Consider the following 57,186-nt stretch of genomic DNA (forward strand, 5'->3'; position numbering starts at 1 on the left):
GATCACCCACGTGTTACTCACCCGTTCGCCGCTCGTGTACCCCGAAAGGCCTTACCGCTCGACTTGCATGTGTTAAGCACGCCGCCAGCGTTCGTCCTGAGCCAGGATCAAACTCTCCGTAAAAGACTCTCGATCAACAGTCGAAACTGCAAATCAGTCATAAACATAAAGAGTCAAATCACTAGCAAAAAAACTCAACTAGCATTTCAAAACAACACCCGACAACAACCACCACAAGCGGATGGCTGATACATCGAATGCTTTCACCAAATAAAATTCGGCACTGACATTCATCGACACACTGTTGAGTTCTCAAAGAACACGCACACACCATCACTACCGTATGCACGGTAACTCCGGGGCTTACACGCTGGAACCCCAGACATGACTCATTACTTTCAAGCCTTGCCTGGGTTGGTCAGTGCATACTCCGTACAACCTCGTGTCCCTATCCGTGAAGACCGGGTCGGTGTCCGTGTCGCTCTGACTCGACAAAAGTTACGCGAAGACCAACGCATACGCAAATCGCCAGGTCAGATGTTCTTTCCGTGTGAACATCTTGCGCACGGCGTCGATCAGATGATCGCGACGGCGTCTATCTCGACCAACATCTCTTCCCTGGGCAATCCGGTGAAGACAGTCGTTCGACTCGGCAGTACGTCACCCGAGGTGTGCGCCGACACGAAGTGCCCGTAGGCGTCGTTCATGGTGGGAAAGTCTTCTCGCTTGGTCAGATAGACCCGCAACATCACGACGTCGTCGAACGTTGCGCCGCTGGCCTCGACGATGGCTTTGACGTTCTCGAGCGTGCGAGTGGTCTGCGCAGCGACATCACCTGGGTACAGATACTCGCTGGTGGTTGGGTCGACGGGCCCCTGCCCGGAGACCTGTACGAACGGTCCCTTGCGGACTCCCTGGGAGAAGGTATGGGTCGGCGCAGGAGCACCCGTGGTTCGAATTTCGATCTTCTCGCTCATTGCATCCCTTTCGTCTGACTCGGATTTTCTGTCGTTTCGTTCCGTTCTCGGCTGGGTCGCCAGCCCAGTCCCTCGGAGATCGCCGCTGCCGCGCGTTGCACATCGGGGAGCGCCGCAAGCACCTGCTGGTGATCGAGCACCATGTCGGGCACGGACATCGACACAGCCGCAACCACGTCACCTGTTCCGTTGCGTACTGCGCAGCCGATGCAGTTGACGAAGGACTCGTGCTCCTCGCGATCTTCGGCGAATCCTTGCTCCAGCACGAGTTCGAGCTCACGCAGATAACCCTCGGCCGTCGTGATGGTTCGTTCCGTGAACGGCGTGTAGGTGATGCCGTCTGCGATCTTCGCGCGCTCGGCCTCGGGGCGGGCGGAGATCAGAATCTTCCCCACGGCTGTGCAGTGCAGCGGTGCAGGCTTTCCGATCCGCGAGTACATACGAACGCTCTGTTGGGCGTCGAACTTGTCGATGTAGATGACAACGCCCGCCTCGTAGGTGGCGAGGTGGACGGTCTGACCGGTGATCGAGTTCAGTTCTGCCAAGTGCGGCCGCGCGATGCTCCGAACGTCACGCTGTTCCAACGCATTATTGGCGAGCTCGAACAACCTGGATCCGAGCTGATATCGGTGATCCGCGTCGTGCTGGACGAATCTGTCGGCTTCCATCGTGCGAAGCAGCCGAAGCACGGTCGTCTTGTGGACCTCGAGCACCGACGCCAACTCGTCCAGTGATCGCGGTCCGTCGCCGAGCAAGCCGAGAAGTGTCATCGCCCGTGCGAGGCTTTGACTCACTGCGGCACCTCCGACCGACTCACGGCATTGGCTGCGTAGTCCAGCCTCGCCCAATCGGCGTCGTGCAGTTCCGCCAATTCGGTCAGCACCGCCAGGGGCAGCACCGACGCAATGTCGCCGTGCCCGGTCAGGGCTCCCGCTGCGCACAGATGGCCGAACCGAACACGCGCGACAGCACTCTTGCCGAGCAACAATCCGGTCAGGTAACCGCCCGCGAAGGCGTCTCCGGCACCGATCTTCTCGACCACGTCGAGTTTCAGAGCAGGGACGTCCACCCGAGAATTTCCCTCGAACGCCGTCACCGTGTGTGCGTCGTTCTTGATGACCAGATGTCGTGGTTCCGGAAACAATTCGCGCAACTCGGCGGGATCGGACGTTCCGAACACGAGTCCTGCCTCGTCGGCACCCATCGACACCACATCGCTTCCCCGAACATGTTCACCGAGCACGCGTGCAGCTGCGTTCGGTCGAGATTTCCACAGAGCCTGCCGATAGTTCAGATCGAAGCTGACGACTGTGGGTGAATCCATCAGGCATCTCGTCAGGTCGGCCGCGGTTTCCGAGATGGCCACGGTGATTCCGGTGAAGTGAATCACGTCTGCGCCGGCGATCAGGTCCGAAGCAGTACCGCGAATATCGTTGGGAGACAGAGCACTCGCAGCCGAGCCGGCACGGAAGTACGTCATCGCACTGTCTCCGAACGCAAGATCGTGACGGTCGCCGGAGCCAGAGCCGCGTTCCTTCACGTACATACCCGTGGGTCGCTCGGCGTCGATCGCCACACCGGAAGTGTCGACGCCCGCCCCTACCAGTTGCCGAACCAGGTATCGGCCGAATCCGTCGTCGCCCACTCGCGAGATCCACGATGCGTCGACGCCCAGCTGGCCGAACACCCTGGCCACGTTGGCTTCCGCACCCCCGGACGTGCGGTGGAACACGGTCGATTGCTCGAGTGGGCCCGGCTCGGCAACCAGAACGACGAGGCCTTCGCCTACGCACACCGCTCGTGGTGCTTTCACGTCGATCTCCTCGAACTCTTGCGGGAACACTGACTTTCGTTGCAGACTACAAAGCATAAACACATTGCGCAACTAGCGTTGCAGAATACGCAACGTATCTGAGATTTCCCGGATCGAGGAGATGACCGTGATAAATACCGATGCCGTCGAGGCACTCAACCAACGAGTGCTCGGACCCGAGCACAAGGCACTGCCCCCGAGATCGTGGGGACACACCATCGAGAGCTTTCTCGCCACGTCGCCACGGCTCTCCGAGTTCACGACGCCGATACTCACTTTGGATCGACAGCGAATCGCATCGAACATCTCGGTCATGGCCGAGTGGACGGTGCGCGCGGGCGTGCTGCTCGCACCCCACGGCAAGACATCGATGGCCCCTCAACTGTGGAAGCAGCAGCTCGACGCCGGCAGCTGGGCCATCACCCTCGCAACCGGGTGGCAGGTTCAGGCGGCGCGCGCGTTCGGGGTCGAACGTATCGTTCTTGCCAACGCCGAAATCGACCCGGTGGCGTTGACGTGGATTGCGGCCGAACTGGATTCGCACCCGACCTTCGAGTTCTACTGCTGGGCGGACAGCGTGGCGACGGTGCACGAGATGGACCGCATTCTTTCGACGCAGGGAACCCGCCCGGTCTCGGTCGTGGTCGAACTCGGTGGCCCGCACGGCCGAACCGGCGCGCGCACGATCGAGGAGGCAACCGCGACAGCCCGTGCGATCGCGTCGTCCTCCCGGCTCACCCTGGCCGGGGTCGGCGGCTACGAGGGCGCACTGAGCCACGACCGCTCGGACAGTGGCCTGGGGGCAGTTCGGACATACCTCGACAACGTCGCTGCCCTCCATCGCGCCCTCGATGCCGAAGGGTTGTACGGCAAGCATGCGATTGTGACCGCCGGCGGGAGCGCCTACCAGGACCTCGTTGTCGAGCGGTTGCATTCCCTCACCATCGGGGAGGGGGTACCTACTGACGTAGTGCTGCGCTCGGGAGCCTACGTGGTGCACGACGACGGCTTCTACTCGCAGATCTCACCACTCACTCCCGCCCGAACCGACGTACCACTGATGTCTGCGATGCACGGATGGGCACGCACGGTATCTCGTCCGGAGCCCGGGCTCGCACTGCTCGACGCAGGAAAGCGCGACTTCCCCTTCGATGAAGGAATGCCTGTCGCGCAACATATTCGAGGGACCGAGATCCTCGACCCGAATGCCGAGGTCACCGCGCTGAACGACCAGCACGCCTTCCTTCGACTCCCGGCCGAGGACAACACTGCTCTGCCGGTGGGGTCCGTGGTACGTCTGGGCCTGTCTCACCCCTGCACGGCCTTCGACAAGTGGCGACTCGTTCCCGTAGTCGACGACGCGGACGGCGAGGACCCCCACGTGGTCGACCTCGTGCACACATTCTTCTAGAGAGGCGAAACCCAATGCCCAGCACTCTCTTTCGCGGTGCCGATGTCATCGACGGCACCGGAGCGCCACGTGTGCGTCGCGACGTTCTCGTGAGCGACGGAATCATCACATCGATCGCCGAACCCGGAACCGTGCCCGGTGCCGACAGAATCGTCGGCGCCTCGCCGGGCCAGGTCCTCTCCCCCGGGTTCATCGATATGCACGCGCATTCCGACCTACGTTTGTTGACCGACCCCGACCACTTTCCGAAAATCAGTCAGGGCGTCACGACCGAGGTCATCGGACAGGACGGCATTGCCTACGCTCCGATCGACGACGCGACGCTCGACGTGGTGCGGCGTCAGATCGCCGGATGGAACGGCAATCCCGTCGACCTCGACTTCTCGTGGCGTTCGGTGTCGGAGTACCTCACTCGCCTGGATCAGGGAATCACCCCGAATGCTGCCTATCTCGTTCCCCAGGGAACATTGCGGTACCTGGCGGTAGGTGCCGATCAGCGACCCGCGACGCCGTCCGAGATAGCCCACATGCAGGAGCTGTTGGCACAGGGGCTGCAGGAGGGTGCCGTCGGAATGTCCAGCGGTTTGACGTACACGCCCGGAATGTACGCGGACACAAGTGAGTTGCGTGCACTGTGTGAGGTCGTCGCCGATTTCGGCGGTTTCTATGCACCCCACACTCGTTCGTACGGCGCGGGGGCGCTCGACGCGTACCAGGAGATGCTCGACCTCTCCCGCGACACGGGATGCGCACTGCACCTGACGCATGCAACGATGAACTTCGGCGTCAATCGGGGCCGGGCACGCGAGTTTCTCGACCGCGTCGATTCTGCGATCGCCGACGGGTGCGACGTCACCCTCGACACGTATCCGTATCTGCCCGGAGCCACCACTCTGTCTGCGCTGCTACCGAGTTGGGCGATGTCGGGTGGCCCGGATCGCGCACTCGAACGACTCGGCGATCCGGACATGCGTCGACGCATCGCACAGGACGTCGACGTCGACGGGTCCGACGGCTGCCATGGCGTCACCGTCGAGTGGGAGACCATCCAGCTCAGTGGAGTGGCGAATCCGGAGCTCGATCGCTACGTCGGGCGCACGATGTCCGACATAGCGGCCGAGGCGGGTCGGTCCCCGGTGGACGTGTTCTTCGATTTCCTCCGCCGAGACGCGCTGGCCACCACCATCCTGCAGCACGTCGGCCACGAGGAGAACGTCCGAGAGATCATGGCGCATCCACGCCATATGGGCGGCAGCGACGCGATCCTGGTCGGCGAGAAGCCGCACCCACGCGCCTGGGGAACGTTCCCCCGCTACCTGGGTCACTACGTCCGGGACGAGCAGCTGCTCTCGCTGGAGGACTGCATCAATCACCTGACCGGTCGTCCCGCTGTGCGGCTCCGCCTGCGCGCCCGCGGCACGATCGCCGAGGGGCACGCAGCCGATCTCGTCCTGTTCGACCCGACGACCGTGCGCGACACGGCCACGTTCGAGAACCCGAAGCAACAGGCCGAGGGCATCAGCCACGTCATGGTCAACGGCGCGTTCGCCATCGACGATCGACGGCCCACGCATTCTCTGGCAGGCCACGCCCTGCGGATGAATCCCACCGGAAAGCAAACATCATGAATGCATTGACGACGATTCTCGAGGACCGCGCACTGTCGGTGGTCCGCGCCCCGCACATCTCCGATCCTGCTGCGTTGGCAGATGCGCTCGCGCGCGGAGGAATTCGTGCGCTCGAGCTGACTTTCACCACACCCGGCGTCCTCGAACTGATCCGCGCCGCATCGAACGCAGGTGCAGTCGTCGGGGCGGGCACAGTCCTGACCTCCGACCAAGCGCGGTCCGCGATCGATTCCGGGGCACACTTCGTCGTCACTCCCGGGCTCCGCCCCGACGTTGCCGCGATCGTCACCGACGCCGGGATCCCGCTGATGATGGGCGCGCTCACCCCGTCGGAAGTGATGACCGCCCTGGATCTCGGAGCGGATGCCGTGAAAATATTTCCGGCACGAACCGTCGGGCCTGCGTACTTCAAGGACTTGCTCGGCCCCTTCCCCGACGCTCGACTCGTTCCGTCCGGCGGAGTCAACGAAGGCAACGCCGCCCAGTTCCTGACATCCGGTGCCGTCGCAGTGACTGCAGGCACCGATGTGGTTCCACCGGCGTCGGTCGCGGCCGCCCAGTGGGACGACATCACCGCACGAGCACAGGCGTTCGTGACGGCTATCAGTGCAGACATCAAGGAAGGCTCGTCATGAATTCTGTGGTCGACTGGCTCAGAACCTCCACGCCCGGTCTACTCGTGTTGTGCGGCATCGCAATTGCCGTACTGCTCGTAGTGATCATCAAGGTCAAGCTCGAACCGTTCATCGCGCTGCTCATCGTCGGCCTCGGCTTGGCGCTGGCTGCCGGTTTGCCCGTGAACGAGATAGTCGGCACTGCGATCAAGAGCAACGAGTCGTTGCTGGAGACCGGATTCGGCGGAATTCTCGGTCACATCGCCGTCATCATCGGGCTGGGAACGGTGCTCGGCGCGATACTGGAGAAGTCCGGTGGCGCACAAGCACTGACCGCCAAGCTACTGGGTGTCTTCGGAGAACGCGGAGCACCCGTCGCAATGGGTCTGCTGGGGTTGATCTTCGGCATTCCGGTGTTCTTCGACATCGGCATCTTCGTGTTGGCACCGCTGGTGTACGTGGCGGCGCGTCAGGGCGGAAAGTCGTTGGTGCTCTACGCACTGCCGATGCTGGCGGGCTTGTCCATGACACACGCTTTCCTGCCGCCGCATCCCGGACCGGTTGCCCTAGGCGGCTTGCTCGAGGTGAACCTGGGATGGCTCATCCTGTTCGGATTCATCTGCGGCATACCAGGATTCATCGCCGCCGGCCTGGTGTGGGGCAATTGGATCGGAAAGCGCATCATCGTGGATGTACCCGACGACTTCATCAACGACGGGGACGACGCGAGCTCCACCGAGGGCGGAGGTGCCGGAACGGTCACCACCAAGCGCCCCGTCGTCACGACGCCCCCGTCGGTGGGCACCATCGGAGCGATCATCGCCGTCCCGCTGGTCCTCATCCTCGGTGCCACGTTCGGCAGCATTCTGCTCGACCCCGGCAACCTGCTCGAAGTTCTGACGTTCTTCGGCACACCCGCCGTTGCGCTGCTCATCGCCGTGTTGATCGCGTTCTACGTGCTGGGAATCCGCCGCGGATCGACGGTCCAGGAACTGAGCAGACTGACCGGAGAATCCCTGCGTCCGGTGGGCATGTTGCTGCTCGTCGTCGGAGCAGGCGCGTTCTTCGGAAAAGTCATCTCCGCCACCGGGATCGGTACTGCCTTGGCCGACACCATGGCTGCTGCTGGACTTCCGATCATCGTCCTGGCCTACATCATCAGCTGTGCACTACGCGTAGCGCAGGGCTCGGCGACAGTGGCCATCGTGACGACAGGTGGAATAGTCGGCCCCCTCGTGGCAGCGCAGGACTACTCGGCTCCGGCCGTCGCGCTGATCGCCATGTCCATCGCGGCGGGCTCGATCATCGCCAGCCACGTCAACGACGGCGGCTTCTGGATCATCGCGAAATTCTTCAACCTGACCGTCAAGCAGACACTGCAAACATGGACGGTCCTGGAAACGATCCTGTCCGTGGTCAGCTTTGCTGTCGCGGGAGTTCTCTTCGCGATCATCGCCTAGAGCCAGTGGCGCGATCGGGTGCCCTGGGCGGCACTCACTCGCGCCACTGCGTCCGCACTTGATCACCGACGAAATGTGTGTTCTCCGCAGACATCTCCCGGCTACCGGATCGCCCGACCAGGTCGTCGATTCGGTCGTCGAGACTGTGCGCGCGGGCCATCGCGTCGGACGTGCGCGCCTCGGTCTCGGAGGACTCGACCACATTCGCGAGTCGAACCAGTGCGGCCACCCGTCCGGTCAACTGTGTCCACACCACTTCCAGTGCACCGCGACGGGATTCGACCTGGGCGGCGGTATCCTCGTCCACCATCGTCTCACCGATGCGGTTCAGCTCGGCCGCAACAGCGCGCAACGACGTCGCATCGACCGAGATCTCGGTGAGCTCGACGAACAGATCCAGCTGATTGCGCTGGATCTCGAAGTACGTCGACTGCCACGCCGGCGACCGACGCACCCGATCGAACGAAGTGCCGGCCAGGAACAGCAAGGTGTCGTATCGATCGTCGAACCGGTCGTCCTTACGATCGACGAACTGGTCGACAAGTCCGGTCGCCCACTCCACCCGGTCGGCCACCGGGGTCCTCCGGGCCAGCGAGCTCACTCGATCCGTCGCCGCGTCCACCAGCGACAGGCCGCGTTCCGCGATCGGCCCGAACTTCTGAGGCGCGGGCGTTCTCGTCAGGGCGTCGAACACTGCGTCCCGCTGGTCCAGATCGAGATGCACACCCTCTCGCCGTTCTTTCCGCGCCGCACGGACTCCGGTGGCGTAGTGCCGATTCGACATCACCACGGTGGTGCGGTGGTGATTGATGCGCTTGGTCAGCTCGGCGACTCGCAGCCGGTACGCCAGAGCCGATCCAGGCTTGCTCGTCGTGTCCTTGGCGCGCCACCGATCGCGCTCGTCCACCAGACTGCGCAGCGCGCCGAAGCCTCCGATCGACGGCAGCGAGCGTCCGGCATGCCAACGGTGAACGAGCACCGCTCGGGTGGCCTCGTCGACCTGCCCGGCCGCGATGGCGATGGCGGCCGCGTCGGACAGTGGCTCGGAATGGCCGGGCAACCGGCAGTCCGCACAGCGGCTGTGAACCTCGTCGTCGAATCGGGCACGCTGTTCGGCCGACCCACTGCCATCGAACTCGGACATCGCTTCTCCTAGTTCACGCCGCATCGCGAGTGTCGTCTACGGATCGCTCGCACACGAGTGTTCCAGAACTTCAGATCAGACCGCGTAGCGATTGCTCGGTCTGCGGCTTCTTCTCGGCCAGCAGTGTGCGCGCCACGTCGAGGCCTTCCCAGACGTTCCACATGAGCACACCGCGAACGACAGCATCGTCATCGAGGTAGTAGACGACGCCTTCCTTGCCTACCGACTTCCAGTCCTCGACGACGTTCAGCGACATGGATACCGTGCCGATCGCCTGATAGCCGTCGTCGTAGACGTCGGAATAGAAGTACGGAGTGTACGAGTAGGACTCTGCGGCGCCGGCCATGTTGCGTCCGGCAGCCTTGCCCATCTCGGTTGCGTTGTCGACATGCTCGATGCGTCGGCGTCCCAGGATGGCGTCGGGATAGTTGGCCACGTCGCCCGCCGCGTAGACGTGTTCGTCGGCGGTCCGGAGGAACTCGTCGACGACGATGCCGTCGTCGACCGCCAACTCGGCAGTGTCGGCCAGTTCTGTGCTCGGCCGGACGCCGAGACCGAACACGACGCCGTCCGCCTCCACGGTCGAGCCGTCGTCGAGCTGCAGTTGTACGCGCGCCGACGCCTCGGCACCGGAGACGACCTTGGTCCCTCGGCGCACGGTTACTCCGTGGCCGGCGAAGCCCTTGTCGAAACCGGCGGCCAGACTGGGCGGGAACATATGCCCGCCCAAGACGGCGTCGGACGTCACGAAAGTGACCTTCACACCCTGGAGTGACAGGGCCGCTGCGATCTCGGTGCCGATGTAGCCGCCGCCGACCACCGCAATGTGATCGGCGGTCTTCGTGAGCTCGCGTAGCGCTCGGTAGTCCGCAAAAGTGCGGAAGTACACAACGCGTGGGCTGGGGGCGAGTTCGAGCTGGTTCGGTACGGCTCCCGTGGCCAGAAGCAGCGTCCCGTACTCGTGGCGATCTCCCGATTCCGTCGTCACCGACGAGTTCGAGCGATCCAACGACACGACCCGAGTTCCGGTGTGCACCTCTGCACCGGTGTCGGAGACGGTGTCGAGCGGAACCTGATCACGGCCGAACTCCGGGTCGGTCCACAGCTTCTTCGACAGGGCGGGTCGCGTGTACGGCTCGTCCGGGTCCGCGCCGAGTATGCCGATGGTTCCCGCGTCGTCCTGCTCGCGGATTCCGCGAGCGGCGCTGTCGGCGACCATTCCCCCGCCGATGATCAGGTAGTCGTAACGCATCGTTCACTCCTCGAAAGTCGACGTGATTCGCTCCATGGGCTACCCGGGACAGCGCCGGGGCAATCTTCGCGCTGTTCGGCTCGACGAATCTCCTGGTACTGGAACCGACCGGACTGTATGCAGCATCACACCCCGAAGAGGTTGGCCCAGGCCCGTCGAGTGGGCATGTTGGTCATGGCGAGGAAACATCGTTTTTACTCGAGACGAGCTGTAACAGTTCCGGCCGACCGAACGACTCACACCTCAGGACGCGAACAAAAGGAGACGATGTGACTGTTCAGATCGATTCGCTCGCAATTGGCAACGAGACCGCCGATATCGCGACAGCCGACGTCGACCAGCTCTTCGACGAAGTTTCAACGCTGGACGCCACCATCCTCGACGCCATCGAGCGTCGCACCCGCCTTGCCCGCACACTCGCTGCGGCAACACCCGACGCCACCGCGTCGAGCCAGGAAACCGAGCCGTACGCCGAGCTGGGTAACGACGGTCACGTTTTTTCGCGCATGCTTTCCCGCCTCGCGCAGATCACCCGATAACGCCCCTTTCAGCTTCGCAGTCTGCGACCCCGCCGAGCACCTGCTCGGCGGGGTCGCGTCGTGTCGGGGCGGTGCGGCCGGTGACTTTTCGGATCTGCAGCTGTCAGTACGAGCAAGACCGTTGTTCGACGGTTCGACGCAGCAGGTTCCCGCAGAAAAGGTGTATCCATGTCCCGAATGCTGTTCGCCAACATGCCCGTCCGCGATGTCGTCGCCACCCGCGCATTCTTCGAGGGTCTCGGATTCGAATTCAACGATGTGTTCAGCGACGAGAACTGTGCCTCGATGGTCGTCAGCGATCAGGCGACCGTGATGTTCTTGGCCACTTCTCGGTTCGAGGACTTCATCTCGGACTCGATCTGCGACACGGGCTCGGCTCGGGAAGTACTGATGTGTGTTTCGGCCGACAGCCGCGAAGAGGTCGATTCGCTCACCGACGCGGCGATCGCCGCGGGTGGATCGAAGTGGATGGAGCCCCAGGACCACGGGTTCATGTACGGCCGGGCGTTCCGAGATCTCGACAACCACGTGTGGGAAGTGATGTGGATGGACCCGTCGGCCGTCCCGGAGAGCTGACCGACCTTGTGCCTAGAGGCGGTCGGGTAAACCGAAGCGATCGAACAGACTCAGATCGAAGAAGCAGGCCACGTGCCCGACCCCTCTGGCATCGACATCGAGAACATGCAGCTGGAACGGCCGGTGCACACCGCCCTCACTCAGCATGTAGAGCCCGTACGCAGGTTGACCGTTGGCAGAGGTCGACACCATCCGCATATCCCCCGCCCCGTTTGCAGGGCAGTTGTTTCGAATGAGCGATCCGATCGTCTCGCCACCCTGGTACCACCCGACGAACGGCGGCATTTCCCACACCGCGTCCGAGGTGAACAGTGTGACCAGTCGGTCGATGTCGTAGCTCTCGAAACACTCCACGTACTGGCTGAGAAGTTTCTGTAGCTCCGCGGATTCGATGGGCTCGACGTTGTCGAGCTCGGGCGCGATCTCGTCGAGGCGCTCCCGTGCTCGCTGCAGGAGGCTGTTGACGGCGGTCGTCGTCGTGGCGAGAACTTCGGCAACTTCCGACGCTTTCCACTGCAACACTTCGCGCATCAGCAGCACCGCGCGTTGCCGCGACGACAGATGTTGCAGGGAGGCGACGAAGGCGAGCCGCACGGATTCCTTGGCCACCACGATGGAGGCGGGATCAGTTGCATCCGCCAGATCGGAATCGGCGATCGGCTCGAGCCACGGAATCTCGTTGTTCTGCACGAGTTCGTCGGTGGGTCCGGAACTCGGTGCACCCAAGCCGGTCGGCAGAGGACGCTTCGCCCGACCCTCCAGCGCGGTGAGACAGGTGTTGGTTGCGATGCGGTACAGCCACGTGCGCAGGGACGAACGGCCCTCGTAGTTGGCGTACCCACGCCAGGCGCGAATGTACGTTTCCTGCAGCAGATCCTCGGCATCGTGAATCGACCCGGTCATGCGATAGCAGTGCGCGAGCAACTCACGACGAAAGGGATCGAACTGCTGGACGAAGTCGTCCTTCTGATCCGAGGCCACGGTCATGCGGTAGAGCGTAAACCGGACCCGGTCGCGCCACAGGTCGAACGCGCGCCGCCGAAAGGATTGCCGACTCTTCTGCGTTAACCTCGGCATCGTGACATCGGCAACGAGTATCGACGACTTGGTCGAAGAGCTGTACCTGCAGCGTCGTCGAGCGTGGGAAGCCGCTCTCGTCACCGCGCAGAATTTCCTCGAGACCATCGCCGACGAGATTCTCGAGGACGTCGATCGAGACCGATTGAATGCGCAGACGGCTCGCATCAAGGACCCGGGCAGATCGGCCGACAAACTGCGCCGTTATCTCTCCGAGGGGCGAATCGACGAGCCCACCGACGCGGACGCCGTCGCCGAGGCGTTGCCCGATCTGGTCGGCGTCAAGGTGCTGTGCAAGACCCCGCGCGATCAGCTGTCGTTCGTCGCTGCGCTCGAGCGAGCATGCAACGACCCCGAATGTTCTGTGCGGTTCGCGCAACCACCCACCGACTACGTCGCCTTTCCCAAGCCGAGTGGCTACCGCGCGTACCACGCCGTGTTGGTCGTTCGAGTGGCCACACATCAGGGTGATCTCGACGTGAAGGTCGAAGTGCAGGTCAAGACCCGCCTGCAGGACGCCTGGGGCGAGCTGACCCACGAGGACATGTACAAGCCCGGTGAGGCACTCAAGCCGACCAAGAAGCACACCGATTACGCCGCGCACATGGCCCACCTGCTCGATCAGGTGGATGCGATGGCCGATGATCTTGCCGCGCAGCTCGACTCGTTGACAGCCGCGTCGAAGGACGGGGGCGTGCTCGCGGCCGACCCGATTCCGAAGGATCCGGACTTCATCAGCGCCAGGGTCACCCGCACCGGTCCACGCTATGCACTCGCCGTCGGCCCGGACGGCCGCAGGGGCCTCGTTCCCGCTCGATCGGTGAAAGCGGTCATCGGCTCGACCGACCGGATCGCCGTCAACGATTATCTCGAAGTGGGCGACTTCATCGATGTGGTCGTCGAGGACTCCGAGGATGCGCTCTACTATCACCTCACCTCGCAGCCGCCACGGCGCAAACCTGCGAAGAAGCGCAAGCGCTGACCTGGAGTTCTCAGGAGCATCTCACGTCGGTCCGGTAGACATGCCTTCTCGTGACCACTACCGAGAATTCCACGGTCGTCACCGATGCCGACACTGTCGACACTGCGGCCGATACGAGAGGGTCCGCCGACCGGTACGCGAGGTTTCGCACACCCGAGACGGTGGTGCCGGCCATCTCGTTCGCCGTTTTGGCGAGTCTGTATGCGACGATGTCCGTGCTGGGGCATCGCCAACTCCGCACATCCGGGTTCGATCTGGGGATATTCGTCCAGCAGATCGCGTCGTACTCGCAGTTTCGGGCACCGACCTCCGACCTGCTCGGGACCGGGTTCAACACCCTGGGCGACCATTTCTCCCCCATCACCGCGTTGCTCGGCCCCGTCTATCGATTGTTCCCGCACGCCGAGACGTTGCTGATTGCGCAGGCCGTGCTGTTCGCACTGGCCGTGATCCCCATCGCTCGGCTGGCGGTTCAGAAGTTCGGCACGACCGTCGGCGTCGTGATCGCCGCGGCGTTCGGACTGTCGTGGGGTGTCCAGGCGGCGTTGAACTTCGACTTCCACGAGATGGCGTTCGCGATGCCGCTGCTGGCGATGTCGATGGTCGCGCTGGTTCGACACCGCTGGCTGCCTGCCCTGGCCTGGGCTCTACCTCTGGTATTCGTCAAGGAGGACATGGGCCTGACGGTGATCGTGATCGGCGCTCTGGTGGCACTGTGGACGACCGGACGAACACGCATTCTGGGGGCGCTGACGGCTGTATGGGGGCTGGCTTGGGTGGTTCTCGCGGTCAAGGTGATCGTCCCGGCGCTCAGTTCGGACAACTCGTACGACCAAGGCTCCAAACTGCCTCCACTCGGTGAAGGCATCGCCGACACCGCGCACGGGTTGGTCGCAGGCGATTCCCGAGCGGCCACCGCCTTTCTACTACTCGCGGTCACCGGCTTCTTCGCCCTGCGATCCCCGCTGTTGCTGGTCGCCGTACCGACAGTCGCGTGGCGCTTTCTCAGTGACAACACCAACTTCTGGAAGCCGATCTACCACTACAACGCGATTCTGATGGTCATCGTGTTCGTCGCCTTGCTGGACGCGTTGGCGCGTAGCCACCGGCACGGTCAACTCACCGAACGAGGCCGAAAGCTGATCGTCGCGTTCGTGGCAGCGTTCGCGGTGATCGCGTTGCCGTTCCTGCCCATGTCGCGGGTGGTGCATGCGCAGGAGTGGACGATCGATCCGCAAGTGACGACCGTCCGAGAGATATCCGAGTCGATTCCCGCAGGCGATCGAGTGGCTGCGTCGAACAATCTCGTCGCACAGCTCGTCGCCGACCACGACGTGTCGGTCTTTCCGCAGCGCGCCACCGATTCGACCGTCCCGGATTGGATCGTCGTCAACCAGCAACGGCCTGCAGGGTGGCCGACGGACGAGACCGGGGATCGCCAGGCAGTCGACCGGGCACTGTCGACCGGATACGACGTCGTCTACTCCGTAGACGGTATCGAGGTCCTCCACCGCCGGTGAGTGGTCCCGATTAGTGTTTGAGCCGATCGACCCCTCGCTCGACTCACCGTGACGACAATCGCAAGGCAGGTACAGATTATCGACGCTCGAACCGGCGATCTCGGCGCCACCAAGACCGCATCGAAGCGCTCGCCGTGGAATCGCAAGAATCCCTACCTCGCGCAGATCCTGAGCAACCGACGCCTGTCCGGTCCCGAGTCCGCCAAGGAAGTCCGGCATTTTGCGGTCGCTCTCGGCGAGAGCGGCATCGCCTACGAGGCCGGCGACGGATTCGGCGTCAAGCCGGTCAACGACGCGGCACTGGTCGCTGCCGTCATCGAGCGTCTCGGAGTGCCGGCCGACACCGCAGTCCACACGAAGTCCGGCGAGATCACCCTGGCCCACGCGTTGACCACCGACTACGAGATCGGTATCCCGTCGATGGATCTGATCGAGGCGGTGGCCGAACGCGCCGGTGACGCCGAACTCGACCACGTTCTGCAGAACGGCGACCGGGCATCGTTCGATGCCTGGACATGGGGTCGCGACGTCGTGGACGTTCTCGACCTCGATCGACCGGGCGCATTCGACCCAGCCGAATTTCTCGGTTTGCTGCGTCCACTGCAACACCGGGTCTACTCGATTTCGTCGTCACCGATCGCACACGCGGGCACCGTACATCTCACCGTATCCACGGTCCGGTACCGATCGGCCGAGCGTGATCGCGGTGGCGTCTGCTCGACGTATCTCGCCGATCGCGTCGGGGACGGACACCAGGCCGGGGTGTTCCTGTCGGCCAACAAGTCCTTCCGCCTCCCATCCGACGACACCCCGATCATCATGATCGGTCCGGGAACCGGAGTGGCACCGTTCAGAGCTTTCCTGCACGAGCGTCGCGCACGGGGCGCTACGGGCGAGAACTGGCTGTTCTTCGGCGATCAGCATCGGTCGAGCGACTTCCTCTACGAGGACGAGCTCGTCGATTTCGAGCGAGACGGCCTGCTGACTCGACTCGATCTGGCCTTCTCTCGCGACCAACCGCAGAAGATCTATGTACAGCACCGCATGCTCGAGTCGGGTAAGCAGCTGTACGGGTGGCTCGAAGCAGGTGCGCACCTCTACGTGTGCGGTGATGCGGCCCGGATGGCCAAAGGTGTCGACGAGGCACTGCACGAGATCGTCGCCGAACACGGTGGTCGCTCCCCCGACGCGGCCGAGGACTACGTCAACGACCTCAAGCGATCCAAGCGCTACCTGCGCGACGTGTACTGACGAGCCGTTCTTGTCGGACCCCCTCGCTACGGTCTCGGATACAGGCATCAGTTCTCGTCCGAGAAGAGGGTTTGCATCGTGACCGCACTGCAGAACGGCCATTTCGACTCCACCACCGCGCTCGCGTGGGCCACGTTCACCGAAAACCTGCATGCTCGTCTTCGGACATTGCCGCGGCGGGACTACATCACGATTTCGGCTGCACAGGCGAGTCCCGGGGAGCGTGGCTTGCGGCCGTACATCGATGTTGCGGCGACCGACGGCGGTCCGCTGGTGTCGGTGGCAGCGCTGCCGTCGCTGCTCTACCCGGATGCCCCGGACGCAACGGCCCTTGATGTGCAGCTCCTCGACTGCGGTTGGCTGGATCGAGGCAAGCCGGTCGCAGACGGGTCGATCATCGATCTCACACGCACCGACGACCGAGCAGATGCGGCGCTCGTCGCGGAGATGATCACGCGCGCGTTCCGCGAGATCTGGAACGTGCCGCACCCGTCGTTCCTGAGCGCTTGGGGTGTCGGGGCCGACGGAGCGTCGTCCGGGCCGGTCGACCTACAACGCGGATTCGTCGGACGGACGGCAGGCACAGCGACCGAAAGCCCCTCGGAGACATCCGACGACGTTCCTGCCGAGCTGAGGTCACTGCAGGCGTTGTGCCAGTTGGTCGGTCGGCGCGTCGACGCGCGCACCGTTCGATCGGTGTGCGCGGGCGGCGATATCGACGCGCTGAAACTTCGAGCATTGTCGCTGCATCGATCGGCTGCGGCACGCGCCCGCCGATCTGCGGACTCCGGCGCAGAGAACCCGGTCGCCGTGTCGAGAAATCTTGCGCGTACCTGGATGTTGGTCGCACGCAGCATCGAGGCCGTAACCACGGCGGACCGGCACGCGTGCCGCTGACGGGTTACAGAACCCGACGAACTATAGAATTCTTCGTCGCAACCCGCTCGCCCGCAGCACTTGACGCTCCACACCTGCCCGGATGGCCTGCTCGGTACCGATGACCCGGACGTGCGAGCGCGCCCGGGTGATGGCGGTGTACAGCAGTTCTCGGGTCAGCAGCGTCGATGCCTCGGCGGGCAGCAGAACCGAGACGGTGTCGTACTGACTGCCCTGACTGCGGTGGATCGTCATCGCGTAGACGGTATGTACCGAGGAGAGCACGTTCGGGTGGATCAACACGTGGCCGCGTCCTCGGGCGAACGCCGCCATCGGAGTTCCGTTGTCACCCAGCACCACTACTCCGGTATCTCCGTTGTAGATCCTCGCTTCGTGGTCGTTGGCCGTCACCAAGAGAGGTTGCCCGGGGTACCAGAGCGAGGGATCGAGAAACGTTCCGCTTCCTTCCCCTACCCACTCCATTGCTTGCCGGTCCCATCGCGAGACGCCCCATCGACCCTCGCGGTGCGCGCACAGGAGGCGGTGTTTCTCGAGCCCGAGCAGTGCTGCGGTGGCGTCTCCGCGTGCAGCGGCGGCGGTCACCTCGGCTGCGGTGTCGACAACGTCGGATCGCAGCGCATCGACGTCGTCGGGGCCCTGGAACGAAATCTCCTCCGCGCCCGACTCGAGCAGCGCCATCACGTCGTCGCCCCGACCGTCTCGTACGGCCACGGCCAGGCGGGCGATGGCCCCGCCGAACCGTCGGCCACGACTGAGCCGAACTACGCCGCCGCGCAATCGATCTCGCTCGAACCCGCTGAGAGCGGCCTCTGCAGGGTCCTCGGCCGCGGCGAAATCCTCGTCCACGAGCTGCGCCAGCACCGGATTCTCGGTGCCGGTGACCGGTCGGGCCACCAGATCTGCAAGCACTGCTCCCGCGTCGACCGACGTCAGCTGATCCGGGTCGCCGACGAGGATCAACCGAGACTCGGGACGCACCGCTTCGAGCAGTCGGCACATCATCGTCAACGACACCATCGAGACTTCGTCGACGACGATCACGTCGTACGGCAACCGGTTCTCGGCGTCATGCCGAAACCTCGTCTTGCTGCCGGGCTTCCACCCCAGAAGTCGGTGGAGCGTCATCGCCTTCAGCTCCGCCGGAAGCCCGAGTAGATCGGCCTGTTCGGATACGGACTCCTGCAATCGTGCCGCGGCCTTGCCGGTGGGTGCGGCCAGTCCGATGCGTAGGTCGCTCCCGTGCTCGCGGACGAGCAGCGCCAGGATGCGCGCTACCGTATGTGTCTTTCCCGTTCCCGGCCCGCCGGCGATGACCGTGGTCCACTGCGTTGCCGCCAGGGCTGCAGCTATCCGCTGTCGATCGGGAGCGGCCGTCGGCAAACCCGATTCGTCCACGAACAGCGCCGAAAGGGCGTCCCTGATCTCGTCGGCATCGGCAGCCGGGTGGGACTGCGAACGGGCGTCGAGAACATCTCGAACAGTGCTCTCCTGCAGATGATATCGATCCAGGTACAGCAGCTCACCTCGATCGGTGTCGACCAGTTTCAGCGGCCTCAGCGGTCCATTCGAACTGCCGACCACCAGTGGGCTCACCCTCAGTGCTCGGAGTACGTCGTCGAGTTCGGGCCACGGAAGGACGCTCGGATCGACATCCGAATCCTCGTCGACGGTGACGTCTCGCAGTCGTCGCAGATCCAGGCACACCGAGCCGGATCGCACCGAGCGCACGGTAAGGGCAGTGGCGAGCAGTACCAGCTCCGACGACTCCCCGGCAAGGGCACCGAGCCGCAACGCCACGTGCACATCGGATGCCGACAGCACACCCGCATCGTTGAAGACACGCAGAATCCCACTGCCTCGCAGCGCAATCGAGACCCCGGTCATCGGACCACCCTCCCGCCGAGCAGGTCCGACAGCTCCACTACCAGAGCTGCGGGCGGATCCCAGTCGAACACCCCGCACCCGGCGGGAGTCCGGGGTCCCACCATGCCCCGAACGAACAGGTAGCGAATGCCACCGAGGTGCACTGTCGGATCGTAGTCCGGTTGACGCCATCGCAGATATCGATGCAGCGCAACGGCATACAGGATGGCCTGCAGCGGATAGTGCGAGCGGATCATTTCCTGGGCCATCTTCTCGCGCGTGAAGTTACCGGTGGTCAGATCCCCCCTGGCGAGACGGTTCGTCTTGTAGTCCACCACGACGTACCGCGGTCCGGGCACGCGAAGAACCGAGTCGATACTTCCGGTGAGAAAGCCGCGCAGTGGTGTCGCTTCCAGATCGTCGAGCAGATCTGCGTACGACGCGAGCACGTCCGTCGGATCGAGGTGGTGCCGCAACAGGCGCGCCACGGACTTCAGTGTGACCGTGACTGCCACCGGATCGTCGCCGCCGGCCAAGGGCAGCTCGAAGTCGAGCTCGGCCAGATGGTCGGACGGCGCTGTGTCGGCGAGGGTCCCGAATCCCAACGGTGTCTGCATCACCGGCAGTAGGGCCGCGGCCAGAGCTACCGGATCGACCTCGGCCATCCGCGCTGCGACAGCCGCTGCACAACGGCGCTCCAGTTCGGCGAGTAGATCGGGCGCGGAGGTGTCGACGTGTTCGAGCGCCTCGTGTACGAGCGTTCCGAACGCCGCACCGGCGGGCATGCCGTTCATCGGTGACGCAATTCCCTCCGGCTGTTCGCCCTCGCCAACCGGTGGTTCCGCAGGCTCGTCGGTCTTCTCGGGGTGTTCGGCCTCGCTGGTTACTCCCGTCTCCGACTGGACGGGCGCGGCATCGTGAGCGTGAGCGGTCAACGCGGAGTAGGACGTTCGACGCCACAGTAGGTCGAGGGTTCGGTCGAAGCGTGCGGCAGCGACGTCGATGTGCGCCTGTTCGGGTCGGATCCAGTGCTCGCTCGATGGTGCACCGGGGCCCACCGGTTCGACCGAGACGAGGTCGGCTGCCGACCCGACCCAGGATTGCAGCCGGTTCGCAGTCGTCGCGTCATCGAGCACCTTGTACGACCGCTCCGGCTGCGCAATTCCGGGGATGCGACCGAACAGCATGCGGTGCAGTGAGGAGGTCGCGGTGTTCCGGCCCGGTGCCCACCACAGGACGACCTGGCTCTCGGCTCGTGTGAGTCCGACGTAGAGCAATCGCAGTTCCTCGCCTGCCTCCTCCTGATCGTTGAGCACCTTCCTGGCCGCGTACCCCGCACCGGACGGTCCGCCGACGTCTCGGATGCGTTCGCCGTTCTCGTGCAACAGCAACGTCGACGGCTTGCTGAAGTACAACGCGTCCCAGGCATACGGGAGATAGACGACCGGAAATTCGAGTCCCTTGCTGCCGTGTGTCGTCATGATCTGCACTGCGGCGGAATCACTGTCGAGCCGGCGACTGCGATCGGTCGACCCGCCGGCCGCCGGTTCCTTGATGCGGTCCGTCAACCACCGGGTGAGGGCGGTGATTCCGAAGGACTCGGATACCGCTGCGCGATTGAGCAATTGGGCGATATGACGCAGGTCGGTCATCGTGCGCTCGCCGGCCTCGACCGCCAGCAGCCGGGCGTCGAGTCCGGACTGGGCCGACACCCTCTCGAACACTGCTGCGAATCCGGCCTGGTCGAACAGCACCGAATACTCACGCAGTCGACTGCTGACCTGCGACAGAGCGTCCTCGGCCCCGGAATCGAGCTGTGCAGCAGTCCATCCGAGCAACGGTGTCAAGGCGGCGAGGCGAACGCGATCGGTGCGATGAGGTTGTTCGATCGCCTGCAGCAGCCACAACCAATCTCGGGCGCTCTCGGTGCCGAACACGCTGGTGCTGCTCGACACGACGGACGGAACCCCGACCGCGTCGAGTGCGTCCCGAATCAACGCCACCTGCTTGGTCGTTCGGGTCAACACGGCGATATCCCGCGGTTCGATCGACCGGGGCCCGTCGGGTCGATCGATCACGGCATGTCGGGACAGCAGCTCGACGATGTCCGCCGCAACGTCTGCCGCAACCCGAGATCGAAGTCGGTCCACTGCGGGAAAACCCTGCCGCAGTGGACCAGCGCCGGTTCGGGGGAGATAACGCACCCGCAAGGGAGGATGCCCGACCATGCGCGAGAGCGGGTTTCGCGCCTCGACTCGGTGCACCACGATGTCCTCGTGGCCGAGGGCTGCGCCGCCGTACAGATGATGCAGGGCGTCGAGCAGCCCCGAATCACTACGCCAGTTGGCCGTGAGCTCGTAGAGGTGGTCCGCGGTCTGCACCGCGTCGAGGTAGCTCAGTACCTCGGCTCCGCGGAACGCGTAGATGGCCTGCTTCGGATCGCCGACGAGGATCAGCGTCGTGAATCCGTGAAACGCCCGCCGCAGGATGTCCCATTGCATCGGGTCGGTGTCCTGGAACTCGTCGATCAACACGACGCGGTATCGATCTCGCACTCGCGCGCAGGCGGCCTCGCCGTGTACTGGGTCGGACAGCACAGAATGCAGAAGTCCGAGCAGATCGTTGTAGTCGCGCACCCCGAGTAGACGCTTGCGACGTTCGACTTCACGTCGTGCTTCGCGGGCGAACCGCACCCGCAGAGCGGGCTCGCGGTTGTCGTCGTCCAGGTCCTCGGTGTCGGGATACAGAGTCGACTGCTGGTCACCCACGGCCGCCAACGCCAACTGCTGAGCATCCCGCCTGCTGAATGCCGGTGCCTCGTCGTCGCCGCTGAACATCTGCAGATACAGATCGTCCACGACCTGCTCGAGGAGATCCGAGACCGATTCGACGAATGTCGATTCGGGTTCGCGTTCGCCCGCTATGCCGAGTCCGTCGAGCATTCGTTGGCAGAAGCTGTGGGTGGTGACGATGGTCCCGGCATCGAAGTCGGACAGAGCTTTTCGCAATCTTCCTCGACGCCTGTCCACTTCGGCGTCGTCGACGGCGGCCAGGAATGCCACGAGTGGATCCTCGGACGCACGAGCGGTGCCCGGGTCTGCCAGGTCGCGGGCGATCGACGCGAATCTGCTGCGGGTGCGATCCCGTAGTTCCTGGGTCGCAGCCCGACTGAACGTCACCAGGAGCAGATCCGAAATCTCGGCGATTCCTTCGGCGATGTAGCGCGCGGCCAACCCGACGATCGCATACGTCTTGCCGGTTCCGGCGCTGGCTTCGAGGACGGTCGTTCCGGTCGGCATCGAACCGAGCAGGTCGAATCCACGGGCGGTGGTCATGCATTTCCCATGTTCTCGGCGGCCAGCAACGGATCCCACAGCTTTCGAGCCAGAACGCCGAAGCGGCTGTTCTCGTTCGACGGCTCCGTCTCGTCGGCGAGCGGGACCGTCGCGAGCAAAGTCTGGAACGACAAGGTCGGACCGTGGACGTACCGCAACGATCGATCGGTTCCGTCCCCGAAGTCGCCGCGCCATGCCCAAGTGGCCGAGTCGTAGCCGTCCTCGATCGAACCGCCTCCGAACCGCTTCTCCGCGTACGCAGATGCGGTACCGGTCGAGATCGGCAGCGGCGACGCCAGTCCGCGATCGCGCAAGTCCACCAACTCCCGCAGCACGGCGACAGGGTCACGCGGGGCCCTCATCGAAGAGCGACGAGGCGGGCGCATCCCGCTCGCCCGGCCGATGGTGACGGCGGTCCACTCCCCTGTCTCCGATGCGGCTACCGCGAGCAACCGCACCCACGCGGCCAGTCGATGCTTGGCGGCCAGGCGCGAGTACGAGGAGCGCGCGAGAGTGTGGCCGTGAATTCCGGTGACGGTGCCGGTCAGGCGCCGTCCGTCGCCCAGCTCGACCGCGACGTCGATGGTCTCGGCCGCGCCCGTATGGAAGGGCGCGGCCGCGTCGGCGATGATCCCGACGATCTGTCTGATGTCGGACATCTCCCGTCGGCCCTGGTGGAACGGCGGCAGGGTGCCGCGCCGCCACTCTGCGTCGGCGAATTCTCCGATGTCACCGCCCGCGAGCACCGCGGCGAGCATCCGGTCGCCGATACTCCACCGGGACAACGGGTCCAGTTCGATGTCGAGACTGTCGGCAAGATCGTCCTCCAGCTCCGGAACGCGGAAGCCCAACCGTTGGCGCAGGAACGCCTGCACCGGATTCTCGACGAAGGCGATCAGTTCGGCGAGGCCGACGTCCCCGCGATGAGCCGGCGGGAGTGGATCGGGCAGGAAGGGTGTCGCCGGACCGGGCGTTCGTTGCTGAGACACCGCTCCGGCCAGGGCTACCGCGTCGAAACTGAACGGGTGCTCGGCCTCGAAGTTGAGGGGGTCGAACGGCTGCAGCGGATGCCGATGTTCGACGCGTCCGCCCGCGGTCGCCTCGAGCACGTCCATCAACTCGCGCAGTGGGATCGCTGGCGGCTTCGCCGATCCGTCGACGGGGTCGGCTCCGGTATAGAACAGCAGTAGTTTCTCCTCGGCCGACATCACCGCGTCGAGAAGCAGTTGCCGATCCTCACTCCGGATGTCTCGTTCGCCGACGGCTGGGTCGCGGGCCAGAATGTCGTCGCCGTCGATACTGCCCACCCGGGGGAACACCTCGTCGTCGAGCCCGAGGAGCACCACCACTCGATGCGGTACCGATCGCATCGGAACCATGGTGCACACGGTCAGTTCACCGGTGCGGAAGTTCGCCCGGGTAGGTCGCCCGGCCAGTCTGCCGGCCAGCATCGCGCGCACGTCCGCGAGCCGAAGTTCGGCCGCGCTGCCGTGTTCGGTGGCGTCGGCTATCTCACGATGCGCTTGTGCCAGTTGCCATTCGTCGGCCGTGGGCACGTCGGCGAGGAGATCGAGGGCGCGGCTCAAGTGCCGCGTCCATTCGGTTACCGACGCCGGGCCGGCAAGTGTTCGGAGAACCGACGCCAGTCGATCGACGAGTTCTGCGAAGCGGCCGGCAAGGGTGATGTCGTTGCTGTCGACGTCGTCGAGCGGCAGCGCGAGGTCGAGGTATTCGTTCCGAGTCTCGTCCGCGGCCACCCCCAGCAGGATGCGATCGAGCGCCGACTTGAAGGTGTTCTGCCGAAAGTTGTTCAAACCGAACGCTTCTCGTTGCCGAACCGTCAATCCCCAGCGGGCACCGGAGGTCGTCACCCAGTCTCGCAGGCGCTCGAGATCGTCGTCGGTCAACGAGAACTTCTCGCGCACCGGGCCGCTGGCGGCGAAGTCCAACAGCTCGCTCGCTGTCACCCGCCCCTCCGAGAAATCCAGCACCGTGGCGACGACGTCGAGGACGGGGTTGGTGCGGCGTAGGCCCCGATCGGCGAGGCGCACGCGCAGCCGATGCCCTGGATGTACCAGCGCCGCCTGCCCGAAGTTCGCGCGGATCAACGGCGCGTAGGTCTCGACATCCGGGCACATCACCAGGACGTCCCGCGGTTCGAGCGACGGGTCGTCGGTGAACAGATGCAGCAGCGACTCGCGTAGTACTTCGACCTGTCGCGCAGGCCCGTGACAAGCGTGAATCTGCACCGTGTCGTCGGCGACGACTGTGCCGTCGCCGGAGGGAGGGGCGTCGGCCGTGATGTCCGATTGCACTCGCCCGAGCAGGGTGGGTGCCGGGTGCGGGCCGTCGTGGTGCACGGTACGAGTCGCCGCCGGAGCGATCACCGCCTGGAGTTCTCGCACGTCGCGCGACAGACCGGCCAACAGTGGGTGTTCGACGGCCAGAGCCGTCGTGTCGTCTCGTCGGCGAGTCACGCGCTGCCGATCGGCGAGGGAGTTCCACATGGTCGGGCTCGGATGCGGAATCCAGATGTGCACGTCGCGCGCGTGCGACAGCGCTCCGAGTATGTCGAGCTGATCGGTCGTCAGTCGGGTCGGGCCGAAAACCGACAATCGACTCGGTAGCTCCACCGATTCCGGTGCGTCCCGCAGTCGTTCGCATGTCTGCGGCAGTCGTTCGGCTGGACTCGGGCTGCCGATTCGCTCCCGCACCATGCCCCACACTCGTGGTTGCCAGAGCAGGTCCTCGTCCAGGTCGCCGCCGTGTCCGTCGGTGAAGCGTCCGGCGAACCAGTCGCGCAGCATCTGAGGTCGTTGAGATCCGTAGGTGCGAAACAGTTCTGCCACATGCGATGCCGTCGACCAACGGCGTCCCGCACGATGATCCTCGGAACCGGCCCCCAGATGCTTGGACAGCACCGCGGCCCAGGGTTCGGTGCGGCACTCGTCGATCACCTCCAACGCGGTCCAGAGCACCCGGCCCACAGCCCAGGGGTCGTCGTCGGGATCGATATCGTCGACCGAGGCGATGGCGCGCGACACCAATCGCGCCGGGCTCGGGAAGTCGATGTTGGCTGCAATGCCCGCACCCTCGGAGCTGCCCAGAGTGCTCGACAGTCGCTGAGTGAGCCAGCGCTCGACGCCCTTCGCCGGAACCGACACGATCTCGGGCGCGAATGGATCGTCCAATGGCACGGACAGAATGTCGGCGAGTGCAGCCGCCAGTGTTCCGGCGCGTTCGGCGCGGTGGAGCGTCAACACCGTTGCGGTCCCCTGCCTGCTCGTCCTGGTGCCCGATTTCGGGCTCGTGACGACCCTACTCGAGGCACCGACAGATTCTCTGCGATGAGTCCGGCCGCCGATCCCGGTCAGTATCCGTGGACCCCTTGCCGAGACGAAGGAGAACGACATGTTCGAGCATGTGCTTGCAGTGATAGCGGTGCGCGATATCGATTCGGCCGACGGCTGGTATCGGCGGCTGTTCGATCGGCCCGCAGACAACAACCCGATGCCGAGTCTGGTGGAGTGGCAAGTGGCCCCCGCTGCCTGGCTGCAAGTGACGGTCGATTCCGAGCGGGCCGGCTCGTCGTTGTTCAACGTTGCCGTCGGAGACATCGAGGTGTTCGTCGAGGCCGCCCGTTCCCGCGGCATCGACTTCGGCGACATCGTCGACGCGAACAAGGGAGTCAGACTGTCGACGGTCTCCGATCCCGACGGCAATTCGATTACGGCGATCGGCGGCTTTCGCGAGCAGTACTGATCGGCGGTCGCCGTTCTCTCACGGAATGTAACGACGAACCCCGTCGGTGCGACATGATGAACGGAAAAGCGACCGACCGGTTCGAAGAGAACGAGACGGTTGCTTCCGGTCTCGCGGGTCACATCTCGGCCGCGACATCGACAACTCTCGCGACCCGAACGGACTCTCGACATGACCAGCGCCTACCCGCCACCCTTTCAGCGTCCGGCACCCGAGGCACAGACGCCTCGCCGCCCCCTGCTCGGGAAGGTATTCGCCTGGACCGCAATCGTTTTCGGGGCGTTCTTTCTGATCGGAGCGATCGTCTCGTTCGAGTTCGGTGCGGTGCTGGTCGGCGCGTTGCTGGTCGGCACCGGAGTCGTGTACCTGCGCTCGTCGCCCGCGCGGGGTCGCAAGGTCTGGGCGGTACCTGCCATCGCCGTCCTCCCCGCACTGTTCGTGATGGGGCTGACCACCACGACCGAACCCGAGACCACGACCGCCATCGCACCGGTCGCGGCCGTGCCCGCATTGCCGACCGTCACGACGACCGTCGCACCGACGCCCTCCACCACGACACCGGCCCCGACCACGACAACCGCGGCTCCGACGACCGAAGCCGTGGCCGCCGTCGTCGAGCTACCGACGACAACGGAGTACATCCCACTGCCCGATCCCGAGCCCGTGTACATCCCGGAGCCCGTCTACACACCTGAGCCGGTCTACACCGCCCCCGCGCCGTTGGCCGCAGTGCCTTCCGTTGTCTCGTACGCCAATTGCGATGCGGTCCGTGCGGCGGGTGCAGCCCCGATCTACGCCGGGGATCCGGGATACAGCACCAAGCTGGACCGTGACGAAGATGGCGTCGGCTGCGAGAACTGACCACAGTCAACCCACCAACCGCCGCGTCAGGTCCGCCGCTTCTCGGGTGTAGGCGACCAACATGACGAGGTCGACGGACGGCCCTGCTGCCATGACCGCGACGACCTGTTGGGTGACGGCTTCGTGCGTCGGCCATCCGTACGAGCCGCCGGAAATCAAGGGGAACGCGATGGACTTCAGGTTCATCGACGCCGCGAGAGCCAGACTGCGGACGTAGCACAGCCGCAGCAATTCCGACCTGTCCTCGTGCGGGGAGTACCGCGGACCGACGGTGTGGATGACGCACGCTGCACGTAGCCGGCCCGCGGTGGTCGCGACGGCTGCGCCGACCTCGAGTCCGTGCGGCAGGGTGGTGGCCCGCAGCGCCTTGCATTCGGCGAGGATGTCCAGCCCGCCGGCGCGGTGGATTGCACCGTCCACTCCGCCACCACCTAGCAGTCGTGTGTTGGCGGCATTGACGATCGCATCTGCGGCCACGTCCGTGATGTCGCCCTGGACGACGTCGATGATCGTCATGAAATGTCCTTCGCTGCAATGATGTTCGAGGTGATTCGGTCGAGATCGTCGGCTCGGAACCCTGGGTAGCCGTGGACGATGTCGCGCCAGTCGCTCGGCACCGCCGATGCGCCCCAACGCGCTCCGAGGAGCCCTCCGGCTATGGCCGCCGTGGTGTCGGTGTCGCCGCCTGCGCGGACACACGATTCGAGAGCGGCGGGCAGGGGCCGATCCGAATCGGCAGACCGATGGATCGCCCACCACGCCGTCTGCAGAGCGTGCACCACCCAGCCGTTGTTCGGGAAGTCGTCCGGCTCCCCCTCCTGTGCCTGATGGATCAATGGTTGCCAGAAGTCGCAAACGTCGGGGTCGGCATCGTCCAGAAATTCGGTCACGCCGTCGTAGGTCGAGTTCAGAACCGCGTATCGAATTGCGTGACTCCATAGTTGGCAGGCTTGACCGGCACGGGGGTCGGAATGGGTGAGGGCACTGATCCGCGCCGCGGCATCTCGACAGCCGGCCGGGTCGTCGAGGTAGGCGAGGGCAACCGGCGCCGTTCGCATGAGCGATCCGTTGCCGCCGGTTCTACCCGACAACGACGCTGCCACCGCAGTCATATCGGCACCATCGCGAGTCGGCCGCGACAGCACCAGACGAGTCTGGTTTCCCACGTCGGGAGGGTTCTGGGCGAACCAGTCGCGGAAGTGTGCAGCGATGTCGTCCACGTCGCCACCCTGCTCGAGTGCGCGCGCGACGCAGAGCGCCATCGAGGTGTCGTCGGTCCATTCCCCCGGGGCCCAGTCGAATGTGCCGCCGCCGATCATGGCGATGGTTCTCTCGGGCGTCGGATATCCGAACTCGTAGCCCGCGCCCAACGCGTCGCCCACTGCGGTTCCGAGCAGAACGCCCCTCGCTCGATCGTGCTGAACGTCCGTCAAGTGCATGAGTACCCCTTAGATCGATGTTGCGCTAACTATAGATCAGATTCGCGCTAAGATGCAAGGCATGACGTGGAGAGACCGAGGAGGCCAGGCCCTGATCGACTACCCGCGACCCTCGGTGGCGGTCGATGTGGCAGTACTGACCGTCCGCGAACGGCGATTGCATGTGGTCGTGGTGCCCTCGGAACGAGGCCTTGCACTGCCGGGTACGTTCCTGCACCCCGAAGAGACTCTCGCCGACGCGGCCGACCGCGCATTGAGGACGAAAGCAGGCATCGTCGACCTCACGTTTCATCAACTGAGAATGTTCGACGCCCCCGACCGCGACGATCGCGGCTGGGTGCTGTCGATGGCGCACAGCGCGGCAGTGTCGATCCGATCACTCACTCCGACAACCGAATCCATGCTCGTCGACGACACGAGGCCGGTGTCTCCGCTGGCCTTCGACCACGACGACATGGTGGCCGAAGCAGTGGACGACCTGCGCGGTCGTTACGCGCGTGAGGTCGATCCCGCACTGTTGATGGATGCGGAATTCACACTTCTCGAACTCCGCGAGCTGTACGAGATCGTCTTCGATCGCCCGCTGCCGAAAGACACGTTCCGACGCCACGTCATCGGCTCGTTACAGGGAACGGGCGCGACGTCGACCGCAGGCGGCGGGCGCCCCGCCGAACTGTATCGCCGCGCGGCGGACTCGACTCTCCCTCCGTCCACGGGCTCGTTCCTACTCGGCTGAGGGCATGGATCGACGAAACCGGACATGACAGCAGATAAGCTGCAAGCCATGGGATCGAAGCGGCCTGCCAACCGCGGACAGAAACGTGCAGAAAAGACCAAGGCCCGGCAACGGCGTCACCAGCAATCCCGACCGGCTCCGAGCGGTGTCGAGACCGAACGCATCGCCGATCTGATCGACGGATTCGTCGAATGGCTCGACGAGAGCGAGATGGCAGAACAGTCGGAGGCGATCTCTCGGCTCGTGTCGTCGACGCTGACCCAACTTGCCGGTGCTCGTCAGGGCTTCTCCCCCAGCGCCTGGCTGCCCGCCGATGCACACCTGCTGGTCGATGCGGCCGAACGCATCCTTCAGGAAGAGTCCGAGACGGCCGAGGACACCGCGGTCAATCTCGTTCTCACCTCGCTGCAGTACCTGACCTTCCTCGACGAGACCGATCTCTGGGACGGCAGCCCCGAGGACTACGCGCACTGCATGGAAGACCTCTCGGACTTCCTCGAGGGCGACGAACCCGACATGCTCGACGCCGACGACATCGACCTGCCCGACGTTTCCCTTGCCCAAGAACTCGCGGCGATCTCGGGGCTGCCGCTGCTGCCTGCACTCGACGAGATCGTCGCGCGCGTGGCCGACGGATTGGCGGTGGGCGACGATGCCGACCTGCAGCGCGCCGTCGACTCCGCCCCGCTCGATCCTGCCCGGCTCGACGCGGGTGCCGCGGTCGATTACTGGTCGACGGCCATCGCAACAGAACTCATTCGCATCGACGGAGACACTGCCAGGCCCGGCGACAATGCACATTCGCTGGCCGACCGTGGAGCCGAGACCGTGCACGAACTGGTTGCCGAACACGTCCGCGTGCAGCTGTCGGGAGATGGCGACGACCCCGATGTGTCACGGTCGCTGGCCAACACGTTCGCGGTGCAGACGCTTCTGGCCGCCATGACCGACGAGCTGCCGATCAACAACGAGGGCGAGGATTACGCCGAGCTGGAGGGCGAGGACCTGCGTACCGCGCAGCTGATCGACCACCGCGTTCGATCCCTCATCGAGCAGGGCATCCTCGTCAGGATCGAGGAGGTACTCGCCGTTCCGCACGCGTTGCGTCCGGCGGTGCTGGACGGTGTTGCCGAGGCGCAGCCGTTCGGAGCGATCGACGAGGAGTCGCAGGACGACCCGCTCTACGGCTCGGTCGAGGATTCGGCGTCGTCGTGACGGCCCCCGCGAGCGCCGAGACCGTGTCGGTGGTCGCCGCTAGCGTCATCGACTGTGCGTTACGTCAACGCGATCTGGGTAAGGAGCCGACATGAGCGATTCACTCGAGTTCGACTTCGACGTCGATGCTGCCTGGATGCAGTTCCAGCGCAAGCTGGGCGATTACGTCAGCGCGATGCGCGACGGCGATGCGCTGGTGATCGAGTCACGTTACGACACCACCGACGGCGTGCCCGACACCGCCGCCTGCGTGCAGTTCTACGCCTGGGATCTCGATATGGTCCGCTGCGAAATTCCGGCGAACGAGCACCTACACAGTAGCCGCGCCATCACCGACGAGCAACGAGAAGCACTGGGCCGGATCGGCTTTCGCATGTCGGTCGATTCCGAGCCCACAGCACCGCACGTGGACCGCAATCGCTCGTGGTCCGATGATCTGGCAAAGAAGACCGTCGCGGTGTTCCGCGACATCTGGGGTCTGCCCCACCCGTCCTTCCTCGGCTCGCGCGCCACCGGTCGCTACGACGTCCCGAGTTTCGACGCCACCACTGCCGAGTCCGGCCCGACGATCGTTCCACAGTGTGTGCAGCCGAAGGGCAAGGAACACCTACAGCAACTCGTCGATCGAGCCCTGGAGCCATGGTTCGGTTTCCCTCCGGATCACGACCCCGACGGAGACATCCCCCTGCGGTTCGTGGGCGGCACCGCCTACGTGTCGGTCAAGCCCACCGAACCTGTGGTCGAAATCAATTCGACGCTGGTGCACGCTGTGTCGGGACGAACCCGCGCAGCCGAGTTGCTGGTCGATCTCAATCTGCAACTGCCCGATGTGATGCTGCACCTGGTTCAGGACTGCATCGTCGCGCAGGTACGGGTCAGCGGGTCACCCTTCGTCGCCGACCACCTGCTGTGGGCAGTGCGGATGCTCAGTCACGTGTGGGAGCAGGTCGACGAGAAGTTCGCCGAGGATTTCGGCGGCGCACTCGGGGAACCGACGCCACCGCCGATCGACGCGGAGGACTTTCCGGAGAAGCTGCTCGAATTGGTCGAGCTCGTTGCCCGATCCGAAGAACCCCTCGACATCGACACCGTCCTGGGATGTTGCTCATCCGATCGCGATGTCGTCGTGTCCTACCTGCGCATCAGCGCCGAGCAGGAGGCCTCGTGGCGCGGTATGGCCGTCGCCGCGGATCTCGGTGACGAGCACTGCGACGTCGACGAGGCAGACCGAGAGGCCGGCAAGTGGGGACGCGCTGTAGCTGCTCTGCGCGAGGTACTTCGCAGCACACCTGAGCAGGTCACGCCGGTGGTCGACCCCTCGGCGATCCAGTTGCAGCTGTTCGAGACCGACGAGGTCGCGGAGATTTCCGACGAGCGTTCGGACGATCAGTAGACGGTAGACGAACAGGATTTCACTCGCGCGCTTCCCTTTCGTGTTAACTGGGGTTACATTAACTCTATGTTCGCACCTCGTTTGGAGAAGCCATGACACTGACGACAGGCACTACGTCCGTTTCGGTCGATACCGACGCCACGGACGAACAGCAGTACAACGAGACGCTCACCTTGCTGTCCGAGGGTTCTGTGCACAAGCACTTCGACCCGTACGTGGACATCGACTGGGAGTCCGAGAAGTTTGCGGTGCCCGCGAACGATCCTCGCTGGGTCCTTCCGGTCAAGACGGACCCGATCGGTGGCCACGCCTGGTACCGCGCGCTTCCCCTCGAGAAGCAGATCGAAATCGGCATGTGGCGTCAGGCCAACGTCGCCAAGGTCGGTCTTCAGTTCGAGAACATCCTGATCCGCGGCATGATGCAGTACGTGTTCTCGCTGCCGAACGGCTCGGCCGAGGCACGCTACTGCACCCACGAATCCATCGAAGAGTGCAACCACACCCTGATGTTCCAGGAGATGGTCAACCGCGTCGATTCCGACGCCCCCGGCATGAGTCGGCCCATGAAGATGCTCTCGCCGTTCATCCCGCTGTTCGCGACGCTGTTGCCCGAACTGTTCTTCGTCGGCGTCCTCGCAGGCGAGGAGCCCATCGACCACATCCAGAAGTCGGTCCTGCGGTCCGGTGAAGACATCCACCCGATCATGCAGAGCGTCATGGCCATTCACGTTGCCGAAGAAGCGCGACATATCTCGTTCGCACACCAGTTGCTGCGTCGCCGAGTCCCCAAGATGTCCAAGGCCGGACGGTTCTTGCTCTCGTTGGCCTTCCCGATCACGATGCGCATCCTGTGCGACGTCATCGTCATCCCGCCGAAGAAGTTCTGGACGAAGTTCGACATCCCGAAGCAGGTGAAGAAAGACCTGTTCTGGGGCACCCCGGAATCGCAGCATGCACTGCAGGACTACTTCGGCGATGTCCGCATGTTGGCCACCGACACCGGCATGATGAATCGTGCTGCTCGCCTGATGTGGAAGATGTGCGGAATCGACGGCAAGGCCTCACGTTTCCGTAGCGAGCCGGACCGTAGCTCGAGCCAGTTCGCCGCCTAGGTCTCCAGCCCCCACAGCCCTCTCGCCGCTCAGCCTTCTTGCCTCTGCCGTCAGGAACCCCTCATGCCCCACGTCGTCACCCAGTCATGTTGCAGCGACGCGTCGTGCGTCTACGCGTGTCCCGTCAACTGCATTCATCCCACCCCCGACGAGCCGGACTTCCTGACGGCGGAGATGCTGCACATCGATCCGCAATCGTGCGTCGACTGCGGCGCGTGCGTTTCGGCCTGTCCGGTCGATGCCATTGTGCCGCAGGCAAAATTGACCGAGGCGCAACTGCCGTTCTTGACGATCAACGCGGATTTCTACAAGCAGGAGCGTCCCCCTCGGCCGATCCTGGCACCTGTGACGCCGGCTGCATCGGTCTCGCGGGATCGCCAGCCGCTTCGAGTGGCGATCGTCGGATCCGGTCCGTCGGCCATGTACGCGGCGGACGAGTTGCTCACTCAACCCGGCGTGAGCGTCGATGTCTACGACCGGCTTCCGCAACCGCACGGACTCGCTCGACTCGGCGTCGCACCCGATCATCAGAAGACGCGTCAGGTGTCGCGTCTGTTCGAAACCATCTCTGCGCAAGAGGGTTTCACCTACCACCTCGGCGTCGAGGTCGGTAAGGACATCACCCACGACGAGTTGATGGACAGCCACCATGCCGTGATCTACGCGGTCGGGGCATCATCCGATCGCGAGCTCGGCATCCCAGGTGCCGAACTGCCCGGGCGTACGTCGGCAACCGATTTCGTCGCCTGGTACAACGGGCACCCCGATCATGCGCACCGCACGTTCGATCTCTCACACGAGCGCGCCGTCGTCGTCGGCAACGGCAACGTGGCACTCGACGTCGCCCGTATCCTGACGATGAACCCGGATGCGCTCGCCCAGACCGACATCGCACCGTATGCCTTGGAAGCCCTGCGTCACAGCGCAGTTCGTGAGGTGGTCGTCGTCGGCAGGCGGGGTGTGGCGCAGTCTGCGTTCACCGTTCCCGAGTTCGCCGGATTGCTGACCGTTCCCGACATCGACCTGGCCATCGACCGTAGTGAACTGGCACTCGATCCGGTGACCGTCCGACTCGCCGCGACCGACGACCTTCCCCACGCCGTGGCGCAGAAGCTTCAACTGCTCCGCCACGTCGACGAATCACCCGAACCCAGCGCCAGAAAGCGCATCACGCTGCGCTACCTGCTGTCCCCCACCAGCATCCTGGGCACCGACCGGGTGACAGGCATCGAGTTCGATCGCATGGGCCTGACCGTGGACAGCGACGACGTGGTCCGCAGCATTCCGACGGGGGAAGTCGACCGCATCGACGCCGGCCTCGTCCTCACGTCCATCGGCTACCGTGGCGTCGCTCTCCCCGGCGTTCCGTTCGACGATCGTGCCGGGATCATCCCGAACGCCGGCGGACGCATTCTGCAGGAACCGGGCGGACCCGTCGAGGTCGGCCGCTACGTCACCGGCTGGATCAAGCGCGGTCCCTCCGGGTTCATCGGGACCAACAAATCCTGCGCCCAGGAAACCGTCGGCCATCTCGTGGACGACTTCAATGCAGGCCGTCTCACCGACCCGATCGAGTTGCCCGACACCTGGCCGACCGAGTCGACCCGGGGCGCTCTGCAACGCTCGAAGGAGATGCTCTCGGCGCTGCGCCGGTCCTGATTACTCACCCCCCGGTTGGGATCAATGCGGCTTTCGGTCACTCCAACTGCAAGAAAGCCACATTCATCCAGGTGACGAAGGCCGCAGAACCGGGGAAAGCGGCGTGAGGTTGAACCGTCCACCATCGGGGTAGCTACAGTCATCGGCCACCGATTCACGGCGGGCCAACACCTCGAGGAGCACGAGATGCCGGCCCTGCGACGCATCTTCACCAGGACTGCTGTCCCAATTGTCGGTATCGCTGTGGCGTTGGTGTGCGCAGCACCGGCCCAGGCCCTGCCGACACCCGGCGACCTCTCGGATGTTCCGGCCCGAACCTCGTTGTCGTACGAACACATCCCGACGGGGACGTACGTGGGCAGCGCGGAGGACAGCTCGGCGCGCCCAGGACTGTCGACGGTCAAGCTCTACATGGCCGACTACGTCGTCCGCTTCGGCGACGGTTCGCCCAGAGACCTCGACCTGGCCGCCAGGATGGTAGAGGTCAGCGACGACGGTGCCGCTTCGACGCTCGACAACAAATACCCCCAGGCGATTTCGGCAACCGCCGCGGAATACGGACTCACCTCTACCTCGCGGGGCGGTTTCTGGGGCAACTCGTCCACGAGCACAGCCGACACCGTGCGATTCTTGGCGGCGAAGAAGCGCACCGATCCCGCCAGCCCCGTCCTCGCCTGGATGAACACCGCGGCTCCTGTGGCACGCGATGGAATGGTTCAGGACTGGGGCACCGAGCAGTTGTCCGGCGTGACCGGGACCAAGTGGGGATGGGCCGACGACCGATCGAGTGTGGTCGCGTCCGCGTCGATCGGCGATGATTTCGTCATTGCGTCCAATACATACGGACCGACCCGATCCAACACCGACGACGTCATGGCAGGTCTCGGCGGCGTCGAGTTGACGGCACCGCCGGCCGCCGCTCCTGTTCCGAACCTCCCCGTGATTCCCGGCCTGCCGTCGGTCGAAGAATTGCTGCAGATGCTTGCCCCTCGCTGATACGTTCGAAACTCTGTCGGACCCCTCCCCTACTCTGCGATCTACCGAAAAGTTCGGGGACCACACCGGGGGACGTGGAGGGGACGACGATGAGTCGTATCGATTCGGGCAGCATTTTCAAGTACACACACGCCACGAATAAGCGCGAGAGTGCCGATCCGCACGAATTGCTGGACAGCGGAATCGGTTTCGCCCAGTTGGGTTCGTCGGCGAAGGACATGACGCAGCTGATCGCGGAGCGCCTGTCCGCCGCAGACGAAACCGATCCGGCGTGTTCGGTGCACGATCGGGCGGCGACAATACTCGACGGCGCACTCGACACGGCTTTCGAGAACGGTTGGCAGCCTGCCGAACTGGTGCACGTGACGCGTCAATGCGCCGGAGGCGACGGCACAGTGGTCATGGTCGAGGCCATCGCCGCACACGCGGAGCGAAGCTCGGCCGAACGCCTCGCTCCGGATTCCTGGCGCGATCAACTGTCCGAGCTGCACATCGACCACGCAGGGGGCACGACTGCCCAGCGCCTTCGGCGGTGGCGTTCGTACAACCGACGATCGTCCGCGCAGTCCTGGTACACCCTGTTGCTCGTACTCGGTTGCGCAACGTGGTTGTTGCCCCTCGAAAAGCTCCTGCCTCCTCCAGCTCGTTGGACATCGCAGTCGGTAGCAACCGGCCCCGGACCAGCCACGGACACGAAGATGCTCGGCAGAATCCGGGGGCTGCTGGCCAAGGCCGAGTCGACGCAATTCCCCGCTGAGGCAGAGGCATTGTCGGCCAAGGCCCAGGACCTGATGACGCGCTATGCGATCGACAGCGCGCTTCTCGATTCGGAGCACCCTCGCAGCCTGATCGACGATGTCGTCACCCGACGCATCATGGTGAGCAATCCGTACTCCAAAGCCAAGCTGCTTCTGCTGCACTGCGTATGTCACGCAAACGGTGCCAGGACACTGTGGAAGAAGAAGTACTTGCTGGCCACCGTGATGGGTCTCCCCGTCGATCTCGATCTGTGTGAACTCCTCTACACCTCGTTGCTGGTCCAGTCGGCACGCGCACTCGACGAGGTGGCCGATTCGCCGGCAGCGAGGACCCGCAGTTTCCGTCACGCATTCTTGATCGCGTACGCCCACCGAGTCGGCGAACGATTGCACGAGGCACGCAAGAGAGCTACTGCGGCTGCAACGCAACGACACGGATCGGCTCTGGTGCCCATCATGGCGGAACGATCCGACGCCGTGGACCGTGCCTACGCTGCCCGGTGCCCGTCGACGAAAACGATCACGTTCGGCAGCGGCAATGCGGAGGGATCGTATGCCGGCCGTGCCGCCGCCGAACGCGCGGACCTTACCGGTGGGCGCGAGCGGATCGACAAATCCGATCTGGCCTCGTGAGTGCGCGCTACATTGACTGCCATGACCGGTCTCGATACTCCCTTGACGCCCCTTCGCTTTCTCGAACGCGCAGCGGAGGTCCATCCCCACAAGACCGCCGTGGTGGACGGGCCGAGGACGTTCACCTACGAGCAGTTCGCCGCCGACGTCACCCGACTCGCGCACGCACTGCGCGCGTCGGGTGTCGGCCACGGAGATCGAGTGGCGTACATCGCGTCCAACTCTGCAGAGCTGTTGTTCGCGCACTACGCCGTTCCCTTGGCCGGTGCCGTTCTGGTCGCAATCAACACCAGACTGTCGCCCGCCGAGGTTCGCTACATCTGTGACCATTCGGGTTCGGTTCTGCTGGTGGGAGATTCGGACCTGCTGACCGGACTCGGAACCGATCCCATCGCCGATTCGGTTCGTGAGATCGTCGAGACTCCCTCGGTGGACGGCACCTACGGCAAGTTGCCGCACACCACGCGATACGACGCTTTCCTGGGTCGTGGCTCGGACGAACCGATGGAGTGGGAGGTCGACGACGAGACCTCCACCATCACGATCAACTACACCTCCGGCACCACCGGTCGGCCCAAGGGAGTGATGTACACCCATCGCGGTGCCTACCTCAATTCGCTCGGAGAACTGCACCACCAGGGATTCGGCATCGACACTCGCTATCTGTGGACGCTGCCGATGTTCCATTGCAACGGGTGGTGCACCACTTGGGCCGTCACTGCTGCGTCGGGCACGCACGTCTGCCTTCGCGGTGTCCGCGGCGATGCGATCTGGTCCGCCATCGACGACGGCGTCGACCACCTCGCCGGCGCGCCGACCGTACTGACCACTCTTGCTACTGCAGCGCAAGCACATTCACTCGACCGGCCCCTGACCATAGTCACAGCGGGCGCTCCCCCTAGCCCGACGATCATCGGCAAGATTCGTGCGCTGGGGGCAACGCTCGTGCACGTCTACGGACTCACCGAGACCTACGGTCCGTACTCGGTCTGCGAGCCGAAGCAGGAATGGCTCGAACTGGACGGTGACGAGCAGGCCCGACGCTTGGCTCGGCAGGGTGTCGGGATGCTCACCGCCGACCGGTTGCGCGTGGTCCGTGAGACGCCAGGCCCCGGCGGAGCACTGATCGACGTCGAACCCGACGGCGTGGAAATGGGCGAAATCGTCATGCGCGGCAACAACGTCATGAAGGGCTACTACGCCGACACCGCCGGCACCGGGCAGGCGTTCGCGGGCGGCTGGTTCCATTCGGGCGATCTCGGGGTGATGCATCCCGACGGCTATGTTCAGTTACTCGATCGCGCCAAGGACGTGGTCATTTCCGGCGGGGAGAACATCTCGACGATCGAGGTGGAACAGGCGCTCGCCAGCCACCCTGCCGTCGCCGACGTCGCGGTGATCGGGGTGCCGGACGACAAGTGGGGTGAGCGGCCCAAGGCCTTCGTGGTGTTGGCACCGGGCGTGGAAGTGTCGGAGGCGGACCTCGTAGCGCACGTCAAATCTGCCATCGCCTCCTACAAAGCCCCGCGTGCAGTCGAATTCATCGTCGAGCTACCGAAGACATCGACCGGCAAGATCAGGAAGAAGGAACTGCGCGACGCGGAGTGGGGCACGTCCGCTTCGAAGATCAACGGGTAGCCCACTTCGGTCACGCCATCTGCACACCGGCGATTTGGGTGACCCCGCCCGTGCCGTCGAAGGACAACTGCCGAAACGCCACCTTCTCGACGAAGAACCTGTCGTGGCTCACCAGAATCACCGCGCCGGGAAACGCCATCAGGGCACGCTCGAGCACCTGGGTGCTCGGCAGGTCGAGGTGGTTGGTGGGCTCGTCGAGCACGATCACGCCTGCGCCGAACAGCAGACACTGCGCCAATGCAACTCGTGCCTTCTGTCCACCGGACAGAACACCGATCTTCGATTTGAGATCCATCTCGGAGAACTGCAGCAGTGTCAGAAAGCGATGGACTTCTTTCTTGGTCGCCGTCAGTGCGAGGCTGCCCGGCATCGCGTTGACCGAGTGCGACACCGTGTCGTCGAGATCCAGATCGGCGAGCACCTGGTTGTAGTAGATGAACGACGGCGCCTTGGTCTTCCATTTGATCTTGCCGCTGTCCGGTTGCTCGGCACCGACGAGGATGTCGACGAGGGTTGTCTTGCCACAGCCGTTCGGTCCGGTGATGGCGATACGGTCGCCTCGATGCACGGTGAACGAGATGTTCTCGAAGAGTCGTTGCTCGCCGTAGCTCTTGGAGATCCCCGTGATCTCCGCCAGGTTGTCGTGGACGTGCAGTCCGCCGTAGATCGCGGTGACCACCGTGTCCACCGGGCGCGGACTTTTGCTCTTCTTGATGTTCGCGAGCCGCCGCTTGAGCACCCCGCTGGGGTTCTTCACTGCTTCCTTGCGATCGCTGATCGCTTCCTGCTCGTAGGCCAGCAACTGTTGCTCGTTGCTGAACTCGCGCTCGAGGTTCTTGAGTCGAAACTGCTTCTGCTGAACGTATTCCGAGTAGCTACCGTCGTAGGTCTGCAGGTGATGGTTCTCGATCTCGACGATGCCGGTGACGACCTGTTCGAGGAAGGCGCGGTCGTGCGAGACGACCAGAAGCGCTCCTCGGAAATCACGCAACCAGCGCTCCAGCCACGCGATCCCGGCCACGTCGAGGAAGTTGGTCGGCTCGTCGAGGAGTAGAACATCCGGCGCTTCGATGAGAATCTTTGCCAGCGCCGCTCGGTTGCGCCAGCCACCGGACAACCGATCGACGGGCAATTCGCGCCGCTCGGTGTTGAATCCCAGCATCGACAGCACCGTGTCGATCTGCTGGTGATAGGTCCAGCCGCCGCTGTTCTCCATGGCGTCGAGTAGCTCGGCCTGGCGATCGACCAGCTTGTACATCTGCTTCTCGTCGAGGTCGCCCCCGAGTGCGGCTTCGACCTCGGCCAATTCGACCTCGATCGCGTGCACAGTGCCGAAGAGAGATTCGAGCTCGGCTTGGATGCTGCGATCGCCGTCGAGTTCGGAGAACTGCGAGAAGTACCCGATTCGCGCTCCCTCGGTGACATCGACCGTTCCGGAATCAGGTGTCTCGCGCCCGAGAAGGAGCTGCAGCAGAGTGGTCTTGCCCGTGCCGTTACGGCCGATCAGACCGATGCGATCGCCGTCCGCGAGGCGGAAGAAAACCTCACGCAGCATCACCTTCTGGTCGTATCCCTTGGCAACATCGTTCAAGCGGATCCAGCTCAAGCGTTCACTTCTCCTGAAAACACGGGTCCGCTGAGTCGTCGAACCGGGCGCGCTCACTCTAACGTCGGCGTGTTTCGAATCGGATTTCGATCGAACGACGCATCGTTACAGTTTCGTTCTCATCGCCACCGAATCGCACTCTGTGGTGGCGATACGCGTCGGTCCGGCAATTCAGACAGCGCTGTGTGCTGGTCGTTCACGCCGAATTCGGCAAATCACCGTGCTACGTTCAAGTTCGGACAAAGCAATCCCCAAGCAGTACACAAGACTGCAACCGGTCCGGCCGAAGTGTTGCGCGTATCGCTCCCGGCACATCGGCGCAGGTCCGGTTTTCGCACAGTCAAGAACCGGAAGGCCCCACGCATGGCACACAGTGTGCTGAACACAGGCTCGACGAAGAAGATCATCACCACCCTCGCCGGTGCCGCACTCCTTGCAGGCAGCCTCGCAGGATGTACCTCCACCAACACCGACGACGGAGCCGATCGATTGCAGTCACTGCGCGATGCCGGCACCATCACGGTCGGAGTTGCCGGTGAAGCGCCGTACAGCTTCGAGGAGAACGGTGAATTGACCGGCGCAACAATCGCTTTGCACCGCGAGATCTTCGGCAATCTCGGAATCGACACCGTCGAGGGTGTCAACGCCGACTTCGGCGCACTGATCCCGGGCCTGCAGGCCAATCGATTCGACGTCGTCAGCGCGGGAATGTCGATCCTTCCGCAACGCTGCGAACAGGCCGCCTTCGGCGACCCCGAGTTCAATTACACAACCGCTCTGATGGTCCCGACGGGCAATCCGGCAGGTCTGACCGACATGCAGTCCGTCGCAGACAGTGGCCTGCGGTTGGCCACGATGACCGGAGCGATCGAGTCCGATTATGCCGAGGCACTGGGCATTTCGAGTCAGCAAGTCGCCGCACCGCAGGACGGAATGGACGCCGTCACCTCCGGTCGTGCAGACGTGTTCGCCCTGACGGCCATCTCGCTGAACTGGATGAAGACCAACAACCCAGATGCTCCGGTGGATGTCACCGAGTCCTTCGTCGCCGAGATCGACGGCGAGCCGCAGGTGGGAGCCGGTGCGACCGTATTCCGCACCGACGATCAGGAGCTGCTGGACGCGTACAACGAGGAGCTCGCGAAAATCACCTCGAACACCGATGCGTACCTCGACATCGTCGGGGACTTCGGCTTCACCGCCGAGGAGCTACCGGATCCGAGCTTGACCACCGCCATGCTCTGCGAGGGCTGATCGCTGCTGCAGGCTGATCGCCCGTGAACGAGAACATCGAGAACTTCCTGGATTCGTGGCCGCGAATCCAGGAAGGCATTCTCACGACCGTCTATCTGACCCTCGGCGGAGCCGCTCTCGCCTTCGCTCTGGCACTGCTGCTGGGCCTGGCAGCGGGAAACCGGCACATGTACGTGCGCGCCCCCGCTCGCTTCGTCGTCGAATTCTTCCGGGGCACATCGTTGCTGGTTCAGCTGTTCTGGCTGTTCTATGTGTTGCCGCTGTTGGGTTTTCAACTCGAAGCTATGTTCTGTGGAATCCTCGCGCTCGGTCTCAACTACGGTGCCTACGGTGCCGAGGTGGTGCGCGGTTCCATTGCGGCCGTCGCGAAGCCGCAGTGGGAGGCCGCTCTGGCGCTGAACTTCTCTCCGTGGCAACGGCTGCACCGCGTCGTGTTCCCACAGGCATGGGTGCAGATGATTCCACCGCTGACGAACCTGCTGATTCAGCTACTCAAGGGCAGTGCACTCGCCAGTTTCGTTCTGCTGCAGGACCTCACGTACCAGATCACTCAGCTGCGACGCACCACCGGCGACACGCTCTTCGCCTTCGGAGTCGGACTTGTCATCTACTTCGTCATCGCCTACATCCTCACGCTGTTCATGAACCTGCTCGAGGTGCGGGCCAAAGGACGTCTCGGATCCGGGCCGTCGATGCGTGAAGTACTGCGCCTGAAACCCGAACGCGCCGACCAGAATGTGGGGGTGGGTCGATGAGCGTCGACTGGAGCTGGGAACGCGCGTGGGACGCCCTGCCCTTCCTGCTCGAAGGCTTCAAGATCACGCTGCTGGCCACCGTGCTCGGATTCGTCCTCGCTGCGACTCTCGGTCTGGTGATCGCGGTGGTACGCCACTCGGGGCCGAAATTCGTCACCGTTCCACTTCGGATGATCAGCGAGTTCATCCGTCTGACACCGCTGATCGTGCAGCTGCTGTTCGCGTACTACCTGCTGCCACAGTTCTCTGCGTTGCAGATCGGTATCACCGTCCTCGGTATCCACTACTCGACCTACATGGCCGAGGTGTACCGCGCCGGCATCGACGCCGTCCCTCCGGGACAGTGGGAAGCCGCTCGCGCACTGTCCTTGCCGAGTACCCGGACGTGGCGCGCGGTGGTCCTGCCCCAGGCAGTGCGCAGCACAACGCCTGCGTTGGGCAACTACGCGATTTCGATGTTCAAGGACACGCCGTTCCTGTTCGCGATCACCGTCGTCGAGATGGTCACAGCGGCGCAGCAATACGGCGCGAGCACGTTCCAATACCTCGAGCCGATCACGTTGGCCGGCGTCATCTTCCTGTTGGCGAGCTACCCGACATCGATCCTCATCAGAAGACTGGAGAAGTCCCTTGCCTACTGACGATTCGGGCACCGTACCGATGATCAAGTTCGACAAGGTGGTCAAGCAGTTCGGCGATCACGTCGTTCTCGATCATCTCGACTTCCAGGTTCGCCGCGGCGAACGCGTCGCGTTGATCGGGCCCAGTGGCTCCGGTAAGACGACGATTCTGCGTTTGCTGATGACCATCGAGAAGGTCAACGACGGTGTCATCTGGATCGAGGACGAGCCGCTGACGCATCAGCGCAAGGGCGACAAGCTCGTCGTCGCATCGGAAAAACACCTTCGGAAGGTGCGTACCCGCATCGGCATGGTGTTCCAACAGTTCAACCTGTTTCCCAACATGACTGTGCTGCAGAACATCACCGAAGCTCCCGTTCACGTACTCGGCAAGAGCAAGGCCGAGGCCACCGAGCGTGCGCGCGAGCTTCTGCAGACGGTGGGGTTGGCGGACAAGGAGAATGCGCATCCGACCAAGCTGTCCGGCGGACAGCAGCAGCGCGTGGCTATCGCCCGTGCGCTGGCCATGGATCCGGACATCCTGCTGCTCGATGAGGTGACCTCGGCGCTCGATCCCGAGCTCGTCGCCGATGTGCTCGACGTGCTGCGTGCTATTGCCGAGACCACCGACATCACGATGCTCATCGTGACGCACGAGATGGGATTCGCCCGCGACGTAGCCGACCGAGTCCTGGTGTTCGACGAGGGCAAGATCCTCGAGGAGGGACCGCCGGCGGACATCTTCAGCAACCCACAGCAGGAGCGAACGCAGCGATTCCTCAAAGCTGTTCTTGCAGAGTGACGAACGTGTGACCATGGGCTGGGTGGACTCGAACGGTCACACTCATCGGTTCGTGACAAAGGCGAGAGAATCGACGGGCGGCGATACCACCACGGGGTCGCGACCCGACCACAGATCCAGCACGGCTTTGGGACGCGCCAACAACTCTCGCGCATAGTTGCGCACCACCGCAAGGGTATTGCAGTCGATGCACTCCGCCGTGACTCCGTCGACGTCGAGGTCCATGTCCTCACACAACGCCACTGCTCGCGACACATGGAGGGGTTGGCTGATGATCAGTCCCCGCTCGACGCCGAACGTCTCCTTCGCGCGAGCGCACGTGTCGTAGGTGTCGATGCCGTGATCGTCGCCGATGATCACGCTCGGGTCGATTCCGTGCTCGACCAAGTAGTCGGTCATCGCTTGGATCTCGTTGCCGGAGTTGCCGTCTGCGTCACCGGAGACCAGAATTGCCTTGATCTTTCCCGCCGCCATCAACGCGATCGCAGTGTCGAGACGTCCGGAGAGAAACCGCATCGGCTTGCCGTCGCGCACCTGTGCGCCGAGGACGATGGCCACCGGCGCGTCAGGCGCATCGTCGACGTCGTACACCTTCCCCGCCGTCGCGTATGCCACCCAACCGGCCGATGCCAGAACGACGGCAACCAGGGCGGCGACCACCGCACAGAAAGCACGAACGAGACGTCCGGCCAATCCTCGGGGCTTCGATTCGGTACTCATGATCTCGTTTCGTCGGCGGGAAGAAACCTCAAGCTAGCCCACGAACACGGCGTCCAAGCGTCGCCGAGGCGCACCCATACCGATTCCACAGTGATCCCTCAGAGCCCGCCCCCTGCGTGATTGCGCAGTTCGGAGACGGAGTACCGTTCGATCAGTGAATCCGCTGCTGACCTCTCGACGGTATGTCGACTTGCGTCTGCAAGCCAGCGCTACCTGTTGACGGTCCTCTAGACCGCAACCTCTGAAGTTCGGCCCATTCGGCCGACCAGCACTTCTGTCGCTCACCCCTGTCGACACCTCCCCTTTTCGAAAGGCATATCCATGTCTGCGCCCAGCGCTACCCGAACGCGCCGTGTCCCTACCTGGGCAACCGCGTTCGGTCCACAAATCGTTGCCGGTCTCGTCCTCGGTGTCGTTCTCGGACTCGTCGCTCGCTCGATGCCCGACGCCGCCGACGGCAACGACAACTGGTTGGTCGGAACCCTGTCGACCATCGGTTCGAGCTACGTCAAACTTCTCACCGTCGCGGTGATCCCGCTGGTGTTCACGGCGATCGTCAGTTCCATCGCCAACCTGCGTGAGGTCACCAATGCTGCTCGTCTGGCGATCCAGACGCTGTGGTGGTTCGCCATAACAGCATTCATCGCCGTGATCATCGGCATCGTGATCGGCTTGGTCGCGCAGCCGGGCTCGCGTACCAGCGCGGGTGCCGAGTCGGCGGGCGATCCATCGAGTGTCGGGTCGTGGTGGTCGTTCCTCACCGGATTGGTGCCGAACAACTTCCTCGCACTCGGCGCGAAAACCACGGTCGCCGAGAGCGGTACCGCAACCACGTCGTTGAGCTTCAACATCCTGCAGTTGCTGGTCATCGCCGCGGCCATCGGAATTGCTGCTCTGAAAGTCGGCAAGAAGGCGGAGCCGTTCCTCGCGTTCAACGCCTCGTTGCTGGCCATCGTGCAGAAGGTGCTGTGGTGGATCATTCGCCTGGCACCGATCGGCACGGCGGCGCTGATCGGCAACGCGGTGGCGACATACGGCTGGGACGCAATCGGTTCGCTCGGCGTGTTCACCGTGTCGATCTACATCGGCCTGGCCGTGGTCTTCTTCGTGGTGTACCCGGTGATCGTTCGCGCCCACGGCCTTTCGGTGCGCAACTTCTACTCGGGCGTCTGGCCTGCCACCCAGCTGGGCTTCGTGTCTCGCTCGTCGATCGGAACCCTGCCGCTCACCGAGCGCGTCACCGAACGTAATCTCGGAGTTCCGCGCGAGTACGCGTCGTTCGCGGTGCCACTGGGAGCGACGACGAAGATGGATGGTTGCGCGGCAATCTATCCCGCGATCGCGGCCCTCTTCGTTGCTCAGTTCTACGGCATCGATCTCACCATCACCGATTACCTGCTGATCATCGTGGTCTCCGTGATCGGTTCTGCAGCAACGGCAGGCACGACGGGTGCGACGGTCATGCTCACCCTTACGCTGTCGACACTCGGCTTGCCGCTGGCCGGAGTCGGCCTGCTGCTCGCGGTGGAGCCGATCGTCGACATGGGCCGCACCGCAGTCAACGTGACAGGTCAGGCATTGGTGCCGACCATCGTCGCCAAGCGTGAGGGAATCCTCGACCTCGAGCGCTACAACGCTCCGCGAAACGGCGACCCCTTCGTCGACGAGGAGGAGGAAGTGGAACTCGCTCGCTGACAGGGTAAATCGATCTGCGATTCCCGACGACCGAGCACCTGGGTCGTCGGGAATCGGCGTCCAACGCGGTGGCGACAGCGCTTCGACAGTGGATGCAGTCTCGGCATCCGCCGCCTCGACACTGGCGAAATAGTGCTGAAAGAACTCGCGCATCGTCTTGATGATCTCGATCTGCTGCTTGATCGCGAAGCGCGCGGAGCGTTCTTCGCCAACCGCCAAACGATGGATATTCGCTTGAAGTTGTCCGCGCCAGTGGACGAGATTGTGGTTCAGCCCGTACTGCTCCATCGTTTTCAGCGTCCCATCGATGCCGGAAAGAACGGTTCCACATCAACTGCGTGTCGATTGACCTCGGTGCACGGTTCGCCCTCCAGGTCTCGTGAACCCTTCTTTTGGAGGTCGAGCACGATAAGACCATCGCCTGTACCGAGCGCGACTGCGCAACCGACCAACTGCATGTCGTCGGCGTGGCGCAGTTGAGTCGCGGTGCGCCCGGACAATTTCAAGTCCACCCCGCGCACGAACGACGGGCTGTGCAAAAGTTCGTCGATGGACTCCAACTACGACAGAACTGCGACGTAGTACCAGCTGTTCAGCGCTACCCCATCCCAGGTGCAGCCCCTCCAACCGGGATACGTCGTGATTCCCGCAAAGTCCGGTCGTGCGGTGCTGACGTCCAACCCACTGGCCGTCACTGCAGGTTTGGGAATACTGCACGGATCGAATGGCTCCGGGCCGGCCACCGTCGTCGTCGATACCGTCGAGGAGTCTTCACTCGCGGCGGGTGTGTCCTGCGTCGAGCCCGCACAACCGGTCAGCATCACTGCCGAAGCACAGACCACCGCCAGTCGGTGCCCACCCAGTAGCCGCATTCGTTCAACCTCTCGACACAGACGTCACTGAGCGGTTGGACGCGCCGCGAGCGCAATCGGTTCCCTAGACGGTCTGCGAGGTTCTGATTTCCTGCGCGCCCTCGGAAGCGAGGCTCCGGCGTTCCGCCGCCCACACCCACAGGGCCAGCGAGATGAGCGCGATGACTTCGGCGACGACAAGCACCCGCTCCACATAGCCGAGGGTGACCACTCGGTACCACGGGCGCGATCCGGTGGCACCGACGGCGAGCGCATAAAAGATCGGGAGCAGAGTCACAACCGAAAGTGCGCTGAGTCCCATAGTCACTCGCGCACGAACCGCCCACACCCCGTCTCGAATCCACGGGCGAGAGAACGCGAACACCGCAACGGGGATGCTCACGAACGCGACCGCCGCGCCGAGTCGATGGATCGTGCCCCCGACGCTGAGCGCCGAATCGTTCGACCAATCCTGCTTCGGCACAGCGACGACGGCGACAAGTCCCACGGTCCACAACACGAGGCCGATCGACGCGGCGGAAGCGGGCCGAGTGAGGCGGTGCCGGAGTGCGACGGCGAGCGTGAGAGCCGAACCGATTGCGAGCAGAACGACGCCGATCGAGAACACCCACTGCTGCGCGCCGAGACCGTATTCGCTGATCGTTCGGCGCAGATGGGAGGGCGTCTGCCATGCCGTGTAAAGATCGAGAACCAGCACCACGAGTGCGCCCAGAACGATCGACAGGGTGCCGATCAGGGCCGGTCGAATCGGCACAACGACTCCCCTTCCGGAAAGCGTCGATCGCCGTCCTCACACCATGGTGCCTGAAAGTCCGGTGTACCCCTTGACCTCGATGACAGGCAGGCATAACGTACAACCATATGGTTGTAGATGTGTTGAGTGATGCCGAGGTCGATCGCCTGTTCCAGGCCTTCGCTGACACGACGCGGCGCGACATCGTCGCGAAGGTCACTGTCGGTGAACGGTCCGTATCGGAGTTGGCGGCTCACTACGCCATGAGCTTTGCCGCTGTACAGAAGCACGTCGCGGTTCTCGAACGCGCCGCAGTGATCACGAAACACAAGCGCGGGCGGGAGCAGATCGTGCGAGTTCGATTGGACACCATCGCAAGAGCGCGAGCACTGCTCGACACTTACGAGGAGATCTGGCGACAACGCGTCGACCGGATCGACGACCTTCTTTCCCAGGACGAGAAAGGCTGAATCATGCCGTTCATCAGCTCGCACAAAGACCCCGAGAATCTGACCATGACCGTGATCGCGGAGTTCGACGCGAAAGTCGAACGCGTCTGGCAGATCTGGGAGGACCCGCGCCAGCTCGAACGGTGGTGGGGCCCGCCCACATGGCCTGCGACCTTTGTCTCGCACGACTTCGTTCCGGGCGGCAAAGCGTCGTACTACATGTCCGGGCCGGACGGCGAAAAGGCAGCCGGCTGGTGGCTTTTCACCGAAATTTCTGGTCCGGCCACCCTGTCGTTCGACGACGGGTTCGCCGACGACTCCGGCAATCCGTCGTCGACGCTGCCCGTCACCCATGCCACCGCAACACTCGACGATGTCGGCGGCACAACACGGATGACCATCCGTTCGCGGTTCGACAGCCTGAGTCAACTCGAGGCGCTCGTCGCGATGGGCATGGAAGAGGGCATGAGTCTCGCGCTAGGTCAGATCGACGCCATCGTCGCCGAGTGATCGTGCAGCGTCACGATGCGACCGCCACGCGATCAGCGCTCGACTGCTCCCCCACAGGCTGAAGCCGAGCAACAAGAAACCAGGCAGGACTGCACCGATCGTGTCGATCGAACTGTCGACGGCACCCGCGGCGGCGAGAATCAGGGCGAGCACGCCGAGCACTGTCAACGCCGCGCCGAGGCCGGCAAAGAAACGTAGCTTCCACACCAGAGCGAGCGCGACGAAGTGCACGCCCACCACCGTCGAAATCCAGGCGACCGCAGCCTGCGGTGCATCGAGTGGACCGTTGATGATCGCGAGACCGCCGAAGATGGCAACCACCTCGATAGCGACCACAACCCAGTACCCGCGGCCGAAGCCGCCGCGGGCACCGCCCTCCGGTGCGGGGGCCGGAGGCACTCGCCACACCGCAAGAAGCACGGCGACCAACGCCACCACTGCGACGACGCGCACCCCGATGGTCAGCGTCGTCGACAACGTATCCGAATTGACGAAGACGAAGACCAGTCCGAAAACGGCTCCGATGATCGAGCCGATCTTTTCGGGAGCCATGCGTGCGCCGGGTTCCATGCGGCCCACCGTCGCACAGTTTCACCGCCTGTACACCGAATCCGCGACGAAGCTTGCCGGTCGACAAGCTGCGACCTGCCCTGAGCCAGAGCGGCGCCGATTGATTGTGGTGAATGAAACTTCGGTCTCTGCTACGAATTTCCGTGCACGTGCGGCGAAGCCGCTCTACTCCGGTACGGAACTGACGGTGAACGGCTCGACGGGCTCTCCCCCACGCTTGTCGAACTGACTGTTCACCACATACAGCCGATCGTCCATGGCCGCAACGGTTGTCGGGTACGCGAACGATGGGTCCGTGATCTCGCCGGTGACCGCGCCGGTTCGGCCGTCGTCGTCCAGATCGACCGTCGCGATGAGACCGTCGCGATTGCGAACGACGTACAAGGTGTCGTCGTCCATCTCGAGACCGTCGCCGTTGGTCAGCGTCGCACCACCGAGGTCGACCTGAGTGACCTCTTTCGAGGTCTTGTCGATGCGATACAGGTTTCCGGTACTGGACTGCACGACGATCAACGCCGATTCGTCGTCGTTCTCGACGATTCCGTTGGCGTTGAATCCCTCCCCGTAAGCGAACGGAGTGCCGTCGAAACTCACGAACGTCTCCATCGGAGCGTCCTGCGTTCCGGCCGTCATCTGCTCGACGGGAATGCGGAACAACGCCGGGCTCCGCGAGTCCGTGACGTAGGCATCGCCGTTGTCGGCAATGGCGACATCGTTGAGGAATGTCGCGTCGGCACCGAGCCCGTTGGTGAAGGTGGCAACCAGATCACCGGAATTCGCGTCGTACACCCACACCTTGCCGGTGGCCCCACCGGCGATGACCAAGTAGTCGGCGCGATCGTCGTCATCGGTCACGTCGATTCCTGCGGCCGCGGTGCGTCCGTCCGCGCCGCCCGGCAAGAAGACCGAGACATCCGGCGAGCCGACGGTCCCACGAAACACTGCGCCGTCGGACGTGGACGTCACATAAAAGGTGTCGTCCGCGGCGGCGATGCCTTCGGGGAACACTGCGCTACCGGGCAGGTCGTAGACCGTCGCAGAGCCCGAACTCGGTGATGTCGACGCCGGCGCGGAGGAATCACTGTTAGTGGTCGGTGCCGGCTCCGCGGTATCCGAGGACCCGCAGGCGCTCAGCAACAATGTGGCGACGGCAACAGCAGGGGCTATACGAGAGACTCGGTTCACACGTCCGAGTGTTCCATATGTCTCAATTTCCGGGCATTTGTCCTGGTGAAGAGGTTTCCGGTCCGCCAGTTTCGTACAGTCGAGACCATGAGTGATCTCTCCTCCCTTGCCGCAGCCGACAGCGACCTCGGAGGGATCGCCGGTTGGGCAGTGAGTCTGATGGAGGCGATCGGCGGCCCAGGCGCCGGAATTGCCGTCGCAGCGGAGAACTTCTTCCCGCCCCTTCCCAGCGAGATCATCCTGCCCCTCGCCGGGTTCACGGCATCTCAGGGCGGTATGACGCTACTGAGTGCGGTGTTCTGGACGACGGCAGGCTCGGTGATCGGTGCACTCGTCCTGTACTGGCTCGGCATCAAACTCGGCCGCGATCGGATGTATGCCATCGTCGAGAAGATGCCGTTCGTCGGGACGGAGGATCTGACCAAGGCCGAGGACTGGTTCAGTCGCCACGGCCGGTCCGCCGTGTTCTTCGGCCGCATGATTCCGATGGTCCGGTCCGGCATCTCGATCCCGGCCGGAGTGGCACGGATGCCGATTCTGCAATTCACCCTCTACACCACACTCGGCAGCCTGATCTGGAACTCCATCTTCGTGCTCGCCGGCTACTTCCTCGGGGAGAACTGGCACTACGTAGAGAACTACGCCTCGGTGTTCCAGTACGTCGTCATCGGCATCGTTGTCGCCTTGATCGCGTGGTTCGTGGTGAAGAAAACGAAGTCCAGGCGCGTCGAGGTGCAGTAGATCCTCACAGCTCGTCGATATCGATGAACCCGTCCTGTAGGGCACGCACCAGCAACGTCGCTTTGGTCGGAGCAGTTCGCCCCACTGCCGTGTACTTGGCTCTGATGCGCGTCAGATGTGTGTTGACGGTTCCCATCGAGAGATAGAGCAAGCGCGATGCGTCGGCTTTGGAATCCGAGATGAGCCAGGTCGTGAGTACTTCTACTTCGCGAGCGCTGAGCCGTGGGTCGGGTGCGTCTCCGACGCGGAAGTCGAGCACTGTCATGGAGGTCCTTGATGTCGGGCACCACCGCTGTCCCGGTGGAGCGAGCACGGCCAATGACACCGCACTCACTCCGCTGCGTCACTCCGAGGAATGACCTGGGTTGCTCTCACCTGAGAGTGAACACTGTCACCTGCGCCGCCGCACTCGACCTCACCTCGGTAAAGTCCGCCTCTATGACCGAGCTCGACGCGACCGCCGCCCACTTCGTCGAGGCGGGTGTCGCATTGCTGATCGCGCATCCGCAGAAGATTCTCGAACGGGGACTACGGATCGAGGACGTCGTCCACGAGGCCGACTCGTCGACAGCAACGTTCTTCCGCAAGTTCAACACCAAATCCGACTTCCTCACCACGGTCGTCGAGCATCTGTCCCGAACACCCCTGCCCGCCGACGTTCGCGACACCGTTCGCACGCAGATGACGAACAGCGGCGCATCGATTCGCGCAGCGGTGTCGGCGCTCGTTGCGCACTACTTTCCGGCAATCGTCGACCAGAAGAGCACCACTGCGACTCTTCTCGACCATGTTTTCCGCGGACCTGCTTCCGCGGCACTCGCCGGCGGCTACCGCCTTCGAGACGACGCCCTACTGGACGCGTTCGAGGCACTGTTCGATCCCGAAGGTGGGGCCTTTCGCCGTCCCTTCACGGCCCGATCGTTCGCTGTGACGGTCAATGCCCTCGTCGACGGCTTTCGCATCCGAAGTCAGGTGGACCCCGCTTCCGTATCGGCAGACGTGATGTCCGACGCGGTGCTCGCCTTCCTCGGGGCCGTCGTCGACACGTCGGGACATCATCAGCACCTCGATGATGTCGTGGGGGACGTCGGCGGTGTGCCGGTCGAGGAACGGCCGATGCCTCGTGATCCGCGTGCTGCGATCGTCACCGCTGCCCGTGACGAGTTCGGAAAGCGTGGCTATTTCATGACGCGTATGGACGACGTCGCCGATATCGCCGGAGTGCCGAGGGCGGCCTGCAAGACGCTGTTTCCGACCAAGCCGTCCGTCATCGTTGCGGCGTTGCAGAGCCGAGTCGATCGTCTTCGCGAGTCGGTGGCCGACGACCAGTTGCTCGGCCTCGACGAGCTCACGATTCTGCAGAATCACATGCTGCGGTGCGCGCAACTCGCCGCCGACGAACTCGAATTCATGGACGCTCTCCTCGTCGCCGTCGCACACGACACGTACGGCGAGCCGGAGGGACTGATCTCGATCAAGGAGAAGCTCAACCTGCCGGCGATCATCGCACCGGTCATCGCACGAGGGCAGGACAGCGGTGTCTTCCGAACGAGCTTCGGCCCAGTCGATCTCGCGGCAGGCATCACCAACACTCTGTTGATGCGGTGCTTCACCCGACGACAGAACAGCCCGCAGGACAACGCGACGTTCGTCGGTGAACTTCTCCTCGACGGACTCGGTACGCACTGAGCGTGCTCGATGTACTCGGCCCGATCGGCGGCCGGGTCGACGACAAACCGCCGCCCACCGGTGACGTCATGAAAGGTCGCTTACGTCAAGGCCGTCCGGAATCCCCGAGCTTCTGTGCCGCCTCGCGCAATTGCACGCCGATGCGATCGGTCGCCTCGTCGAACAGATCTCGCGCCGCGCTGAGATTCAAGGAGGCCAGCTCATCGCTTTCGCGCTCCTCGAGTTCGGCGAAGTCCGGAGACCCGTGATGCTCGATCCACCGCATCTTCTCGAGTTCCTTCTCGATGTCCATCAGTCCGTCCAGATACGAACGCAATGCCGTCAAACGCAGTATCAGGGTGCGTTGGCGATCGGCGAGTGCTTCGGTGCGCCGGGCGTACATCGCTTGCACCTCCGCATCGTTGGCGAGATGACCCGACGGTGGGCCACCGAGACGATCGAAGGCAGCCTGGAGCAGCCCTGCACTGCGCGCTACCGAGGCCACTTCCGCAGACAGGTCGATGCGCACGATCCGGTGCGCTACGTCATCCGCCGTCCATGCCGCAAGGCCCTCGATAGCAGTAGCCAGAGCAGCGACGACGTAGACGACACTGCCCGTGACCGTCTTTCGAAGGCTCTCGAGCTCTGCGATGTCGGCTTGTCCTCGACTTGCCGGCTCCCGATCCACGACCTTGCGCACTCTGTCCAGCCTGGTTGCAGTCGGGGGATCATGCGCAGTGGATCTAGCGGCGAGACGCCAGGAGGTAAGTGCCTCTCGGACGAAGTGGCCGTGCGCTCCACGCCACGCCGGCTTGCCGAGATCGACCAGTGCGTCGTCGATCGCACGCTGATCCTTCGACCGACGATCGAACGGGTTCCATCCCATGTCCACTCCCCACGCAGTCAGTCCTTCGGAATACGGTAACGACTGCCCATGAACACGAAGGCCGCGTATCCCAGAATCGCCACCACATAGAGCACCGTCGGCACCACGAAGACCCAGACGCTCACCGACGCATCGGTGGTCGTACCCGCAACGACGCATATCCAGGCGAACAGCAGTGCAGTCGCGACACCGATCCAGTCGAGGTCCTCGGACATCTTGCGATTCAGTTCGGGCCGATTCTCGGCGGAGGTCCAGTACTCGTGCAGTCGTCGACTGGGCAGATTCACCATCTGGGCCGGGACCTTGGGAAGCCACCAGCCGACGCTCGCGAACAGCCCGATCATGACGAATCCGGTGCCGCCCATAGTGAGGAGAAAGGAAAGCTTCGAGTCCATCCGATCCACCTGACCGGATCCGTCGAAGTGCGCGGGCACTTGATCCCCCGCAGTGACGGCAACCCAGATCAGAGCGCCGATGAACACCAGAGTTGACAGCAGTAGGGCTGCACGCGAAAGCTTCATCGGAGTCCACAGTAGCGCCGGAGGCACCGATGCCCAACAACGAGTTCGGGGACTTCCAGACCCCGATCGAGTTGGCGCGCGCGTTGGTGAACACACTGCCTCGACAACGGTGGACTCGCATCCTCGAACCCACCTGCGGTGTCGGGAACTTCCTGTCGGTGATGGCGCAGAGTCATCCCGAAGCAGAGCGCGTCGGGATCGAAGTACAGCCCGAGTATGCCTCCTCCGCATCACAATTCGGCAGGATAGTCACTGCGTCGATCTTCGACTTCGACCTGGCGGGTGATGTCGACTGGACATCGGAGCCAGGCCCGACTCTCGTCATCGGAAACCCACCGTGGGTGACCAACTCACAACTGTCGGTGCTCGATTCCATCAATCGCCCTTCCCGCGCGAACACCAAGAACGCTCGCGGGATCGACGCGATCACCGGAAGCTCGAATTTCGATATCGCAGAATTCATTTGGATCAAACTCGTCACCGAGTTCAGCAATAGACCGGTGACCATCGCGATGATCTGCAAAACCCAGGTAGCTCGAAACGTTCTGTTGCACTGTGCTCGACACAGCCTTCCTGTTACCAGCTCGAGTCTGCGAATGATCGATGCGAAGAAGTGGTTCGACGCAGGGGTCGATGCCTGCTGGTTCACGGTTGAACTCGGGCCGGGCAGGACCGACTACACCGCGCAGACATATCCGCGCGTCGACGCGTCACAACCGGACAACAGAATCGGGGTCGTCGACGGCCAACTGGTCGCGAACGTCGCCGCGTACGAGCGGAGCAAGCAATTCGACGGTGCCAGCCCACTCACCTGGCGGCAGGGCATCAAGCACGACGCCACCGCGGTGATGGAGTTGATCGAAAGCGGCGGTCCACAAACCAAAATGGGAGGCAGCGTAAGCATCGAACCCGACTACCTGTTTCCATTGTTCAAGTGCACCGATGTCTACCGGGACAAGCTGAACTCGGTGTCCAGGTGGATGATCGTTCCGCAAGCGCACACCGGTGACGACACCGCGCAGCTGGCGGACAGCGCGCCGAAGCTGTGGAAGTACCTGACCGACAACGCCGCTGTGCTCGACGGGCGGAAGTCGTCGATCTACCGACGTCGCGCGCGGTTCTGCATATTCGGTGTCGGGCCGTACACGTTTGCGCCGTACAAGATTGCGATCTCCGGGTTCCACAAGATTCCACAATTCAGGATGGTCGGCCCCTATGACGGCACACCGGCGGTGTTCGACGACGCCACCTACCTGCTCCCTTTCGAGGATCCCGCATCATGCGCAGTCGCCCACGCGCTATTGACTGGACCGGAAGCCACGGATCTCATTGCCGCTCTGGCATTCTGGGACAGCAAGCGGCCGGTAACGAAAAAGCTTCTGCAACGCATCGACCTCTCGGCCATCGCGTGCGAGACCGACCGAGATACAGTGCGATCCCGAGCCCTGGCTGTGCATCCGAACCGCAGCGCGGTGGATCGGGCCATCAACGTCTTCACAGATCGGTCTTGATCGTTTCGGCCAGTCGGTCCAGGTAATCGGCGTTGCGTTTGTAGTGCACCCACGGCCCGATCTTGGTGCTGGTCACCAGGTGGGCGCGTTGTAGCACCGCCATGTATTGCGAGGCCGTCGATTGCGAGACGCCCGCTCTGGATTGAATATGCTTGAGGCACACCCCTACCTGGTCGGCCGGTTCGAGTTGGGGCGGAAAATCACTCGGGTCCTTGAGCCATCGCATGATCGCCAATCGGGCCGGGTTACTGAGCGCACCGAACACTGCCGCAAGCTCCGCGGGGTCCAGTTCGTCAGCCACCCTCGAAGCGTACTCCAATATCGCAATATCCCGATCTGTGGTCTACTTGCCTAGACATCGCAATATCGCGATATCCAGATAAGGAGTAACTCATGCAGCGAGCAGTAGTCGTGGGGGCCAACGGAGTGATCGGCGGAAACCTTGTCGCCCACCTGCAGCGAAGCAGGGATTGGGACATCATCGGGCTCTCACGGCGCGGAGGTGTCGACAGCGAACGCGTCCAGCACATTGCGGTGGATCTCCTCGATGGCGAGGAGACTCGACGCCGGCTCTCGCACCTGACGGACGTGACGCACATCTTCTACGCCGCGTATCAGGAACGCCCCACGTGGGCCGAGCTCGTGCCTCCCAACCTGGAGATGCTCGTCAACGTGGTCTCCGTGATCGAGCGCAGTTCGCCCACTCTGAAACACGTCAGCCTGATGCAGGGATACAAGGTGTACGGCGCGCATCTGGGTCCGTTCAAAACGCCTGCCCGCGAATCCGATCCACCGCACATGCCGCCCGAGTTCAACGTCGACCAACAGCACTTTCTGGAGACCCGTCAGGTAGGCAAGACGTGGACCTGGTCGGCGATGCGGCCATCGGTGGTGTGCGGTGTGGCACTCGGAAATCCGATGAATCTGGCCACCGTCATCGCTGTCTACGCAACCATGTGCAAGAAGCTGGGCGTACCGATGCGTTTCCCGGGCAAGCCCGGTGCCTTCGGATCGCTGTTGGAAATGACCGATGCATCGTTGCTGGCCGAAGCGACGGTATGGGCCGCAACCACTCCCGAGTGCGCGAACCAGGCGTTCAACATCACCAACGGAGACCTCTTCCGCTGGAACGACATGTGGCCTCGCATCGCAGGTCTGTTCGGTGTGGATACCGCCACCCCACTGCCGATGTCTTTGGCCGATGTGATGGCAGACAAGGAGTCGCTGTGGAATTCGATCGTTGCCGAGCACGATCTGAGGCCCACTCCCTACCGCGATGTATCTGCCTGGGGATTCGGCGATTTCGTGTTCTCCTGGGATTACGACGTCATCTCCGACGGTTCCAAGGCGCGCCGCCTGGGCTTTCATCGTTTCGTGGACACCGAGGCAATGTTCGCCGAGATCTTCGCCGAGCTACGTCGCCTACGGATCATTCCCTGAGGGGAGCCACCATGCGCACCACCGGAGTGGGCCGGATAGTTTGAAACGGCACGAACGCCGATCGAGACCTACGGGAGAACAATGCATCCGTTCGACACAGCAGTCGC

General features: G+C 63.7%; 52 protein-coding genes, 1 rRNA gene and 1 pseudogene (1 of these 54 only partly in view). 32 read left to right on the forward strand and 22 right to left on the reverse strand.

What is annotated here, in order from left to right:
* The 4 genes from MTX35_RS12810 to MTX35_RS12825 all read right to left on the reverse strand — a co-directional run.
* A 16S ribosomal RNA gene (locus MTX35_RS12810) occupies positions 1 to 123 on the reverse strand; the annotation flags it as partial.
* A gap of 452 nt (positions 124 to 575) precedes the next feature.
* The gene (locus tag MTX35_RS12815) at positions 576 to 977 is read right to left on the reverse strand and encodes a RidA family protein (protein WP_243595340.1); all 402 of its coding nucleotides are present in this window, start codon (positions 975 to 977) and stop codon (positions 576 to 578) included.
* On the reverse strand, positions 974 to 1,771 hold the full coding sequence (locus MTX35_RS12820; RefSeq protein ID WP_243595341.1) for an IclR family transcriptional regulator: 798 nt from the start codon (positions 1,769 to 1,771) through the stop codon (positions 974 to 976). The genes MTX35_RS12815 and MTX35_RS12820 overlap by 4 nt, the downstream gene beginning before the upstream one ends.
* Complete coding sequence (locus MTX35_RS12825) at positions 1,768 to 2,790, reverse strand: sugar kinase (RefSeq protein ID WP_243595342.1); 1,023 nt, start codon at positions 2,788 to 2,790, stop codon at positions 1,768 to 1,770. Before MTX35_RS12825 ends, MTX35_RS12820 begins: the two co-directional genes overlap by 4 nt.
* A 121-nt stretch (positions 2,791 to 2,911) precedes the next feature.
* Here MTX35_RS12825 and MTX35_RS12830 point away from each other — a divergent pair, with 121 nt between their 5' ends.
* The 4 genes from MTX35_RS12830 to MTX35_RS12845 are packed head-to-tail and all read left to right on the forward strand — an operon-like array spanning position 2,912 to position 7,903.
* Positions 2,912 to 4,201, forward strand: coding sequence for an amino acid deaminase (locus MTX35_RS12830; protein WP_243595343.1), 1,290 nt, complete (start codon positions 2,912 to 2,914; stop codon positions 4,199 to 4,201).
* A 14-nt stretch (positions 4,202 to 4,215) separates the two neighbouring features.
* Complete coding sequence (locus MTX35_RS12835; RefSeq protein WP_243595344.1) at positions 4,216 to 5,829, forward strand: amidohydrolase family protein; 1,614 nt, start codon at positions 4,216 to 4,218, stop codon at positions 5,827 to 5,829.
* Entirely contained in the window at positions 5,826 to 6,464 is a 639-nt protein-coding gene (locus tag MTX35_RS12840; RefSeq protein WP_243595345.1) for a bifunctional 4-hydroxy-2-oxoglutarate aldolase/2-dehydro-3-deoxy-phosphogluconate aldolase, read from the forward strand. Before MTX35_RS12835 ends, MTX35_RS12840 begins: the two co-directional genes overlap by 4 nt.
* Positions 6,461 to 7,903: a GntP family permease gene (locus MTX35_RS12845; protein WP_243595346.1), complete on the forward strand. Its 1,443-nt coding sequence runs from the start codon at positions 6,461 to 6,463 to the stop codon at positions 7,901 to 7,903. Before MTX35_RS12840 ends, MTX35_RS12845 begins: the two co-directional genes overlap by 4 nt.
* 34 nt (positions 7,904 to 7,937) lie before the next feature.
* On the opposite strand, the gene MTX35_RS12850 is transcribed toward MTX35_RS12845, so the two are convergent.
* Positions 7,938 to 9,047, reverse strand: a complete 1,110-nt coding sequence (locus tag MTX35_RS12850; protein ID WP_243595347.1) for a hypothetical protein — start codon at positions 9,045 to 9,047, stop codon at positions 7,938 to 7,940.
* A gap of 70 nt (positions 9,048 to 9,117) precedes the next feature.
* Positions 9,118 to 10,299 carry an NAD(P)/FAD-dependent oxidoreductase gene (locus MTX35_RS12855; protein ID WP_243595348.1) on the reverse strand — a complete coding sequence of 394 codons (1,182 nt, stop codon included), beginning with the start codon at positions 10,297 to 10,299 and terminating at the stop codon, positions 9,118 to 9,120.
* 269 nt (positions 10,300 to 10,568) lie between these two features.
* On the opposite strand from MTX35_RS12855, the gene MTX35_RS12860 reads away from it, so the two are divergent.
* Positions 10,569 to 10,838 carry a hypothetical protein gene (locus MTX35_RS12860; protein WP_243595349.1) on the forward strand — a complete coding sequence of 90 codons (270 nt, stop codon included), beginning with the start codon at positions 10,569 to 10,571 and terminating at the stop codon, positions 10,836 to 10,838.
* Between the two features lie 168 nt (positions 10,839 to 11,006).
* The gene (locus MTX35_RS12865) at positions 11,007 to 11,414 is read left to right on the forward strand and encodes a VOC family protein (RefSeq protein WP_243595350.1); all 408 of its coding nucleotides are present in this window, start codon (positions 11,007 to 11,009) and stop codon (positions 11,412 to 11,414) included.
* Between the two features lie 12 nt (positions 11,415 to 11,426).
* Here the strand turns inward: MTX35_RS12865 and MTX35_RS12870 are convergent, their stop codons facing one another.
* Positions 11,427 to 12,401: a sigma-70 family RNA polymerase sigma factor gene (locus MTX35_RS12870; protein WP_243595351.1), complete on the reverse strand. Its 975-nt coding sequence runs from the start codon at positions 12,399 to 12,401 to the stop codon at positions 11,427 to 11,429.
* 91 nt (positions 12,402 to 12,492) lie between these two features.
* Between MTX35_RS12870 and MTX35_RS12875 the strand changes: the two genes are divergently transcribed.
* The 4 genes and pseudogenes from MTX35_RS12875 (at position 12,493) to MTX35_RS12890 (ending at position 17,141) form a co-directional block, all read left to right on the forward strand.
* Entirely contained in the window at positions 12,493 to 13,473 is a 981-nt protein-coding gene (locus tag MTX35_RS12875; RefSeq protein ID WP_243595352.1) for a GTP pyrophosphokinase family protein, read from the forward strand.
* Between the two features lie 50 nt (positions 13,474 to 13,523).
* A complete protein-coding gene (locus tag MTX35_RS12880) occupies positions 13,524 to 14,993 on the forward strand; it encodes a DUF2079 domain-containing protein (protein ID WP_243595353.1) in 1,470 nt (489 codons plus the stop codon).
* A gap of 108 nt (positions 14,994 to 15,101) precedes the next feature.
* Positions 15,102 to 16,244 (forward strand): annotated as a pseudogene (locus tag MTX35_RS12885) (sulfite reductase subunit alpha); the annotation flags it as partial.
* A 78-nt stretch (positions 16,245 to 16,322) separates the two neighbouring features.
* Complete coding sequence (locus MTX35_RS12890) at positions 16,323 to 17,141, forward strand: hypothetical protein (RefSeq protein ID WP_243595354.1); 819 nt, start codon at positions 16,323 to 16,325, stop codon at positions 17,139 to 17,141.
* Positions 17,142 to 17,162: 21 nt separating this feature from the next.
* Here MTX35_RS12890 and recD read toward each other — a convergent pair whose 3' ends face one another.
* Genes recD through recC form a run of 3 tightly spaced genes read right to left on the reverse strand, consistent with a single transcriptional unit; the run spans position 17,163 to position 25,602 of the window.
* Positions 17,163 to 19,025 carry an exodeoxyribonuclease V subunit alpha gene (gene recD / locus MTX35_RS12895; RefSeq protein WP_243595355.1) on the reverse strand — a complete coding sequence of 621 codons (1,863 nt, stop codon included), beginning with the start codon at positions 19,023 to 19,025 and terminating at the stop codon, positions 17,163 to 17,165.
* Positions 19,022 to 22,339, reverse strand: a complete 3,318-nt coding sequence (locus MTX35_RS12900) for a UvrD-helicase domain-containing protein (protein WP_243595356.1) — start codon at positions 22,337 to 22,339, stop codon at positions 19,022 to 19,024. The genes recD and MTX35_RS12900 overlap by 4 nt, the downstream gene beginning before the upstream one ends.
* Positions 22,336 to 25,602 (reverse strand): exodeoxyribonuclease V subunit gamma, encoded by a 3,267-nt coding sequence (gene recC, locus MTX35_RS12905; protein WP_243595357.1) that lies wholly within the window; start codon positions 25,600 to 25,602, stop codon positions 22,336 to 22,338. The genes MTX35_RS12900 and recC overlap by 4 nt, the downstream gene beginning before the upstream one ends.
* Before the next feature lie 148 nt (positions 25,603 to 25,750).
* Here recC and MTX35_RS12910 point away from each other — a divergent pair, with 148 nt between their 5' ends.
* Positions 25,751 to 26,101: a VOC family protein gene (locus tag MTX35_RS12910; RefSeq protein ID WP_243595358.1), complete on the forward strand. Its 351-nt coding sequence runs from the start codon at positions 25,751 to 25,753 to the stop codon at positions 26,099 to 26,101.
* Positions 26,102 to 26,272: 171 nt separating this feature from the next.
* On the forward strand, positions 26,273 to 26,962 hold the full coding sequence (locus MTX35_RS12915; protein WP_243595359.1) for an excalibur calcium-binding domain-containing protein: 690 nt from the start codon (positions 26,273 to 26,275) through the stop codon (positions 26,960 to 26,962).
* Between the two features lie 6 nt (positions 26,963 to 26,968).
* Here the strand turns inward: MTX35_RS12915 and MTX35_RS12920 are convergent, their stop codons facing one another.
* The gene (locus MTX35_RS12920) at positions 26,969 to 27,478 is read right to left on the reverse strand and encodes an O-acetyl-ADP-ribose deacetylase (protein WP_243595360.1); all 510 of its coding nucleotides are present in this window, start codon (positions 27,476 to 27,478) and stop codon (positions 26,969 to 26,971) included.
* Positions 27,475 to 28,401 carry an ADP-ribosylglycohydrolase family protein gene (locus MTX35_RS12925; protein ID WP_243595361.1) on the reverse strand — a complete coding sequence of 309 codons (927 nt, stop codon included), beginning with the start codon at positions 28,399 to 28,401 and terminating at the stop codon, positions 27,475 to 27,477. The genes MTX35_RS12920 and MTX35_RS12925 overlap by 4 nt, the downstream gene beginning before the upstream one ends.
* 61 nt (positions 28,402 to 28,462) lie before the next feature.
* Here MTX35_RS12925 and MTX35_RS12930 point away from each other — a divergent pair, with 61 nt between their 5' ends.
* The 8 genes from MTX35_RS12930 (at position 28,463) to MTX35_RS12965 (ending at position 38,541) form a co-directional block, all read left to right on the forward strand.
* Complete coding sequence (locus MTX35_RS12930; protein WP_243595362.1) at positions 28,463 to 29,137, forward strand: NUDIX hydrolase; 675 nt, start codon at positions 28,463 to 28,465, stop codon at positions 29,135 to 29,137.
* A gap of 24 nt (positions 29,138 to 29,161) precedes the next feature.
* Positions 29,162 to 30,352: a hypothetical protein gene (locus MTX35_RS12935; protein WP_243595363.1), complete on the forward strand. Its 1,191-nt coding sequence runs from the start codon at positions 29,162 to 29,164 to the stop codon at positions 30,350 to 30,352.
* Positions 30,353 to 30,443: 91 nt separating this feature from the next.
* Positions 30,444 to 31,745 carry a hypothetical protein gene (locus tag MTX35_RS12940; RefSeq protein WP_243595364.1) on the forward strand — a complete coding sequence of 434 codons (1,302 nt, stop codon included), beginning with the start codon at positions 30,444 to 30,446 and terminating at the stop codon, positions 31,743 to 31,745.
* 92 nt (positions 31,746 to 31,837) lie between these two features.
* Positions 31,838 to 32,857, forward strand: coding sequence for a diiron oxygenase (locus MTX35_RS12945; RefSeq protein ID WP_243595365.1), 1,020 nt, complete (start codon positions 31,838 to 31,840; stop codon positions 32,855 to 32,857).
* Between the two features lie 63 nt (positions 32,858 to 32,920).
* Complete coding sequence (locus tag MTX35_RS12950; protein WP_243595366.1) at positions 32,921 to 34,516, forward strand: FAD-dependent oxidoreductase; 1,596 nt, start codon at positions 32,921 to 32,923, stop codon at positions 34,514 to 34,516.
* Between the two features lie 186 nt (positions 34,517 to 34,702).
* Positions 34,703 to 35,512 carry a hypothetical protein gene (locus MTX35_RS12955; protein WP_243595367.1) on the forward strand — a complete coding sequence of 270 codons (810 nt, stop codon included), beginning with the start codon at positions 34,703 to 34,705 and terminating at the stop codon, positions 35,510 to 35,512.
* 89 nt (positions 35,513 to 35,601) lie between these two features.
* A complete protein-coding gene (locus MTX35_RS12960; protein WP_243595368.1) occupies positions 35,602 to 36,903 on the forward strand; it encodes a DUF2786 domain-containing protein in 1,302 nt (433 codons plus the stop codon).
* 21 nt (positions 36,904 to 36,924) lie between these two features.
* Positions 36,925 to 38,541, forward strand: a complete 1,617-nt coding sequence (locus tag MTX35_RS12965) for an AMP-binding protein (protein WP_243595369.1) — start codon at positions 36,925 to 36,927, stop codon at positions 38,539 to 38,541.
* Between the two features lie 10 nt (positions 38,542 to 38,551).
* Here MTX35_RS12965 and MTX35_RS12970 read toward each other — a convergent pair whose 3' ends face one another.
* Positions 38,552 to 40,147: an ABC-F family ATP-binding cassette domain-containing protein gene (locus MTX35_RS12970; RefSeq protein WP_243595370.1), complete on the reverse strand. Its 1,596-nt coding sequence runs from the start codon at positions 40,145 to 40,147 to the stop codon at positions 38,552 to 38,554.
* Between the two features lie 363 nt (positions 40,148 to 40,510).
* Here MTX35_RS12970 and ehuB point away from each other — a divergent pair, with 363 nt between their 5' ends.
* From ehuB to ehuA, 4 genes are read left to right on the forward strand one after another with little or no spacing between them, the layout of a single operon-like run.
* Positions 40,511 to 41,401, forward strand: coding sequence for an ectoine/hydroxyectoine ABC transporter substrate-binding protein EhuB (gene ehuB, locus MTX35_RS12975; protein ID WP_243595371.1), 891 nt, complete (start codon positions 40,511 to 40,513; stop codon positions 41,399 to 41,401).
* 23 nt (positions 41,402 to 41,424) lie between these two features.
* Entirely contained in the window at positions 41,425 to 42,156 is a 732-nt protein-coding gene (gene ehuC, locus MTX35_RS12980; RefSeq protein ID WP_243595372.1) for an ectoine/hydroxyectoine ABC transporter permease subunit EhuC, read from the forward strand.
* Positions 42,153 to 42,797 carry an ectoine/hydroxyectoine ABC transporter permease subunit EhuD gene (gene ehuD, locus MTX35_RS12985; protein ID WP_243595373.1) on the forward strand — a complete coding sequence of 215 codons (645 nt, stop codon included), beginning with the start codon at positions 42,153 to 42,155 and terminating at the stop codon, positions 42,795 to 42,797. Before ehuC ends, ehuD begins: the two co-directional genes overlap by 4 nt.
* A gap of 19 nt (positions 42,798 to 42,816) precedes the next feature.
* On the forward strand, positions 42,817 to 43,578 hold the full coding sequence (ehuA, locus tag MTX35_RS12990) for an ectoine/hydroxyectoine ABC transporter ATP-binding protein EhuA (RefSeq protein WP_243595548.1): 762 nt from the start codon (positions 42,817 to 42,819) through the stop codon (positions 43,576 to 43,578).
* Between the two features lie 42 nt (positions 43,579 to 43,620).
* Here ehuA and MTX35_RS12995 read toward each other — a convergent pair whose 3' ends face one another.
* Positions 43,621 to 44,298: a vancomycin high temperature exclusion protein gene (locus MTX35_RS12995; protein ID WP_243595374.1), complete on the reverse strand. Its 678-nt coding sequence runs from the start codon at positions 44,296 to 44,298 to the stop codon at positions 43,621 to 43,623.
* A 321-nt stretch (positions 44,299 to 44,619) separates the two neighbouring features.
* Between MTX35_RS12995 and MTX35_RS13000 the strand changes: the two genes are divergently transcribed.
* Positions 44,620 to 45,993 (forward strand): dicarboxylate/amino acid:cation symporter, encoded by a 1,374-nt coding sequence (locus tag MTX35_RS13000; RefSeq protein ID WP_243595375.1) that lies wholly within the window; start codon positions 44,620 to 44,622, stop codon positions 45,991 to 45,993.
* Positions 45,994 to 46,286: 293 nt separating this feature from the next.
* Here the strand turns inward: MTX35_RS13000 and MTX35_RS13005 are convergent, their stop codons facing one another.
* A complete protein-coding gene (locus MTX35_RS13005; RefSeq protein ID WP_243595376.1) occupies positions 46,287 to 46,553 on the reverse strand; it encodes a hypothetical protein in 267 nt (88 codons plus the stop codon).
* 376 nt (positions 46,554 to 46,929) lie between these two features.
* The gene (locus tag MTX35_RS13010; RefSeq protein WP_243595377.1) at positions 46,930 to 47,619 is read right to left on the reverse strand and encodes a DUF998 domain-containing protein; all 690 of its coding nucleotides are present in this window, start codon (positions 47,617 to 47,619) and stop codon (positions 46,930 to 46,932) included.
* A 107-nt stretch (positions 47,620 to 47,726) separates the two neighbouring features.
* On the opposite strand from MTX35_RS13010, the gene MTX35_RS13015 reads away from it, so the two are divergent.
* Positions 47,727 to 48,068 (forward strand): metalloregulator ArsR/SmtB family transcription factor, encoded by a 342-nt coding sequence (locus MTX35_RS13015; protein ID WP_243595378.1) that lies wholly within the window; start codon positions 47,727 to 47,729, stop codon positions 48,066 to 48,068.
* A gap of 3 nt (positions 48,069 to 48,071) precedes the next feature.
* Positions 48,072 to 48,557 (forward strand): SRPBCC domain-containing protein, encoded by a 486-nt coding sequence (locus MTX35_RS13020; RefSeq protein ID WP_243595379.1) that lies wholly within the window; start codon positions 48,072 to 48,074, stop codon positions 48,555 to 48,557.
* Here MTX35_RS13020 and MTX35_RS13025 read toward each other — a convergent pair.
* Positions 48,525 to 49,127: a hypothetical protein gene (locus MTX35_RS13025; protein ID WP_243595380.1), complete on the reverse strand. Its 603-nt coding sequence runs from the start codon at positions 49,125 to 49,127 to the stop codon at positions 48,525 to 48,527. The two genes, MTX35_RS13020 and MTX35_RS13025, sit on opposite strands and share 33 nt — an antisense overlap.
* A 165-nt stretch (positions 49,128 to 49,292) precedes the next feature.
* Positions 49,293 to 50,312 carry an SMP-30/gluconolactonase/LRE family protein gene (locus MTX35_RS13030; RefSeq protein ID WP_243595381.1) on the reverse strand — a complete coding sequence of 340 codons (1,020 nt, stop codon included), beginning with the start codon at positions 50,310 to 50,312 and terminating at the stop codon, positions 49,293 to 49,295.
* Positions 50,313 to 50,399: 87 nt separating this feature from the next.
* Here MTX35_RS13030 and MTX35_RS13035 point away from each other — a divergent pair, with 87 nt between their 5' ends.
* Entirely contained in the window at positions 50,400 to 51,053 is a 654-nt protein-coding gene (locus MTX35_RS13035; protein ID WP_243595382.1) for a DedA family protein, read from the forward strand.
* Between the two features lie 4 nt (positions 51,054 to 51,057).
* On the opposite strand, the gene MTX35_RS13040 is transcribed toward MTX35_RS13035, so the two are convergent.
* A complete protein-coding gene (locus MTX35_RS13040; protein WP_243595383.1) occupies positions 51,058 to 51,318 on the reverse strand; it encodes a LuxR C-terminal-related transcriptional regulator in 261 nt (86 codons plus the stop codon).
* A gap of 173 nt (positions 51,319 to 51,491) precedes the next feature.
* Between MTX35_RS13040 and MTX35_RS13045 the strand changes: the two genes are divergently transcribed.
* Positions 51,492 to 52,742: a TetR family transcriptional regulator C-terminal domain-containing protein gene (locus MTX35_RS13045; RefSeq protein WP_243595384.1), complete on the forward strand. Its 1,251-nt coding sequence runs from the start codon at positions 51,492 to 51,494 to the stop codon at positions 52,740 to 52,742.
* Positions 52,743 to 52,827: 85 nt separating this feature from the next.
* Here the strand turns inward: MTX35_RS13045 and MTX35_RS13050 are convergent, their stop codons facing one another.
* Together MTX35_RS13050 and MTX35_RS13055 are read right to left on the reverse strand one after the other, a co-directional pair.
* Positions 52,828 to 53,607, reverse strand: a complete 780-nt coding sequence (locus MTX35_RS13050; RefSeq protein ID WP_243595385.1) for a hypothetical protein — start codon at positions 53,605 to 53,607, stop codon at positions 52,828 to 52,830.
* 17 nt (positions 53,608 to 53,624) lie between these two features.
* Complete coding sequence (locus MTX35_RS13055) at positions 53,625 to 54,128, reverse strand: DUF1648 domain-containing protein (protein ID WP_243595386.1); 504 nt, start codon at positions 54,126 to 54,128, stop codon at positions 53,625 to 53,627.
* A gap of 29 nt (positions 54,129 to 54,157) precedes the next feature.
* Here MTX35_RS13055 and MTX35_RS13060 point away from each other — a divergent pair, with 29 nt between their 5' ends.
* Positions 54,158 to 55,639 carry an SAM-dependent methyltransferase gene (locus MTX35_RS13060; RefSeq protein ID WP_243595387.1) on the forward strand — a complete coding sequence of 494 codons (1,482 nt, stop codon included), beginning with the start codon at positions 54,158 to 54,160 and terminating at the stop codon, positions 55,637 to 55,639.
* On the opposite strand, the gene MTX35_RS13065 is transcribed toward MTX35_RS13060, so the two are convergent.
* Positions 55,623 to 55,865, reverse strand: a complete 243-nt coding sequence (locus MTX35_RS13065; RefSeq protein ID WP_374230295.1) for an ArsR/SmtB family transcription factor — start codon at positions 55,863 to 55,865, stop codon at positions 55,623 to 55,625. The two genes, MTX35_RS13060 and MTX35_RS13065, sit on opposite strands and share 17 nt — an antisense overlap.
* Before the next feature lie 167 nt (positions 55,866 to 56,032).
* Here MTX35_RS13065 and MTX35_RS13070 point away from each other — a divergent pair, with 167 nt between their 5' ends.
* Both MTX35_RS13070 and MTX35_RS13075 read left to right on the forward strand, forming a co-directional pair.
* Positions 56,033 to 57,079, forward strand: a complete 1,047-nt coding sequence (locus tag MTX35_RS13070) for an SDR family oxidoreductase (protein WP_243595389.1) — start codon at positions 56,033 to 56,035, stop codon at positions 57,077 to 57,079.
* 81 nt (positions 57,080 to 57,160) lie between these two features.
* A protein-coding gene (locus tag MTX35_RS13075) for an acyl-CoA thioesterase II (protein WP_243595390.1) crosses the window boundary here: on the forward strand, positions 57,161 to 57,186 show its 5' portion. 766 nt of this gene lie beyond the right edge of the window; 26 of the gene's 792 nt are visible here — the first part of the coding sequence; its start codon is at positions 57,161 to 57,163; the stop codon falls past the right edge of the window.

This window comes from Rhodococcus sp. ARC_M12, assembly GCF_022810385.1.
GTDB classification, from domain to species: Bacteria; Actinomycetota; Actinomycetes; order Mycobacteriales; family Mycobacteriaceae; genus Rhodococcoides; species Rhodococcoides navarretei.

What these genes read in the sequence shown, in the direction of transcription:
- MTX35_RS12815 (WP_243595340.1), bottom strand. Translation starts at nt 977, where the DNA reads ATGAGCGAGAAGATCGAAATTCGAACCACGGGTGCTCCTGCGCCGACC.
- MTX35_RS12830 (WP_243595343.1), top strand. Translation starts at nt 2,912, where the DNA reads ATGACCGTGATAAATACCGATGCCGTCGAGGCACTCAACCAACGAGTG.
- MTX35_RS12835 (WP_243595344.1), top strand. Translation starts at nt 4,216, where the DNA reads ATGCCCAGCACTCTCTTTCGCGGTGCCGATGTCATCGACGGCACCGGA.
- MTX35_RS12840 (WP_243595345.1), top strand. Translation starts at nt 5,826, where the DNA reads ATGAATGCATTGACGACGATTCTCGAGGACCGCGCACTGTCGGTGGTC.
- MTX35_RS12845 (WP_243595346.1), top strand. Translation starts at nt 6,461, where the DNA reads ATGAATTCTGTGGTCGACTGGCTCAGAACCTCCACGCCCGGTCTACTC.
- MTX35_RS12850 (WP_243595347.1), bottom strand. Translation starts at nt 9,047, where the DNA reads ATGTCCGAGTTCGATGGCAGTGGGTCGGCCGAACAGCGTGCCCGATTC.
- MTX35_RS12855 (WP_243595348.1), bottom strand. Translation starts at nt 10,299, where the DNA reads ATGCGTTACGACTACCTGATCATCGGCGGGGGAATGGTCGCCGACAGC.
- MTX35_RS12865 (WP_243595350.1), top strand. Translation starts at nt 11,007, where the DNA reads ATGTCCCGAATGCTGTTCGCCAACATGCCCGTCCGCGATGTCGTCGCC.
- MTX35_RS12870 (WP_243595351.1), bottom strand. Translation starts at nt 12,401, where the DNA reads ATGACCGTGGCCTCGGATCAGAAGGACGACTTCGTCCAGCAGTTCGAT.
- recD (WP_243595355.1), bottom strand. Translation starts at nt 19,025, where the DNA reads ATGACCGGGGTCTCGATTGCGCTGCGAGGCAGTGGGATTCTGCGTGTC.
- MTX35_RS12900 (WP_243595356.1), bottom strand. Translation starts at nt 22,339, where the DNA reads ATGACCACCGCCCGTGGATTCGACCTGCTCGGTTCGATGCCGACCGGA.
- MTX35_RS12910 (WP_243595358.1), top strand. Translation starts at nt 25,751, where the DNA reads ATGTTCGAGCATGTGCTTGCAGTGATAGCGGTGCGCGATATCGATTCG.
- MTX35_RS12915 (WP_243595359.1), top strand. Translation starts at nt 26,273, where the DNA reads ATGACCAGCGCCTACCCGCCACCCTTTCAGCGTCCGGCACCCGAGGCA.
- MTX35_RS12920 (WP_243595360.1), bottom strand. Translation starts at nt 27,478, where the DNA reads ATGACGATCATCGACGTCGTCCAGGGCGACATCACGGACGTGGCCGCA.
- MTX35_RS12925 (WP_243595361.1), bottom strand. Translation starts at nt 28,401, where the DNA reads ATGCACTTGACGGACGTTCAGCACGATCGAGCGAGGGGCGTTCTGCTC.
- MTX35_RS12930 (WP_243595362.1), top strand. Translation starts at nt 28,463, where the DNA reads ATGACGTGGAGAGACCGAGGAGGCCAGGCCCTGATCGACTACCCGCGA.
- MTX35_RS12935 (WP_243595363.1), top strand. Translation starts at nt 29,162, where the DNA reads ATGACAGCAGATAAGCTGCAAGCCATGGGATCGAAGCGGCCTGCCAAC.
- MTX35_RS12940 (WP_243595364.1), top strand. Translation starts at nt 30,444, where the DNA reads ATGAGCGATTCACTCGAGTTCGACTTCGACGTCGATGCTGCCTGGATG.
- MTX35_RS12945 (WP_243595365.1), top strand. Translation starts at nt 31,838, where the DNA reads ATGACACTGACGACAGGCACTACGTCCGTTTCGGTCGATACCGACGCC.
- MTX35_RS12950 (WP_243595366.1), top strand. Translation starts at nt 32,921, where the DNA reads ATGCCCCACGTCGTCACCCAGTCATGTTGCAGCGACGCGTCGTGCGTC.
- MTX35_RS12955 (WP_243595367.1), top strand. Translation starts at nt 34,703, where the DNA reads ATGCCGGCCCTGCGACGCATCTTCACCAGGACTGCTGTCCCAATTGTC.
- MTX35_RS12960 (WP_243595368.1), top strand. Translation starts at nt 35,602, where the DNA reads ATGAGTCGTATCGATTCGGGCAGCATTTTCAAGTACACACACGCCACG.
- MTX35_RS12965 (WP_243595369.1), top strand. Translation starts at nt 36,925, where the DNA reads ATGACCGGTCTCGATACTCCCTTGACGCCCCTTCGCTTTCTCGAACGC.
- ehuB (WP_243595371.1), top strand. Translation starts at nt 40,511, where the DNA reads ATGGCACACAGTGTGCTGAACACAGGCTCGACGAAGAAGATCATCACC.
- ehuD (WP_243595373.1), top strand. Translation starts at nt 42,153, where the DNA reads ATGAGCGTCGACTGGAGCTGGGAACGCGCGTGGGACGCCCTGCCCTTC.
- ehuA (WP_243595548.1), top strand. Translation starts at nt 42,817, where the DNA reads ATGATCAAGTTCGACAAGGTGGTCAAGCAGTTCGGCGATCACGTCGTT.
- MTX35_RS12995 (WP_243595374.1), bottom strand. Translation starts at nt 44,298, where the DNA reads ATGAGTACCGAATCGAAGCCCCGAGGATTGGCCGGACGTCTCGTTCGT.
- MTX35_RS13000 (WP_243595375.1), top strand. Translation starts at nt 44,620, where the DNA reads ATGTCTGCGCCCAGCGCTACCCGAACGCGCCGTGTCCCTACCTGGGCA.
- MTX35_RS13015 (WP_243595378.1), top strand. Translation starts at nt 47,727, where the DNA reads ATGGTTGTAGATGTGTTGAGTGATGCCGAGGTCGATCGCCTGTTCCAG.
- MTX35_RS13020 (WP_243595379.1), top strand. Translation starts at nt 48,072, where the DNA reads ATGCCGTTCATCAGCTCGCACAAAGACCCCGAGAATCTGACCATGACC.
- MTX35_RS13025 (WP_243595380.1), bottom strand. Translation starts at nt 49,127, where the DNA reads ATGGAACCCGGCGCACGCATGGCTCCCGAAAAGATCGGCTCGATCATC.
- MTX35_RS13035 (WP_243595382.1), top strand. Translation starts at nt 50,400, where the DNA reads ATGAGTGATCTCTCCTCCCTTGCCGCAGCCGACAGCGACCTCGGAGGG.
- MTX35_RS13040 (WP_243595383.1), bottom strand. Translation starts at nt 51,318, where the DNA reads ATGACAGTGCTCGACTTCCGCGTCGGAGACGCACCCGACCCACGGCTC.
- MTX35_RS13045 (WP_243595384.1), top strand. Translation starts at nt 51,492, where the DNA reads ATGACCGAGCTCGACGCGACCGCCGCCCACTTCGTCGAGGCGGGTGTC.
- MTX35_RS13050 (WP_243595385.1), bottom strand. Translation starts at nt 53,607, where the DNA reads ATGGGATGGAACCCGTTCGATCGTCGGTCGAAGGATCAGCGTGCGATC.
- MTX35_RS13055 (WP_243595386.1), bottom strand. Translation starts at nt 54,128, where the DNA reads ATGAAGCTTTCGCGTGCAGCCCTACTGCTGTCAACTCTGGTGTTCATC.
- MTX35_RS13060 (WP_243595387.1), top strand. Translation starts at nt 54,158, where the DNA reads ATGCCCAACAACGAGTTCGGGGACTTCCAGACCCCGATCGAGTTGGCG.
- MTX35_RS13065 (WP_374230295.1), bottom strand. Translation starts at nt 55,865, where the DNA reads ATGCGATGGCTCAAGGACCCGAGTGATTTTCCGCCCCAACTCGAACCG.
- MTX35_RS13070 (WP_243595389.1), top strand. Translation starts at nt 56,033, where the DNA reads ATGCAGCGAGCAGTAGTCGTGGGGGCCAACGGAGTGATCGGCGGAAAC.